The following is a 57,671-nucleotide window of genomic DNA, read 5'->3' as shown; positions in this document are numbered from 1 at the left end:
CCTCACTTTCGTACTTGGTTTCTTCCAGTTTTTCCACATACACATTCGAAGTCTTCTTCTAATCCATGAATCGAAAGCTCTGAAAACGCTTGGCGTATCCGCCAATGACCGCACCAACCCATAAGGTATTCATTTAGTCTCTTGATTCGATAATCCATCGAATAAGGTTTCTTCCTAGAGGTAATCTCACGGATTTTATTCTTCATCCGTATCATACTTTCTTTGGCAATCGGGGTCTACCGCTGATTTATTCAGATTAACTTTCAACTTAAGCATTCCTTCAATGAATGAAGTGACAGAACCCATGACTCGATTTCCCGCTTTCTTTGTTTTCACATATGGAAAAACTAATCACAATACCGAATAAGTAACAAGTGTACAATGTTTTTTATCTCCGGCATGTAATGTACATGCTTTTCTGTCCTAATAGATAGACATGAAAGTATGTACACCGTCAATTAAACACTGTGTTTGTAACCACTATTTTGTACATACTCTTATGTCCTTGTACAGATGAATTGTACAAGGATAAGAAACTGTTAAGACAAGAAAGTCTAAACTAACTCTCTTATTTATTTCATGGCACGTAGATTAGCGATAAATATACCCCATGCAAGCGGACCAGTTGGCCAAGTTTAGATTTTCTTGTCCATGGTTTCAGCAGTATATACTTTCATGTCCTATTGTAGAGACAAGAAAGTATATACTTAAAAATCAATGCCTTTATTTTTGGGAATACCATAATAACAGTTTAGACTATCAAGTCATTGTACAAGAATGTGCATGGACAAAATACACTTTACTTCATTTCCTTAATTTGAGGAGAATATACTAAAAATTTATATGTTCAATAATAAATCCATTAAAATATATTTATTCATATGTCTCTTTTCAATTAAATAGATATGATCTTAGGCATAAAATGTTCGTATTGTATTAAATCTAACGTATCTAAATTTGAATTTTGAAAAAAGACTTCTAATGCTTTGAAAGCGAAAGACTTTACCTCGTCTTGTAATAAAGAACGTTCATAATAGATATTAAAAAGATGTAAATTACGAAGATCCTTTGCTTCCATTATTGTCTGAGCTTCCTCTAAAATTTGGTCTACGATTTTAGGATCCTTAGTAATGGCACTTTTTAAATACATTGCACGTAATAAAAGTGTGATATGTCTAAAATCGGTATAGTTGTGTCGTTCTTCGAAATTAATTAGTAAATCTAAATATGTAGCAACTTTTGTATAATTTTCTGCCTGTAAATTGGTTGAAATAATAGAGTGCATTGTGATAATTAATAATTCGATTTGTATTTTATCTTCATATCTTGTTCTAATTAAATCATTTTCAATAAAACGAACCGTGTTTTTCTCCATTCGAACCGTGTATTGCGTTGGTGAGAATGGTGCAAAATAAAGAGTCGCCATTATGGAACGTATTATCATCTCTGTGTCTTTTGATTCTACAAAAGCACCTTTTGAAAGTTTCAACAATTCAATCCCCTCTTTATAATTCTCTGAAAACAAGTGCAAAAGGGCTTCTAGGTATTGCAATCTAGGATTTTTTCGTTTAACAAACAATAAATAAACGGAAGCCTTATCGTATTGTCTTTGATACATACAAAGGATTGATAGGTTGTAATAGACTACCCATGAAACTTCTATTTTATTAGTATCTAGTTCGTCAATAGCTTTTTTGAAATGTTCGTTGGCCATTTGATATTGTTTGTTTTTTTCGTAGAGTTCCCCTAATTTATGTTGCGCTTTTGCTCGCAAAATAATATCACCATTAGAGGAAGGAGTATAGTTAAGCATTTGGTAAAAAATTGAACTGGCGTTAAAATCATTCCCTGTTATTAAGAAAGCCTGACCTTCAATATATTTCAAATTTAATTGTAAAGTTGGGTGCTCGTCGATTTCCTTTTGAAAGTCTTTCTTTATACCCTCTATTTGTGAAAGGGCGTCAAGTCCCATATTAAATGACAAGCAGACTTGAATTTCCTCCATTTGTTGTAAGATCTTATTGTGTTCTATCACATTGTTATTTATAAGTAGCGTATATGGCAACTCTAACTTCTTGGCAATTAGAATTAAATCTTTTTTTTGGATAGCTGTAATTCCATTCTCGATATTTGACATTTTACCTATTGAACAAATCCCTTTAGCCAATTCTCCTAATGTCATTTTTTTCTTTTTACGGAAATTTCGTATATTATTCCCGACCACAATGCGGTCGAAGGTGTTCGCCATATTAAGATATCCCCCATCCAAGCGTTAGTCATTCCATTGTATCAAGTTTTAGAAGAAATCTAAACGAAAAAAAACCTTCCTGTGTAGGAAGGCGTTGGTATTTCTATGTAAATCAAGTATTGAGAATTAAATAAATCAACTTTTTTATTTTAATTAATTGGTTTTTGTAGATAGCGGGAGCCGCCGACTTCGATATGAGAGAATAGTTTTGTAACATCATCATTAGATAATCCTACTTGTGACCTTCCTTCCTCTTTCGCAAATACTTGGATTCGATTTCCGATTTCATTGTAATCAGAATCAACTTGAATAGAGGCGATACGTTTAAGTGGAATGGAAGCAGAAGTAATTGCACTTTTTGTCAGTATAACGCGTGCTAAGTTAATTGCAGCCTCTTCCTTTGTCATTTGCAGCCACCTGGTATTTTGTACTTGTTCATGGAAATTAAGTTCGTCTATAATTTGCTTTGCGCGTGGGTAGTTTTCAAATATCATTTCGTTTCCTCCCTTACAAGGTTTCTTTCCTCTTATGGTACGTCAATGTTGCATTTGACGCAAAATAAGTCAAAGGGTGCGTGATATTCAATCCCTTCGTTAGGAGCTGTTTACTCGACCATTCTTCGCCACCGCTAATATATCCGGAATAGTATGGTTGAAATTAATTGTGTGTTATATGGGATGTCCCATTATTTCCGATTACAGGTTCGTTTAGCTTGATTAGAGAGTAGCTGTGTACTCGATACAGGTACGGCAAGTTGATTGAGTACAAATCCCCCTCCAGTTGTTATTCAACACCGTAAACGACATTTAGGGGCTCTTTTCGAATCAGGTGGACTATAAATTTATAAGTTTACAAGTTGAGCGTAAAGAACTTTCCCTTTAAGGAAGGAAAAAATGCCTTAAGACAGGTGTCTAAAGGCATTTTTAGGACTTTGATGAATTCTATGGCAGCCATTGTTAAATGATATGACTGAAATTTTGGTATTTCTTTTTACAGTAACATCTCAGCCTCGTCGATTATATGAGAAACGATAGAAGTGCAATGCTGAAAATGATGAATAAAAAGAAGGTTCCGGCCGCTAGAAAAAAGCCGATGTGCTTAATTATTTGCGCCCAGGTAACACTTGTTTCATCTTCATTTTTTGAGAACTCCACACTCTTTCTGTTTTGTCCATATCGAAAACGCTCGATTGATGTGGACCTCATTTTGTACTCCATAATTGAATTCTCCGTTAGCATACGCATAGGTATACCCTCCTAAAAAAAGTTTTGATAGGCACAAAAAAATACACTTATCTATAAATGATTGAAAATTACTCCACTTTTAAAAAAAGTGCATCAATCGCTTATAGTTAAGCGTATAACTGGCATGAAATAAAACGTCTCTCCCGCGTGGGTGAGATTATGATAGAAAGTAAATAGTATGCCATTATTATAGCATGATGGGACTCTAATGCAATTGGATATAGGTGAAAAGAAGAACTGACGATGCCAGCTCTTCACTTAATTTTTTATCAGATTTAAACATCCGGGTAATCACATGAACGTAGAAAAGCGATACAAATTGCCATTTCACGTGAAGCGGATGTTGCAGTAAACTTCTTCCCACGATAAATATACGTACATGTGTATGAACCTCTTGCCTTGTTTTTTTTACAAGAACCATCATGTTCAGGAAGCAAGCTTATTAGACGTTTTGCATCCTTTTCACTTTTTGTGTATTTCGCAGGTCTTTTCAAACCATGCGCTTTTTTAATTCCTGTTAGGCGGTAGCGATGTATATACCAATCATGAATTACGCCATCCAATTCTCTTGAAGGGAGATAACCTCCGATGGCCTGGTGACTACTGAAGTTGTCCTGCATCTTCAAAATTGCCAAAGTTAGAGCCATCGAAAGCGAGAAAATTGATACGGAAAACGCAAAAACACCTTCAGAGGAAATTTTTTCACTTCCTCCAAATAGCAATCTGGTCGCATCGATTAATAATAAAGCTCCAGCTATTTGAAAAAAAGTAATAGCTCTTGTTAAAAATTTTTGTTTCACAATAAATTCCTCCTTAAAAAGTTTGATTATATTGTAAATTCAAGGTACAAAAAAGCACTCTATCTATAATGTTAATTCGTCAGTAAAAAGACAAATGAACACTGAAAATAAAGTGCTTTCATAAATTCTTCTCTCCCGCGTGGGTGAAATTAAAAATAGTGTAAGTTAAATATGTAATTATCATATCACACTAGTAGAAATTTACGAAAAAAAGAAGCGGAATGTACCGCCCCTAATTCTATTTCTTATTTAAAACAATATCGGTTTTTAATTTTCTCCATATTATAGGTGGTGCTACGAACAAATATCTGCTGGCAGCAAATCTCCTTAAAAAAGTTTTATAGCCATTTAAGAATCATTGTATCTAAAGCTATGAATTTATCAACAGAACCACGCTTCATGGCAACGTCTAAGTCAGCAATCGTTTGTAATCGTTCCTGGATTTCAGTTAGTGAATAACTTTCAGCTTGTTCTTCAGCTATACGAAGTGCATATGGATGCATCTTAATAACACTTGAGGGATTCTGACCAATTTCTTGGACAGCCTTCACTTGATGAATAATCCGGAATTGACGCGCAATCAACAGGAGGATTTTGATAGGATCTTCTCCGAGTCGATACAAATCTTCTAAAATCTTTAGAGTGGAAGGTTCTTTTCTAACGATGCGAACAATTAGTTTAAATACATCGCTTTCTAAAGTTCGAGAGAGAATCCCTATTAACATGTCTTCCTCAATTTTTATATCATCTGTATAGCGCATCGACACCTTTTGAATTTCGCTATTTAGCAAAAAGAGGTCGGTTCCGAGCTGTTGGGTCATTAAGTCAGCTGCTTGATTTGAGACTGTCTTACCTTCTTCTTTGAAGCGTTCTTTAATCCAACCTTGCACGTAGTGCATTGGTTTAGCTTCAAAAACCTTGGCGACCTTCATTACCTCTTTGACGACTTTTTTCCGTTTGTCGAGTTTTTCGTTTTGAACCATCAATATTAATATAGTTTGTGGGTTAGGATTGCTTATATACTGAAGCAAACTATTCAAATCATGATCTATCTTTTTTCGAGGCACTTCGCCAGTAAGGAAATAGCAATCTTGTAGAATCAAAGTTTTAACATCTCCGAACAAATCAAGTGTCCGGGCATCTTCCATAGCTGTTTGAAGCGTCGTTTCACGCATATCAAGTTTGGATATGCTAAAAGGATCAACGTTTTTAATAAGTTCTTGTCTCTTCTCGTGGAGTAGAAAAGCTTCTGCTCCGTACAATAGATGTATCATTTATATTCCTCCAATTCTTCATAACATTTCACTGAAAATAGTACAGCTATTCGGTTATGTGTTTGAACGTTGAACAAGTCAGAGTATGACTTGAGTGTTTGCATAGCATATGAGAAATCCTTTTATCCTGAACTCAGAACTGGCGACCAGCCTTTAGGGTGAACTGCAACGACTCCTAATATGTGCTCACGTAGATTTAAAAGGACGTTCACTGCCTCTTAAGTGAAGAATGCCCATAATCGCAAAATACTCATGACTGCGAAAACGATTCCCAAAACCTTTAGGACAACGTTATGGACGAACTTGACTACTATCCAAAAGATGAACGCAACAATTACGAAAACGAACCAACCGTAGTTATTAATAAGGAATGAAAACATCGATATTACCTCCTTCCATTGATATCAGCGCAAAAAAAGCACTTTTTTCAATGAATGAACAGAAAAATCCTGTTACATTCACTCAAAAAAGTGCTTACACATAAACTGCATGTTAAATGAACTGTCTTCCTCCCGCGTGGGTGGAATTTAATAAAGAATAAGTTGAATTGGTTATATTGTACAGAAAATAATTGAATATCGCAAGAATTCATTTCAAATTCGGATTCCTTTATTACTGGAATCAACTCCTTCTTTATTAGGTGAGTTTAGATAAGCATTCGTGACAAAAGTAGATTTCTTCACAATTACTACACTCATTTAAGAGACAATAGCTTTACCTTCTTTAAATTATTAGTTTTGTGGGTACGCCTTAGGGTCGAAATGCGTATTAACCTACAACTTCCTTATTTGCTTTTGGTAGTAATACTGCACTTCTTTTTGATGCACCAATGGAAGTGTTCGATAATGGCTAATAATAAAGTCAATTCAGCCATCAACTGAATATCAGACGAACATTCATCTTGTCTATTCTCATGATGTTTATTTTTATATAAAATAGAATAGTATTGAGCCTTCCTGTAGCCGATATATTTATTAAAATTATCCAATATGTTCATCCTTTTCTGTGTCACTTTATGCGTAGACTTTGTATGGATAAAAATCTTTCAAACCCTCACGACTCCTCAAAATATATTTCTTTAAAGATGGCACGAACGACCTGACCAAGTATTTCATCATTATTAATTTCCTTTACCAATACACCTATGTGCTCCGTTATCATCGAATCAAGAGCATTTATTCTGTCCATACCCCTCGGTTTAGGATTCTCCCTATCCCAAACAGCTAAATCTCTTCTAACGCCTTTCAGAACAGTCTGGGTGTCTTTTTCAACCTCGGCTCTTTTCACCCCGTTAGGACTCACAAAAAACGTGCTGCCATTCCATACAATATCTAGAACTTTAACTTTCATGATTTCTCCATTTTCTTTCTCTAGAAAAGCAGAATAATTACCAGCTCCACTAACAAGCTCAACTACCTTAGTTTTTTCTCTTTTATATATTACAAAATCATTAATTCCAACGTATTTCATTTTAGAAACACTCTCCTAAAGATTTAATTATATCGCCATTTGTACCCTTAGCGTAGCCACTGAAACGCACCTTTTGTTAGAGTATAAAAAAATATAGCTATACCGATACCCCATAGTCATCCAAAAATAATTTGGCTTTCAAAAGTTCTTGTTCTAATACTTCGTACTAAGAATACCAAGTGTTAAGGAAATTACCAAACATCATTATTATGGAACTTATCATTCCGATAACAAAAATTATCGTAAATACAACAAAAAAATTCTATTATCGAATCTTCTTTTTCTTTAAGCCACTTAAAACATTTCTTCACGCACACTCTCCTTGCTGCACTTACACAGTATTTCATTTATATACCCCTTTCATTTTGCGACACATAATGATCGTACTGCGCGTTACCACATAGCTTGCTCCAAAATAAAATGGTATACTTCCTAATGGAATCAGAACCTTCAAAAAGGTCTTGAATATTCTCAATGAAAAGGACGTGATACAAATGTCTACGGAAGCAGAACGACTTTCAAAAGCATTAAAATCCATCGCACGAAACGAAGATATCAAGGCATACATAAAAAACTCCAAGGAACTGTATCCTCTCTTTATGAAAGCCGCAACACGATTTGTCTCAGGCCAAACACGAACGGATGGACTGGCACGTATTTCCACGCTTGCCAAAATGGGTTATCAAGTATCCATCGAGTACATCGGTGAAAACACACGCTCGGAAAATGAATGTATCTTGGCAAAAAATGAATTTCTCGAACTGATTAACGAAATTGGCGCTAAAGAAATGAAATCAACCGTTTCTTTCGATCTATCACATTTAGGTATGTCAATCTCAGATGAACTTGCAACTAAACACTTAGAAGAAATCGCACAACAAGCACAACAATACGATATCCAGCTCATGATTAGCATGGAGGAATCAGAAAAGACCGATCAGATTCTTAACATATATAAAACATTGTCGCCGATGTATGCTAATCTCGGCATAACATTACAAGTACACTTACTACGTTCTCAATCTGACCTACATGAATTACTTAAATTCCAAGGTAAAATCCGCTTAGTAAAAGGGGCTTATCAAGAAAAGGAAGGTACATATATACCACGATCTGTAGAACTAGATAAGCGTTACGTTGATTTTGTTATGGCTTGTGTAGTGAGCAGTCATCCTCTGTCGATAGCTACACATGATGAAAAATTAGTAACAGTACTCAAAGAAAAAGGGCTGCTTGCTAATCCGAATACTGAAATAGAAATGCTAGATGGCGTTCGTCCAGATTTACTTAAATCATTGAGAGATGAGAATCTACAGACAAAGGTGTACGTCACATATGGAACGGAATGGTACTTGTATCTTGCACATCGCATTGCAGAGCATCCACCAAATCTGTATACGTTTGTGTCTGATATGATTGAGTCAAAAAGCTTACAGACCTCCCTTTATGAATAAAAAGGAGTATGGATATTTTAAAGGCAGAATGTTTTTCTCTGCCTTTTTTGTTTCGCAGTTTGTGTCAAATACGTATTAACGTTATCTAAAATCATTAATGCTTTGGGTAGCGACGGTAACAGTATTCGATTTTCTAACTCTGCGAGATACACAAGATAATTCCTTCACATAATCATTTAATTTTTGACCAGGTGAAAAGTAATAACGCAATGGTTTACCCTCTTTTAGATCCTTATATTTTTTTCGAAAGGCAAAACGTTCTCGGAAATCCTTATATCCCTTGAATGCTGCTTCACTTTCTTCATTCGTCATCGTCAACAAATTGGCTTCATCTGCAATAATAGGTAAATACTTATTTTGTTTCTTTTTTTTGTCGTTTATTCATTTACTATACATCCTTTCTTATGGAATATAATGGTCGTACTTTGTATTAAGCTAACCGCTTAGCAATCTCGTAAATCACAATTATATGAATGTTTTTGTGTTTTTAATAAAAGAAAACGAAATATTTGTCACCCCACTAAATCGTTCACTAACCATTGTATTAGTGGAGTAAGTACGTTGAAATTTAAAATAAAAATAGGTATGAGCATTATGAATGAGGCATTCATAATTTTGATGGCTGCATTTCTATTCATTTTTTTAGAAGATATATCAAGATATTCTGCTACAAACAGACCAAAAAAAGAAAAAAGTAAACCACAACCAAATATCAAATCTGTAATTAAGGGTATTCTTCCTCCTGGAATTAGAGTATTCACCCAAATAAACAGTGAAATAGAGACGAATACAAATCCTATTCTTCTTATTACCTTAGTGGTATCATACTTCACTTTCATTATGTTCTTCCTTTCTTATTACGCGAGATGTTTGTAATGTACTTTAACTTTTACAGTAATCATGCAACCTCTTTCGTGTGTTACATCTGCTTTTCGAGCGTATTTTCCATCATTCAATTGTAATTAAATTGCCGTTAAAACTAAATTTGCTATCCTCTTTAATTAGGCTGAATAAATGACCATCAATTCCATTTAACTCCTGTAGAACACCGATAATACTACCATGAGAAGTAAGGAGGTTGTTATAGTGTTTTCCATCTACAAATACGAAAAATTTACCAGTAGGTAGGACATACTCAACTAAGATCGCTCTACCCTCCTTAAATTTCACTACACTTTTTTTTGTGTAAATAAAGACACGAATATTCTCTTCATTCTTTAACTTGTATGATTTGTAGGTTTGAAACCATCTACTATTACTAATAAATCTCAACATTTCCAACCCCGTCCTTATATAGTCTTGGTCCTATAGCAGTTTCTGTAGTGTATTAGCATTTACAGGTATCAATTAACTCTTTACTACGCTCTGTACAACAGCAGCTTATGAACGTACAGTGAACTAGTTCTGTTTCTTATTGCATCTTGTCTATATCTTGATTGAGTCTAATCTTTTTACTCAATTTGACTTTTCCTTAATGAAGAGTTTGCAGCTACTACTTTTTTTCTTTTACCTTTCTTCTCAGCCGCTCTTTTTGAACTGCTTCTTCGAATGAAAACCCTTTTTTTTCAAGACGACTTACTGTTGAAAGGATGACATCATTTGCACGACAGGCAGAAGACCTACTAGGAAATGTACTTCCATTCACCACGACTTCTTCACCCATTCTATTTCTTGGCACATTTCCATTGTGTTTAACTGAAATACTAATTGCTACTTTCCTTGATATTCCGCGATTATCAATTAAGGATTGGACCTTTTGAGGATCTAATTCAAATTTAACGCAAAGTTCCGAAAGGTTTAGATACTCAATCCCCTCATTAATAACGGCATGTTTCTTGATTCCTTGTTCCACTTTTTCTTCAAGTAATCTTTCTTTCGAAATACCAGTTTTTTTGATTTTTCATATAAATAACTAGCATCTACCTTGAAATGATCGCATGCAACCTTAAAGCTTTTAAATTGTATATCTTTAATTATAAGCAAAACTACACCTTCTTTATGGTTGTTTTCTCTTCAATTTTGACTTCTTCCAGCCTATACATAATGCTGATATGAAGTAGGCAATGAATCCAACTCCTTATATATTCTTGTTCTTCGTCAATAAAACAACGAATTATATACCCCTGAATAATTGTGAGACCCATTCAATTATAATTTTGGCATTAAATAATAGAAATGCCGAAATTATTAATAAGGACCCAAAATAGACATTCGTATCGTCTTGTTCATTCCTTTCACGTTTAAAATAGACACTTTTCAAAGTTTTATAAATAGCTATTAATCCCCCTATAGATAAAACAGAAACTATTATTATTCGAATCATAAATACTCCACCATCCATTGTTACCTATAACCTGTTTACTATTGAATAATTCGTACTGTGAATTATTCGAGAATATCTTTCCGAAAGGTGTCTATAGCGACTTAAATACAAAAGTATTCTATCGTTTGCAAATCGAGCGACTCGTGTTCCAGTGCTAACTCTCTTTTGGCCATTTCAGTAGCATCGACATTAATGTGCAATCGAATTCGTGGTTCAAGTGTTGCCCATTCTTTTTTCGCAAACGATTTCTGTTCATGGGTTCCGTGAACAAGCATGCCGTTTAATAGGATCGCCTTTTCTAACATAACAGCAGCGTCAAATGAGTTAATTCCGGTGATAGTTGGTTCCATAAGACTCCAACTCCTTTCGTTATCTTTACCATAAAACAGAACCAGATATGGTGCAAATTATCTCAGGTCTGGGACCCGCCGGGTTTATTTAGAAATGCCAGGATGTAATGCAAATAGCTTCGAATATGCGTGATACGTTCGGTTAGTGATTGACTAACGACACGATAGAACGCCGCCCCCTCTTCGGTACTGTGTAAGTATCGAACGGTACGGCGCTCATCTGGCCAGTATCCAACTAATAAATTCTGTTCTTCCATATCACGTGCAACTTGATATAAGTACCCATTTGAAGGAGCCCATCCAAATAATGCATTAAGTTGATCCTCAACTTGCGCCATGTAAAAAGAGGACCGTGTCAGACTGATATGAAGGGCCATGTATCTGACCACATCCTTAACGGATAATAGTTTGGCAAGATAGGACCGGAAATCATCATGAAGCAAGGCAACCTCGCCTGAAGGTTGTACCCCATTTTTAGTGAGGTGGTAATAGAAACGATCAATGACTGCAGTAATTTCCGAAAATCGCTGAAAATATGTCTTTTGATATTCTTGCAGCCGCTTTTTGCCAAGCTCAGTGATGTGATAATATTTTTTGCGTGACTTAGTAAAGGAAGTGAGGGAACCCTCTTTTTCGAGTCGGGCACCAATACGGGCTACATATTCGTAGCCAACACGTCGCCCAGGGAATTGAACAAGAAAGTTGTCATAGAGTTCTCGTGGGTAAGTTTCCTGTTCTGAAGTTGAATGAAGCCAAAAGAGGGCCAGCGTATCCTGAACACTAAAACCAACGGTTTGTTGAAACGACGGTACCATCATAAAAAAACACACCCTTTTTCCAATTACTATACACCTCGTTAGTCTATACTTGCAATGCATTTGTCCGTTGCCGAATCTCCTTTTCGCCCTTCTTTCTTGTCCATTCTTAAAGACTGTTTTTTTATTCGAAATTACTTAATCCCCTCGAAGTGATCTTATAGATTCGAATTTATTTATTCGTTCGGGTGGGGGTGGGGCGTCGAAGCAGATAGGCGGTATGCGTTGGAGAACCTTTCGGTTCAGAATTGACATGGAGCGACCAGGGGGAAGTACAGTGGTTTAAGGATAGTCAAGATCAAGACGAGGATGCGTGAATCCATCTCTTCAGTGGAATATCATTGAACGGTACGGAATATCAAGGTAGTGGCATATGACTCTTTACAATATAGTCTAACGAGGTCTGCTATATTTACCATTTGAGCTTGATTAGTTTCCTACATCTCGGCTATTAAAAAAAATTTAAAATTTTTTTATTTAGTATTTCAATACTTGATTTTTGAGAAACATTTAACATATTAGACACTCCTCTTTAATTTGTGGTACGTGTAACCCAAGGCTATTTAGTGCATAATTATTCATTAACCAACTCCAGATACCGGTTTCATCATTTATCACAATAGATAGATCCTTCCCCGGTATATTGGTATCATTTTTTCTAATGTATTCGCTCATAGACATATATTTTTGTTTGGATATGTGCTGTATTGACTCCACAAGTTACTTGGCAAGTCAGCTGAAGTGCGTCTGTATCCACTGATCAGGTTCCATACGCCGTCCCCTGGTTACGAGACTCACCTAATACAAGGAATGACGTTATAAGGCGCTCTGTAATCGTTTCGGGAACAGAGACAGGTAATTTGATTAATCCACTTTTAATTGACAACTTTGCTCGTTTACTTCAATGATTATTAATTCCTTAGGTTGAGCATCCATAAAGCTTACCTCCTAATTAGCCATGCACAGCAGGTTTTTATAACGCTAGCAATATCCATTGATGTGAAGCACTGATTGTTAAGCATAAAAAAGCTCGAACTACATTTCTGCAGTTCAAGCTAAAAAACTTCATTTACTTATGATACGGTTCTTCTTGATATCTTAAGAGAGGATTAAGAAGGTAATATACTTTCTAAACAATCATCGCAAATTTTATATGCTTTTGGTTTTTTACTTACCATCTCAACATAGCCCTCTTGCTCTAAATAAGCCATCACTCTATTAACAATATGTCTAGTTCTATTTGACAATTCCATCAATTTTTGCACAGAAAAAATTTCTTGTTCATGTACAAATACATTAATACTAATCATAAAATATAATAATTCACTTTCTTCTTTAAGGTTTTCCCATATATCTTTATTAATATACTCATTAATACGCTCATGCTTCATTAAATTTAGCTCAAGATCTTCAATAATTCCTTTTTGTCCAGTCGAAAGCAATTCTAGCATATTAATTAAATAGAAAGTCATCTCTCCTTGATTCAAAGGTGATGGTATTTCCTCTAATGCCTTGTAATATTTCGATTTATCTTTATTCACTGCATAAGAAAAAGTTATAGCTGAATATTTTTCTAAGTACCTTGATAAATAACTCCCGACAATTAAACGACCTGTTCGACCATTACCATCATAGAAAGGATGAATATATTCATAATAATAATGACCTACCATATAACGATACAATGCAGGATGAGACTCATTTTGTAAGTAATTTAATAATGCTCCCAACGCTTCAATAATTCTTTCTTCAGTACTTACACCAATATGAGTGGTAACATTACCATCATTTACTTCAACATATCCTTTTCTAAACAGTTCTCCATCTGGAATATCTTCTGTTTTAATTTCATCTGCTACTAAGCTGTCGTATAAAGTTCTAAAACCTTGAACATTTTCAAATGATTTGATTTGTTCTATATAACGATACATTTTCATCAGACCTACAAAGCGCTTATTTTTAGGTTCCGACTGTCCTAATTCACTAAGTGCTTCTTTTAGTTCTTTTTTTGTACTACGAATTCCCTCAATTTCATTATTACTTTGTGCCTCATTAATAATTAACTTATTGAAATAAGGTTCTACTACAAAAACAGGAAGTTTACTAATGAGTGTGGATATTTTAGAACTGTTTAATAAAACTTCGCTATTTAAGTCCATTAAATCATGGGTATTTACATAGAATAATTCAAATGAATCGTTTGTAAGATGCCCTTTTCGGAAACCACGAATCATTAATGATGTTGAATAGCTACCGTAACTATTTTTCCTTTTAGTCACCTCATTATTATAAGAAACAGCACCCAATTTGTAATAAAGTTTAGTTAACTTCTCATAACTCATAAAATCACCTCTCTATTTTTAAAAATTAGATGTTTTTTAAATTATAGAGTCATTGTAACCTTTTTTCAATTAAAATATTCTAAATTTCTATAAAAATTTCCTCCAAAGTAAATTAATAATTTAGAACGACTTAGCACCTCATTTACTTATGGAAGGGTTCATCGAAACTAATACTAAAGTGTATTACTTCTTTTACATCGAAAGAAAACCTGCAATTGACAGTCCACCTAATGTTAATGAAGGATATCATTAAATAAAAATCTATAACAAACGTAACAAGTGATACGACAATCAATTCAATATATATTTTCTCTAGACTCTTGAATTTTTGAACGATATTAACAAAATAGATAGGTTCCCATTAGGAGATCAGCGTCACGTGATGAAATAATCCACCCGAGCCGTCAAAAACTAAAGGGTGGAATATTTTTTTGTGACATTTGATAGGCCAGAGCAATCACTGCTACGGTAAAAGTAGAAAAACTAATCATGATCACCAGCGCCTCAGTTATAGTCACTTCGCAGCACCCTCTTCCGTCAGGTAATATACCATGACCGGATCAAATTCTTCAATTATAGTTTAAGGTTTCTAGACTAGACCATTCTGAATGTTGCTTATTCGTACATCTGAAATGTACCGAACTTACGGCCCATCAATATACATAATATAAAACTGATGGAAACTATTTAAACGTCTTTTCAGAAATAGTTCACGGCTTATGCTTTATAATCTTTGTTCAAAGTTCTTTAGATAGTCTCTTAGTATGCCTATCTTCTCCTGGTTGGTTACAAATCCCTCATCTGAGTCTTCGTCATATTGGATAGTCACGTTGGGTGAATGGCTGTACCAACCATTGAATCCAATATGGTCAGCGACCGAAAATAAAATACGCGCAATTTCTGTTTCCCCACCTTCAACATCTAAGTCAATACTTTCAATCAATGATTCAATCGCTTTGAAAAGGATTTCATTATGACCTTTTTCGGTTGAAGTGATGGCTATTTCAATTTTATTTTCTCCTGATTCAATGTTACCTCTTGTTATTTGTAATTTATGATCCATTTCTTTGCCGCCTCTCGATTGTTGGTTAGATTCTTAATTAACATTATTTTTTGACTTGGAATTGATTTAATTTATACATACCGAAAAGTATTACTACCGTTAAAGTACCTGTAGACGCTGCACCGACAAATGCTTGTCCTTTTGATAGTGATTTAAAAAATTGAACAAAACTGTTACCCGTAGACCCTTCATTCAAAATTAATGGAACTAAATTTATTATTGTTAAGCCAGTTATTGAAACGGCTAGTAAACATACAATATATAGTTTCACTTTTCCCATTTTCAAAACCTCGTTTATTTAAGTTGATGTTTGAGTAGCATAGGTTCTCTAGTTTTGTTCTCGTTCAAAATTTTCACGTAAGACATCTTCAATATATTCGCTTATTGTTTTGTCCTGTTGTTTAGATATGTCGTGCAATGTCTCCCATATAGTATTTGGGAGGTCAACTGTATTACGCCTGTAACCACTTATAAGGTTACATTCCCCGTCCATTAGTTCTACATTACCAAGTGCAAGGAACGACGTGATAAGGCATTCTGTAATCGTTTCTGGGACTGGTATAGGTAATACCGTCAATCCGCTTTTAATAGATAGTGCAATATCTGTTTCACGCTCTCGCAAACGGATGTTTTCGATCCCCCACACTTGATAGACAAAATCGAGGAAGTCAAAAGACTCAACCAAATCTTTCGGCAGTACAAAATCTGTGTATGCCGCTGCACGTCTATTCGATTGATGGATTGGATACGCCGCCTCATACTTGAATTTATTAATCGCTTCCCTATAAGGAATCCAGGTGCGGGATTGTAGGAAGAATCCCCATTCTAGATTGTCATTCCGCAACACCCGCATATCCTGTCCGTTAGGAGCAAGAAAGCGTTGATAAAGGGAAATGTCATGCTTTGAATCGTAAAATTCTACCCTTGTACCACGAACGGGCATCGTCCGTACAACTTCTTCTTGAATTCGAACGGCCATCTCTTCTGAAATCGAGTACCCTTTGCCTTCGTCGCCTAGCAGTATTTCATCGACTGGGAGGTAGTTATCTCTGATGATGGTGTAGATCCTTGTTACGGATACGCCTAATCGTTTAGCAAGCTCAGAAGGACGTAATCCCGTAGGTTTGTTCCGACTCCGTTCTTCTGCAAGGGCGTCTACTTCCTCCTTCTGATACCTAGCTTCACGAGTCAACCGATGCGGGTCCGCAATTTTAATGATTTTCTTTTGTTTTGCGTAGTGATAAACTGTGGGTTTCGAAACTGCAAGTATGTCAGCTACTTCTTGTCTTGTGTACCAGGCATTCAATAAAAACACTCCTTCTATAGTTCTATTTGAAGCCGTTTTGTTATTCCTTGAACCATCTATCAGTCGCGTAGTTCTCGATAGACCAAATCCCTATGCCCTTCTACTTCGCCTTTTCCTGAGCCTTCTCATATGTATCCAAGTAAGGCCTCCCTTGGGGAAAGTGAAAAAGCATCGTACCTCTACTTTAGAGAAGCTATTAGGATCCTTAGGGTCTTGTGTTAGTAAAGTAGTTCCATTTATAGCCTCCATAATAATATCCATTTTAACATCTGGATATCGTGCATATTGAAACTGTGAGGCATTAGTTGCAGGATAGTTATATTGTATTACCATTCGAATATTGCATGTGACGGTAAAAGGTATGGCAATACCAAAAGTTCGCATATTTAACGAATGGTACATTACTCTAGACCCCTGATCTCTTGTTCTAATTTCACTTGAGAGAGCTCTAGGAGATAAAGTAGGGTCAACACCAGGCTCTAAATCCTCTGCAGGAGTTAATGCAAGTCTTTCAGTATAATCTTTATACTGCGCCGTAGTACTGGAACTGTTCTCTTTACTGCCTCGCTTAATAAGACTAAATCAAAAGGTTGAATAATAGAATCATTACATACTACACTATTTGATATTATTAGCAATTTCTTTTTTAAAAAGGTAGAATTCACAATGATTCATTTCCCCCCCCTTAACTTGATGCAAAAGTCGATGATACGCTTTCAGAACCATTTTGTTACCTAGTTACGGACCCAGATTTTTGTTCTAAGTTAAATTTCATCATAAAAAAACTACACCTACAATTGTTAGAGGGTGTCTAACAATTGGGGTACAGTTCAAATAGAGGCGGCCTGTTTTTTTTGTTTGCAGCATTTAATAATAATTCCTGATATTATTCTTCAAAATTTGAGCTTTATAATATAGTTATTAATCACTTAGCATTATCCAATATCTCTTCTATAGCCCCTGCCTTTAAAGACTCATAGAAATTATCATCTGCAGTCGTTAGCATAATAGTTAGATTTCTGTCAGGGTCATACTTAGCCATTAAAATTTGGGAAGTATCTTTCGAGTAAAAATATCGAATGCTATTGCTATTGTACTTATCTATTTTATAACTCTGATTAACATATTTATCGTTGTTATGAATAAATAAATTATCGTAATACTCAACATCTAATTCTTCAACCATTACAAATATTAATTTTTCTCGGTAAAAATGAAAGCTCGAATTACTATATTCCAGAATAGAATCAGCCCCAGTAACATTTACTTCAGAGTCAAAAATCTCTTTAAATTCTTTACCCATTTTTTCTATAACTCTTGATTTCGAGTCATTTAATGTAACTCCATAAATATAATAAAATCCATTTTCTTCAGTGAAAATCTCGTTTTCCGGTAATTCTTCTTCGATTTCCTTTATATCTTTAAAATTACTATCGACAGATTGACAACCAGATACAATCAACATAAACAAAATTAAAACTAGTCCAAATCGTGATGCAAATATACTCATATCCTTCTTCCTCCATTTAATTCGCTCTTTATGTTCACGATAGTATTCCTTTTTAAATCAAGAATAAATTCAGGAGCTTCAGCCACTACCATTGTATATATACCACTAAAAGTTTATGCAATAAACTTAACTCATGATTACGTCTAAAAAATGAAAAAGAGAAGAGGTTTCCGATGACGCTTCAGTTCCCTTTTTTCTAAATATAATTATTACTGCTTTTTTTTGTAATGTCCAAAGGAATTCGGGGAGAGACAGATGTCAAGTGGTTTACGAAGCTGTGACGACTTAGGCTGTAGGATTATTGGTTTCTTTGATAATCCTGAGTTACGGGTTCTAACAAAACAAATTTCAAAGGCCAACCGAACGGAAACATTTTATTGATTTCATAGAAAATCCTTCCCACTTCGAAGGTGAGTATGATTGCTCCATAATTTTCCGTAGTAATGTTCTATCTCACGATTCATAAAATATTGGTCGAAATAAGGAGTTCCTCCCCACTATCCGATTTGGAGAGGTGGCCCCTATTTTGGCGTTTTCAACCTTTTTTACTTAAACTCTGCATAGGGTTCTGGATACCCAATTTCAATTCTCTCTTGTGGACTCATAAGTGCCAACTCCTCCAAAGAATAAAAGAAAGGCTTTTCTGGTTTTAAATCATCAATTTCGTCTAGATTATGTTCCATAATTTCTCCTTCACTAACTAAAGAAGGAGGAACAACATCAAGATCATACCAAGTTCTTGGGTTGTAAGCAGTAGAACTTGTGCAGGCTGAAGTTGAACAATTTCTTGTTTCTAAATGTAAATGAACAGCTGTAGATGACCCAGTAGTACCCATTGTTCCAACTTTTGTATTACCAGTAACAGCTTGTCCATTAGTAACACTTATAGATGTTAAATGGGCATATCTACTTTGAACATTTACATATTTCATTTGGTTATTTCCAACGTGGTTAATATAAACTACATTTCCATAGGTTGTGTGCCATCCTGCATTGCTTACTACTCCGTTGTGAATTGCTCTAACAGTATCTCCGGCAACCCCCGCAGTTTTCCCTCCAATATCCAGGCCCTCGTGAAGTTTAGTTACGCCGTTGAGAGTCCGCATTCCAAATTCTGATGTAACTCTGGTTGAATCAGTTGGCCAATAGAGTGTTGCAGCCAATGCAAATGCAGCAAATGAGAAGAATAGAGTTAATCCTAGTATACCGCTAAATAACTTCTTCATAATTTCCCCCTTAGTTTTATATTTAGTATTAATGGAAATATAAGTAATCCCCCCTTATTCAAAATATAACACTAGTGTGAAATTTTTACAATATAAAAATTAATTATTCCGATTTCAATAACCCGAAATTCCGTTTGAAACTAGTGTTCTTACAAAAAAACGGATTGATTTAATTCCGAAAATCACAGCAACTCTTACAATCGTAAATAAACAAAAAAGGGGAGTTAATTCAACATTACCGCAATTACCTATTCTATAGAAATTATATAAATTATTTCCAAAATATCGTTTCAATCGCCGAATGTGTTTGTTCAGTGACTCCTTATAGACTCTCAGTTCATCACCTATTGCCCTTGGCGTTCTTTATGCATGGAAATATACATCGTTGAAATAACGGGCTTTCTGGCGAACGGCAGGCATGTCTAAATGAATAATCATGCAGATTCAGCTCAACGAGAACGGAAAACCTTCCCCGGAAAGTTATAAGGAGGGTTTCTATTGTGATTTTAGCATCTCTTTGATGGTCGGTTATTTCCCGCTGGTACTTTCCGATAATCTTCCTTTGGGCCAAATAAAGAAGAGTAACATTTTAGCCACTCTTTCAATGCACATTTTTCAATTAAGTTAATTTTAAATCTGAAAAAGTAATGAGCATAAGTAGTGTAGTCACTAAAATCCCCAAAATTACATAAGTAAAGACTTTCATTTTTCACACCTTTTTTTATTTCTATCGTTAATTCCAAGGGCGATAATACTAATCTTCACACTGTAGTATCGGGTAGGAAAGCAGAGTCTTACTTCACCTTAAATAAAATGGATGTGTGCTCTTTGTTCGATTACATTTTAGTCTAATTCACTAATGTCATCAACAATATAGACAGTTTCTGTCTCGCTGTTATTAAATTCCTCTTCTAATTGATAGTGTGGCGAAATAATGCTTGCTCCTTCCTTCTCTAAATAGCTGTACATAATGAGTTTTAAATCCCGTTTATCCAGTGAAGATGTAGCAAATGACGGTAAAAGGCCAGCCTCAATAAGATTGTTTAGATGGTAAGGAACCATGCTTGATGAACTCTGTGGATTACCAAAAAAATCGTGAATTTTTTGAATATCGTATCGATAAGAGTCAAACTTTTTTAAACCGTAGTAATGAGGCGATGGATAGATACTTAAATCAATGATTCTCATATTTTGTAGGTTCATATAAATTTCGAGAATGGATGGTTCTATTTTTTCGAGAAATCTACTGTACAAATTAATATCTGAAGTGAAGTCCATTGGTGCTGTGTAAAGGTCTAATAACTCCTCGATGTCGTATCTATATCCATAATCACCGTAACGTTTTTCATTTTCAACTTTTAATATATTAAGTTGTTCAAGAGGATCTTCATTCGCCGGAATTAATTTTTTAGACCAAATAACATTGAATTCTAATTGCTGCCTTTTGATTTCTCTAGTAATTTCGTCAATATATTCGTATCGTATCTTCGCATACTCTATTATCTCGTTAAAGTATATAGTTAATTCTTTGTCACTTTCCTCTGGATCGTTACTATATAGATAAACACTAAAATCGCCTCTACCATGACTGCTAGACCAAGAAGCAAAGTATTTTTTGTCAGAAATCACTCCGTCATAACTATCTAAATTTACTGGATGAACACCAAAAGCAGCCCTTATATGGGTGAAATATTGGTCATCAGAAATGCTTTTTTTAAATACAGTCTTGTCGTTACATAATGGGTAATTCTTTTTGTTGTAAAGTGCCCTGTATAATTGTTGGACTGCTTCTGTAAGTAAATCAATAGTACATACGAATTGAAGTACGTTTAGAGATTTAGCGTCATCATCCTTTTTGTGAAGATCGACGGAGGGCAAGCCGTAAACAACTATATGCAGCCAATCCCTCGCGGAGAAAAGCACACTTATTTTCTTCTTCCCATAAAAATTACTGTATTTATGTATTAAGAAGTCACTATGTTCATGGATAGCCAGTTTTAAACGCTCTAGGACAGTTGAATCTAAGAAATCGATTTCCAATATAACCACACTCCTTTGTTATCAATCCCCATTGAATTAGAAAAATGCCCTACTCCGAATTGAAGTAAAGCACTCTTTAGTCCAAAACAGTAGGTATAAAACCACCTTTTAGTTTTCACTATTCACTTTATCCAAACATAGATCAATTAATGCTATCATGCAATAGAACAATTAATCTAATTGTTTCATAGAACCAATTTGAATTTTATTAACCTCAAAGTGTCGGATTTGATATTTATTACCGATATCAGTAATTTTTATAAATTCACTATCCAGAAGAAAATCAAACTCTGCGGTTCCAGCAGCCATATTTGTAACCAACGTTTGAGCCGATACCTTTTTATTTTTAGGGTCATAGAACGTTTTTATTTTTTCAAATGCGATTTGACAGCGAACAACAATACTCTATATTTAATTGGGATAAATAATGGGATAAGAACGAGGAGAAATACGGAGATGATATCTAAAAAACACCAGGAACTGTTCCTGGTGTTATCATCATATAGCCTTACTAATTTAACTATCCAACGCTCACAAGGCATCCTATCATGGTCTTGTCGGACAACTATGATGTGGACTAGGGATAATATTTTTGCGCACAACTGAATAGGATGAGAGCTATTGGACATGCTGTTAAGGCACTCATTTTTAACATAAAGAGAATTTTTAAAAATATGGATAAATCTAAAGAGAGTTAAAAGTTTTAGACATCTTACTGTTTCGGTGAGTTGGAGTTAATTTCCGGACATAATTGATTAATTTTAGGAGTTAAGAAATAATCTATCGTATTTAACCCGTAAAATTTATGTTAATGTCGACTTTTTTAAATATATAACTTGAGTTCGGAAACTTATAGTGTTAATATGATAATATCAAAGTTTAGATAAGGGTGTCACAAGTTTAGAATTCTTGAAAACTTCTAAATAAGTTTACTTAGTTTCTTTAAAATTCACAGACATATTATAACTCATATAAGAATAAGCTTTTAGTCAATAAAAAAACTCCCCGTCGCCACGAGGAGTTTGATTGGTATCGCTGCGCAAACAGCTTTCAACCAATTCTCACTTTATATCTGTATCCCTATCTTTAATTTTTTGCACGGCTTTTTCTGCTGCTTTTTCCGCTACATTTTCTAAATCCTGAGTCTTTTGTTCGTCCAATTTTAACTTTCGTTCAGCATTCGAGTGCTGGACATTTTTAATTGCGATTGATGCCAATAAAATAAAAAGTGCTATCGAACCATAAATAGCCATCTGCATCAAAGACCCGTCTGACATTAAATGCTTTCCTGCTGCTGCCAACACTGCTTGATTTTCATCTTTTGATAAAAAAAGCGTAAAGTTGTAAAGTGCTGATAGGAAAAATGCGGTTGGTACTGCTATTGCCCATTTAAATCCACGATTAACTACTGCCCTCATTGTTTCTCACCTCTTTGACCACTACCCTACTATGAGATGAAGGGATTTGTCCTTTATTTACTTTTTTCCCAATTATTGCATCCACCTTTCTGAGTTTCGCTCTTTCTTATCTATATTCACGGGATTTCTCCACCTAATTAGAAGACTTGTCCTAATCTGCGCAAATCTAAAACATATTTTCATATTTTTTAGATACACTTAAACAATTTTACACCATCTGCTAGGCAGATAGCAAGCGGTAACTATCGTCCTACTAAAAAAGTAGAAAAATCGATATAATCGTCATTATATCTACCAATATCGACAATATAAAACAGTCAAGTTACTATTTTGATTGCTTTTTTTGTGTTTGAACATATTATATCCACCTTTATCACAATCTATTCAACTTTTCATCTTCTATTATACTAATTTTTCTTCTTTTTTTCCTATCATTATCGCAAGACCAAACGACAACATCCCACCAAGACTGTAAACTCTTACTTCTTCCCAAAATCCATAATAACTACATTGTATTGTGATTATGACGCTCAAAATACCCATTAAAATCGCTGGATAAAAGTACTTATTTGTATTGATGATATCATTCAACATTGCCCCCCCCGAATCTACACTAATTATACCTCACAAAGAGAGATAATTAGTTTCTCTGTTTTCCATTTTAAAAATAAATTTTGTTGTTATCGAATTGTCGAGTGTAAACTGTCGAACCACATTTTTAATTTAAAAAAATGAGTCTATTTTGGACGTCTATCTAGTCATTAGTGACCTTACATACACTTAAGTCGTTCCTAAATGCGTCAGAGAGTTTCTCTCATACACCTTTTTCCCCTCCCCTTTATTTGTTATACACAGCTTCCCGCAAAAATATTCCTTAAATCTACAATTATTATCTCGGTTGCATTTCTTTAAAACAAAAACACTGACGACCTGGCGTGCCTTTGCGGGAGATGTATTGCTTTAGGCTCTGCTGAATCTGCCCTTATCCGTTCTCTTTAGACTCTGAACTCTTCTAATTCATCCGCTGTTTTATCATCCGTCATATGAATCTTCGAATCCAAAGTCTTGTCCATCCCTTTTCCCATTTTTCTATTCATCATACCGAAATATCCCAATCCTATTGCTTTTAGCAAACAATACCTCGTATTGCAGGCCTGGCAAAACCTTTACAACCCGCCCATTCGACCCCTCATACGATTTGAGATAGTAATAATCCTCAACATCTTTCCCCTCTACATTCACAACGACAAACACGGTATCCCCAACAGCAAATACTCCTTTCTTTGGCACCGCATCAAAAATAGCAAGTTGCTGCACCAAGGCGATCACTCCTTCGTTTTTTCTTCCTTCACCCTGCTTCGATTGCACGAGTAACAAAAATTCAGGCCAGTATGGTTCGAGACTGGCCTGTACAAAGTCTTGCAACTCCTGCCACACTTAGGACATTCTTGCTTGTCGTATTTCACTCGTTTCCCTCCTTCACAAATCTCTGTGCATACCGAAAATGCTGCCAAACATACGGATCATCATGATTCCCACCACCGGCCAACCAATCCGTAATACATGCATTTTTATCTCGCAACGCTTCCAGCGGGATACGGTCCGCTACTTTCGTTATTTCATTTATTGGATTCATTTGTTGCTCGTTTTCACTTCTGCTAATTTCCTAGACATTATCACAGCTTTATTTTGGACCATCGCTACAATTAATCCTTTATTTTTATTAGATTTACAAGTTTTTAATTATTAAAGTATTCAACTTGAATACTTCAGTAACCCCTGCGGCAAACAGCTACTAGACAACGATATATCCTTAAGCTATCGTTATATATATAGAACGGTGGTGATTGAAAATGGAAGAACTTCGAGCGAAAAAAATCATTAATTTGCTTCATAAAAAAAGCCAGTTGAATCCAGTTAGAAGTGGTCTCGATTTCAGATCTCCTTATGTTCAAAACATCATCGAAAAGTTTAATAATAATGAATACATCGTAGGTTCGAAGAATTTATAATGATCGCCACATTCCATGCTTCGGGGCTTTAAGACAGCCCCGATTTCTTTTTGTTGTCATTGCGTATTATGGTCGTACTGTGTATCACTCACCGCCTCTTAGTTCGATACCAAGATTGAAGGTTTCGTTTACCTCGCTGTTATAGACTTTCAACTCTACAATCCCTTTGTTTGTATTCATCCTGGTTGCGAATATAGTCAATGTGTACTCTCATCCCTTTTTTAGTTGCTTTATTCCTCTTTCGCGGCTTTTGATTATTATTCAGCATGTGCATCTATAAATAAACTTTAGCCTTTGAATACTTCTCTTTATCAAAACTTATGTTCATGTCCGGATAAATGACCTCTCCGCTAACGAGCGTTAAATAATTCTCCATTTCCGTTCCTCCTTTTTGCTATTCTATGTGTCCTTCACGACTTTATTTAATCTTTAACTCTCCACTCATCCAACGACATTTCAAGTGCGTCTGCAATCTTGCACACTACTTGAAATGTAGGATTCGTATTCGAGCTATTTTCGATATTTCGCAAAGTTGACTAAGCAATCCCAGTCATTTTTAAGACCCTGTATCGCGAAATTCCTTTAGATTCACATTTCCGCCTAATACACAACATAGAGTGCACCCGCCCCTTGCACACCACTACATATGGTGTTATATTGTATGAAAGGAATATTCGTTCCCACAATTCTGAAAGGGGTGAAAATATGACTAACAAAAAACAAACTTCTAAGAGTGTTGCAAGTATCGCTAGTAAGATTCTAAGAGACGGACGTTACAGCGATGCTTCAAAATCGGTAGCAGCTTCAGCACTTTCTCAAACGAAAAAGAAATGAAAATCAAGGCATTCTTCAGGGCGACAGGTCACCATAGAAGTCTTAAATGTATTACTACTCATTAGGAAAGGACGGGATTATATGCAATTTGAAGGAGCGGTTATTAAAGAGCAGGGACAAACCTTTGCAGTAGTTATAGTTAAACCGCATGTATTACAATCGTCTGCTACGTGTGAGAATACGCGTAATGGCTTTTCACGCCATTTTCCTGGTATGCCAATTATTTTGATGGCACAAAATTCAAGAGGTGTACCAACTTACCATGGAAGAACGGACATTGCTAAGTTCTTAGCTAAACTTCATCCGAGTCAAATTCCTTGGAAACGCTATACAGTTTAACGGATTCTGGAACTGCGTCTTTTACATTTACTGCGGGTGCACTTTTTAGAATCTCTTCAATTTCTTTTGGATCTATCCGTATTCCATCAAGTTGGATGTTGGTCGTCGTTCTAGCGGCGACCAAAGCTTTTAACTCCGCACTTTCCTTGACAACTTTTTGTTCAGCCATTTTTCTCACCCGGCTTCCTCATCTTCATTTACGATTCCGATCAAGCACTAAGTGTGTCATATATAAACGGGCGTTTCCGGTAAAACATCTAAATCGAAACCTGATTCAATAAACTTAGTTGTTAGTTCTGGTTTTATAGCATTGCCTACATACATGTAAATACGTTCTATTTCATCACGATTAAAGTCCGTCCCTAGAGAATCGTTAACTATAGCTCTAACACGTTTTTGCCAGTAATTACTTACACCTTTACATGATGGACGTGATAACCATTCAACAACTTTGCATTTTAGGTCTAAAGATGTTTTTACGCTACTTAATCCGAAATATATATTCCAACTAGACACAACAATAAGCACGTTGTTATGGTTAATCAAACACTTCGGGAATGATTCTGAATGTGACCTATCAATTTAACCGATTCAATTTCTGCTTGGTCATCAGATTCTCCCACTAAAATGCACATAGTCACCGTATGTTAGGGTAGGAATAATAGTGTCGACAATTGAGTCGTAATGGTTTGAATCGCAAGCTGCATTATGTACTTCACTTTCATCTGAATTGGTTCCGTTTTTAGTGCAAATTAATTGAGTTTCTTCTATTATAATAGGCATTTTTTATTCCTCCTCGTTTTATGGCCAGCCGATTTGTAATTCAACATGATAGACAACTGCTATCTTGTTTCTGACCTCGACCTCGTATTGTAATTTAAGATGTTCTAATACCTTCAGAACTGTACCCCATTTTTTTAAAAATCCTGCAAAAAGAAATACAATTCCGGATCATGCCGCTCGTTTCAGGTATGGTGATTTGAACACGATCCCCTATTTCTAATGGTGTGTCTATTACTTTTTCTTCAACTTGCGCTATCTCTTTTGTTTACTCTCCTACTTTTTCTTCTCCTTGCTCAAATAGTGAAAGTTGATGTTTATCGTTCACTTTTTTATCCCCCTATATCAAAACTAGTGTAACTACAAAAAAACAACATTTCCTACACGTTAGTGTAATCCGCATAAAACGTAATAGCGAAAATGCAATGCATAAGAATAGCAAACGTAAATAAGAGTTATTCTTTTTATATAAACAAATGGATGATTTTTTTATGTTGTATTGAATATGTGGTAGAATCAATGTGACTTACAAAAGGCGAAGCATGTGTTGAGTTGAAGAATATTAAATTACAATGGTTTATCTGTTAATTTATACAACTGATAAAAGGAGTGTTGTAAACATGTCTTTAGAGATGATGGAAACCGGTAGGTTGCATATGGAACAATTGAAAATGGTATTACAAGACCAACTAACTCTTCCCTCCCTCCAAATTCGTTTGGATGCAGCTGAAAAAAATGGGGAGACACCTTTTCATGATTTTACAGATCCAGAAATGATAAAATGGTTTCTATATGAGCGCCGCCATCTTAACGAAGAGAACGAACGTTCGCGTCGAACTGTTCGGGAGTATGAGCGTGAGCTATTACTCTTCATTGAACAGCTTTTAACATATAGCGTGGCAATTGATATAGATGTTGCCTATATAATAGAAGGTTCTCTGTTTAAATCCCTCCAATCACGTCATTTAAGGCGCTACCAGGAGTGGTTAGCAACCGATAGTCCGTATGTTTTACGTAAAGGAGCGTACTCTGCTGCCACACTTGAACGAAAAACGACCATTATCAAAGCATTTTTCACCTTTTTACACGAAAAGGGTTATATCCAGGAACCTATTCAAAAGGGGCTGCGCATTGCATCAGTACGTAAAGATGACCGCCCTAATCGCGACTTGGGTCCTTTAGATGTAATCACGCTACTCAACACCTTTCGGGACCTTCAACACCCTGTTATGTTTACGATTGTTCATGTATTAACCACAACTGGGATCCGGAATGAAGAGTTTTGTGTGCTGCAGGTGAAGGATTTGAAAGTTGATGCTATCCTGGGTGGCTACTACCTGGAAATATTAGGAAAAGGAAATAAGTTGCGACACGTTCCACTAAAGGAGAAAGTTGTCCGCAGCATACGTATGTTTCGCCATGCCCGAGGGCTTCTTCCAATTGAACAAGCGCTACAGGAGGATCCACTCTTTACAACGAATACCGGTCAGGCCTATTCTCCATCCTACTTATCTCAATATGTAAAAAAACAGATTGCCACAACTGAGCAAGTGATGCTATCGGATAAAACGCTTAAAATAACACCTCACGTGTTCCGTCACGCTTTTGCTATTATATCCAAGTTGAATGGGGTGGATATCTACGATATTATGCGTTCACTAGGGCATGAAAAAATCGAAACAACGATGATTTACTTGGAGAAAGTTTTCGAAAAAGAACGACATGCCATCCACTCATGGAAACCTGAAGTGTTCGGGGACTATATTTAAGAGGACAATAATATCAATTCATGCAAAATACCCTCGCGCAATAACCCCGAAACGGTAGTTTCAGAGTTATTGCGCGAGGGTACTCCTCTTAAGTCGCTGTCTATATAATTAATGCGTCAATTATACCACATCATGTTTAGTGATAAAAGTCTTATATCCATTATTTTTGTATATAATAAGCAAATTGTCATCTCTACTGAAGCTAAACCACACTGGGAGCATCCGGATTGGTTTAGCTTCTTTTTTTCATATTCTCAAACCAATATTCCATGGCGGCAGTTGATAGTATCCACTCTTTGGGGTAGATATTTACGGCGTCATGAGATCATTAGGACATGAGAAAATTGAAACGACAATGAACTATTTGGAGAAGAACTTTGAGAAAGAATGCCATGCGATTCATTCATGGATGCTAGACTTATATGGGAGTTATATCTAATTGACAAAAAAACTCGCGGAACAGGACTAAAACCGTGGTTTTAGTCTTGTTCCGCGAGGGTACTCCTCTTAAATCGCCGTGAATTTACTTTGTGAGTTAACGACACTGATAGCTTCGAAAGTTGAGTAATTAATGTGAAAAGATGTTTTCCAATTCTCTAACCTTGTCGCCATCCATCAAATTAGACACACCAAAAGTTTCCCCTTCGCCATTCTTGTTGATAGCAACATCAAGATCGTTCAATAGTCGCTTCATATATTCGAACGATAATTCCATATCTTCAGGAACAGGCTTCCAGTCCTTAACATAGTCAAGATTGGTCTTGTCTGTATTATTATTGATATGTGCTGTTCGCACAAATTGATTATGACTTATTGCCGCAGCTAAAAGACGCACGTTTGAGAAGTCTTCATCATATCCAACTTCTTCAGGATGAATTTTTTGATACATACTTTCAATAGCTTCTTGCGCTTTTATATAATATACTAGTCCGACATCGTTCCCAGCTTCGTGGAATCGTTCTTCGGGTGGCCGGTTAAATTCTGCCAACGTTTCCGCAACCCATTCTTTCGTTTGCGGTAGAAATTCAGGAAGTTCGTGTGCAGCTACTTCTTCCTTTCCATTATCTTCATCGACCATGACTTTTGAGATTCCTTTGTTATTTATTTCATCTTTTCCACATGCCGCCAGTAATCCGACGACCAAAATGCTAACCATTCCAATTTTGAGCAGTTTCAAGATTGTCCACTCCCTCCTTGGATTTACCTAATCTTACCATTCGCATTTTGTTAGGTCAAACGAAAAAGATGACGCTCCTAATTAGTGAGGCAGAAAAAAAAACAACACCCCGAGGGGTGCCGCCTTTAGATCATCGAGACGCCGCTTTGGTTATTACAAGTGACTAAATGAATCCGTAGTACCTGTAACATTTGTCGCAAGCACGACACACCTAACGCGAAATTCCCTCTTGTCTGCGTAGTTCGTGGTGAACTCGTGGCTTGTTCCGCTTTTTGAAGCCACTCCTGTTCGTGATGCAACATTCATCCAAAGTTGTGCGACTGGATTATATTGTTCCAAATAAATCGTGTATTGGAAACTACAGTTTAAAGTCGAAGTAACACTAGCCGCAATGTAACCAGTTTGTGAACTTGCACAAATTGTTCCTCTTGTCCCGATATCGCATACCCCTGGTATGAATTCTTTACATTTCATAATATAAAACCTCCTGTTGTTGTTTTGCCGGCTTGTACCGGCCTACACTTATATATGTGGGGTGAGATTCATTATTTGTGACGCAAGACAGAAAAACAACACCCCGAAGGGTGCCGCCTTTACATTTTCGAGACGCTGTTTTGGTTATTACAAGTGACCGAATGAAACCGCATGTACGACATAACTAATTCCCTCTTTTCGTATAGGACAGGGCGAACCTAACACTTCAGTTTATTTTAAAGTAATACGACTCTCCTCATCCTAAGTTATTAGCCGAATCAATAATGGCAAAAACACTTTTCATTTTTATGAGTACCGGATGAGAGGTTAAACATTCGTATTTACTGTAGATTGCAGATTCAACTCTTTTAGTTTTGATGCAATTCGGTCTTTAACTAATTTCGCACGCCCCTCGTCTAGGATGCGATGAGGACAATTCTTTCTCTTCCCTTTACTGTTAATCCAATCGTTATGCCATTTCACACGGTCGATACCCCAACCATATTGTTTAAGTACATGAGCAACGTATTCTATTGCATTTTCTTCTGCTTTTATATATTTCAGACCGCCTGATTTGCTGTAACAGATCTCTATGCCGATAGATTTACGGTTCCCCGGACCTGTTACACCGTCGCCTGCATGAAAACCATTTCGCTTAAACGGGATAGCTTGTACAGCGTGCTTGTTATCAATCGCAACATGGTAACTTAATGGTTCCGGGTTACGATGCATGAATGCTATTTCGTTAATTGCAGTCGCATCGTTATAAGTATTGTGAAGAGTGATATATTCCGGCGTCATGCTGTATGGCGCTTTTAGCTTATATAAGGACTCCGGGATGTAATTATTGATGATAGTGTAAGACATATCTCTTTCTCCCCTTATCTCTTCCTCGATATTTCTATTTGACGATATAATTGAATTGATTCGTCAGGAATATTCGTGTTATTCAGTAGTATTTGTAATAGAAAACAATGAGTATGGTATTATTGTTCATAACTAATACTTCCTGGGAGTGAAAAAATGAAAAAGATATATATTGCTTCATTATCTTTATCCTCCATCGTTCTATTGTTTCTTATAATGAAGTTTTTTGGATGGACTGTTGTGATCAATCAATTGGTGTTTGATAAATGGATTGCATTGATCGCCGTCTTTTCCGTTCCTACTTCTGTTTACATGATTTTAAGCAAACTCAAAACTCATTCGGGAACAGTGAAAAAACTTGCTTTATTTTCAGTAATCCTTACATCCCTGTGGTGTTTATGGGCTTTTAAAGTACAGCCTTATTATTTTGCATATGTTGGACAGAATGATATACTTCCACAATCGTATTTGGTCTCTGAGAAAAGGAATTCAAAAACTCCAGAAACGAAATTTGATGTTTTTGATACCAAATACACTATATTTAAATCCGTTACCCCTTTCCTTTTTAAAAAGGAGTCAACAATAGTTAATGAACGTGGCATCATTTTCATGTCAAGAAAAATTGTGAAAACGGTTATTATAGATGGAGATATCTATATAACAAATGGTGGAGGCTTATTGCCTGTTAAATAATAGAGGGCACCAGTAATAGTAAACTGGTACCCTTTTTTTTATTTGGTTTTATTCTCTTCCTAGAAGTACTAAGAACTTATCTCTCCAAGCTTCACAAACTATCTGACCAATTTCTGGAGTATAATAAGGAATATTGAATTTAATCCTAAAAGCTTGTCTTATACTTAAATATGTTGGGTTATCACCATTTATTAAACCATCAGCCTTACCATATAAAATATCAGGTGATGAATCAAATTTTTCTTGATAGAATTTGGAATACCTGTTCTTCCAACCATTTGAATAGTAATTCCTTACTACTTCAGATAATCCTTTTGAATTATTATTTTTCACAATATCCATACCAATATTATATCCGTCTATATCTGATAAAAGATCAGAATAAGAGAAAGAGCTTTCTCCTATACCACCAATAGTGGCATATGCAGCCTCATATATTGTGTCGTACCTACCACTCTCTACAAGGCTAATAGAGTCCCTTAAAGCTGTTAATAGATCGCCTCCCCATCCCGCATAATCAGAAATAAAGGTACCCTCGTCTAAAATCACTGAATCACAGGTTGCAGCCAAATGGGCTAGATCGATAATATAGCTTTTGGATTCTGGATCGATAGGTTCTATAAAATCACGTGCTAACCCAAATTCACCTGCCGCTTTTTCCACGAAAGTTGCATCTAATGGGCCTGCTATAGCAACCCACATAGCCCCATTAAATCTTTCGTTTCGAAGGTAATCTAAACAGCTATCATTTTGTTTGCTGACACCGCTACCATCTTTAGCAGCGAGTTTTTGCAATTCGTCCATTTTGTTTAAAAAAGCGTCGTTTAGAGAAGGTGCTGTAGTAACTGAATTTTGTCCATTATCCCTACCTGATTTGATATTCTTATCAATAGCGATTTTACCTTCACCACTCCCAATTGCATATTCTAGAATTTGGTCAAATGCCCAATTTTTAGGAAGTGGATAACCTAAGTTCCCACTAAATCCTGTAGACATCCCGCTTACAAAACTGTAACTTATCCCATCTAATTTAGAAACTTCAATACAGATCGAACGCGGACCGTATACACCGACACTATATTTACCACCTAAAACTGTAATAATGGCTTGATAATAATCTAAAATCTTTGGAATATCTCCACCCAATGCATCATAGTCTACCGAAAAGTAGATCGTTGCACCGTCTTTAAATCCATATTGTTGAGCACTGATTAGAGCCTGTTCTCCATCAATGGCTCCTTGGAGCGGACCAAAATATGCGGATGAAGCACCATTAGTTTGATATATCGGAAAGACAGTTAAGCCAGCATCAAAGATAGTTTTCAATTCTCCAGGTTGAATTTTCTTATTTAAGCCTCCTGGAACATTTACCAAATACCTTCCAATGGTTTGGTATCCAGCGTTTTTCAGGGTTTGAGCTCTAGCAGGAGTTATTTCAGTAATGCAATCACAAGCTGTTCCTTTCCGATTAGGATCACCAGAACTGGTGAGAACGGATAACCAGGCCTGTTTCCCTGCAATACCATCTGCATCTAATCCAACAAATTTTTGGAATTCAGTAACAGCTGATTTTACACCAGTTCCATATATGCCATCAAAAGTTCCCGAGTCATAGTTGTTAACATACAAAGCATACTGAAATAATTTCACGAAATTGCCCCGGCTACCGACTAGTAACGTAGGGAGTCCAGCTGTCGTAGCCGGTCCAATCGAACCTGTTTGGTTATTCGGGGCAATGCCTATCTCTGTTTGTAGGCCGTAGATTAGAGCTTTGTTTGTGTTTCTTTGGTAGAAGCCGTCAGTAGGTTGAACACCCGCTGTTTTGTAGTAACTGTAATTTAGGTTTTGTTGAATGTCTCTAATTCTTGAATTGCCCCCTGCGGTGAGGACATAAGCATCCATGGTTAAGAATGCTTTAAACACATAATCATAAACTTTCCCGTCCCTCACTGGTAATCCGGCATCAGTTTGTAGTTTTTGTACTGCGGATTTAAGCCCATCACCGAAATTGCCATCAAATCCCCCTGGATTGTACCCTTTACAGTAACAAGCCCCTTGAAGTATATATACAATTTGCTTCCCTTTCGAATCAGTAGGAACTGAACCAAGTTGCATTTCTCCCCACTTATTGTAAGCAGCTGCCGTTCCATCCCCAAAATTATTGAACGGATTAGGTATTCCTAATTCAATCTGCAACGCCCGGGTTAAAGCATACATCGTTGACCAACCTGTTTTTCCGGTTAGCGAAACCACTTCAAATCCTGGATCATTACTATACTCTTGGTTAAGCCATTTTTGAACTCTTAATACCATTTCATCCATTGTTAACTCTCCCTTTTAATAATTTTTTTTAAGTATTTGCAGATTTGATATCCCTTTATATATGAGCAACTTGTCCGCGTTAAAAAGTTCGACCATCCTAAAGGAAGGGTATATCTTGAACTTATAACAGTAATTAATTACTTTTTGAGTATTTCGACAATTGGCGGCTTTATATAACACCAATTCATCTTTTTAGTGAGGGGCCCTTTCACTGTTATATGTGTAATGATTAAAGCGATTTGTGACTTCATACAGCACTTTTTACCGCTGGCCCATTATTTACTCCTTAAATGGCTTCAAGTGCTTGTCCACGATAAATCTTATTAAGATGCTCTATTGATCAAGTATTTTGCAAATGATTCTTTTGATCGTTGTACCAGTTTTCGAAATTTCGGATTGTTCGAATCTCCTTCACCAGTAGCAATTGCTAGGTCGGCGCCTTTATAACCAAGTGATATGAATTGAATTACATTAGCATATCTTTCATTGACTTTTTTAAATTCAGAGATAATCGATGTTACTTCGATTTGATCAAAATATTCATCCTCAGCAGAGTACACTTCGCTAATTGAAATGTCTGCAAGTGTTCTTTCACTTTCTGTAGCACTATCAATTCTTCTATCCAACGAAATAAGCCTAGCGGATTCGTATGAAATACCATTTTTGTCATTTTCGTTGCCTTTTGTTTTATACTGTCTCCATGTGTGTTTTTCAGCGAAATCAAATCGACGCACTACAATATTTTTGAAAGTGGAGCCGTCACCTTGAAATGATTCAACTGCTTCCCAAAGGTATTGCATGAACCTTGATTCAAAATCTTCCTTCGGTATTACAAGACCATAAATTGCGGTTTTCTTATAAGCGTTGTTCACACTCTTCAAAATATAACCTTTCATTTCTTCGAATATGTTTAATAGAATTATTTCTTTCTTTAATACTTCATTTTCATCGTTATATATCCCCGCCATTTCTTCAAGATCACTCCAAAAACATTCTCTTTTTATTTCCCTCATGTAACCACCGCCCCCCCAAATTAGTTGTACACTGGGAAATGTGGCTAAATTTTCTTGTTTGTGACACTTGCGAAAGAATTTCTCGAACACTAGTTCTATATTATAGCAAAAAAAAGAAAGTCCCAATTAGGAACTTAATAGATATAAAAATAAAACGGATTATTATAATAATCTAGACGCAGTTCTTCGGGAACTTGTGATATAAAACGAAATCACGGCACGTCAAACTGGCGTCCTTTTGTATACGTGATTACATATTATTGGTATACTGTGCATAAATCTGAATGGGGGAATTTACATGAAATCCAAACTATTAATAGGTTCTATTATTCTTGTGATTGGAGTTGCAATCGTGGGTTTACGTGATTACACGGGAGAAGCGAAGGCAAGCGGTGACGAAATAAAGAGCATAAAGGTTGACAAAGTTTCAAAGGAATCGAACGAACCTGTAGCTATAGTGTACGACAAGGAAATCGGCGTGTGGCTTTCAGAAATGAATGCTATGCTTTCCGCACCGTTGGACGACCCTCGATTGAAAGAAGCTAACAATGACGAAGGGTTCGAATATTACTTGAAAGCACAAAAAGTCATGGACTCATACCCGAACCAAACTCCGACCTTTTTAGGTGACGCTAAACTAGAAATAGAATTTAGTAATTTGAATATGCTTGAGGGTCGCATATCGCTTCTTCAATTTTCCCGCACGTCGCATCTAGACTCGTACGGCCTAGCGAAGGAAGACACATCACTATACGACCAATGGAAACCGAGCGACGATGATATGCGACAAGCGTTCGAATACTTTAGTCAGTTGGTGAACGACCTTGACGTTGCATTCAATCATGGCGGGGAAGGCGAAACGTTTGGCGTTACTCATCTATTGAACGGGGCCAAGGTTTCTGAAATTGAACCATTTTTAAACAACTTGGAATAACAAAGAAGGCGGCTGTAGGAGCCACCGACTTGTTAAAACGAAAGAAACTGAGGCACAATGAGTACTATGATATGCAATATCATTTTGATTCTTTATACGCTCAAAGTGCTGATGGTCAAAATTATTATGGATTACTCGATTTAATGCAATCCGATGAAAACATTCGATTAGCTTATCGTAATATTAAACGAAATACCGGCAGTAAAACGGCTGGATATGATGAATTAACGATTGAAGATATAAGTCAATTGTCCGTAGTGGAAGTTGTATCAACGATACAACGAATGTTTGAACGTTATACACCCAAAGCCGTTCGGCGGGTTTTTATCCCGAAGGCAAATGGGAAAACACGTCCATTAGGGATTCCGACCATTTGGGATAGATTTTTCCAACAGTGTATTCTTCAAGTGCTTGAGCCAATTTGTGAAGCAAAGTTTTACAAACATAGCTATGGTTTTAGACCGAATCGCAGTACACATCATGCAAAAGCTAGGTTCGAGACGCTCATTAATCGAGCGTGTTTATATCACTGTGTAGACGTCGATATTAAAGGGTTCTTCGATAATGTAAATCATGCCAAACTATTAAAACAAATGTGGTCGCTTGGTATTCGTGATAAGGCACTACTCTCTATTATCTCGCGTCTTTTAAAAGCTGAAATTATAGGGGAAGGATTCCCAACCAAAGGTACACCCCAAGGGGGCTTATGCAAAGCTTCGCATAATCCACCTTATGCAAAGAAGATGATTATGCAAAGTAATCGAAGGAAACCTTGTAAGTACGGTATTTCAATTTAATTTACTTTGCATAATTATTTCAAAAAAACTCTGGAGTCAATCCTGTTAAAGCAGGAAAAGTACAACAATCGGAACTAAAATAAAAAGTTCGGGTAGATTTTCAGGATTATTGAAGTAAGGGATCAAATATATTATGCAAAGTAAATAGGGACGATATCCTTTAACAATAGGATTGATACTGTTTACTTCGCATAATTACTTTCTTTGCATAAGGGGGGATATTATCGCCCCTGTTATCTAACATTGTATTAAATGAATTAGATTGGTGGGTTAGTAATCAATGGGAAAGCCTAGAAACACGAAAGCCATATAAATCGTATGCTGGCAGATACAATGCATTGAAAAAATCGAACTTGAAACACTGCTATATTGTAAGATACGCTGATGATTTTAAAATTCTTTGTCGCACTCGCTCACAAGCGATAAAAATGCATTATGCAGTGAAAGATTTTCTTCAAACAAGGCTTCACCTTGAAATTAGTGAGGAAAAATCAAAAGTGGTCAACTTAAAGAAAAACTCATCAGAGTTTTTAGGATTTCGTCTTAAGGCACATCGGAAGCAGACGAATAAAAGAACTCTTTACGTTGCACGATCACATATGACCAAAAAGTCACTCGATAATGCACAGATAAAGCTTAAACAAGCAATAAAGGTAATTCAGAAACACCAATCACCTGAAAATGTTTGGCGATTCAATACGGTAATAATGGGAATACAGAATTATTATTCCGCAGCATCGCACATCACATTAGACTTAAATAAGCTGAGCGGTCGTCTTAATAAAGCGTTATTCAATCGTTTAAGGGAAATGAGGAAAGAAGCAACGTTTCAGGAACTCACAAAAACCTTACAGAAACGGTATAAGGGTTATGAATGTAAACTTTATAAAATAAAAGGAATGGTACTTGTCCCAATTCATGCCCAACGTTGTAAGGTGAATCTTAATTTTTCTCAATCAATCTGTAACTACACTACCGTAGGTAGAAATAAAATCCACCAAAATTTGCGGGCAATTAATAAACAAGTACTCGCTTATGTGATGAAGCTATATATACCAAGTCGGTCTATTGAATATAACGACAATCGGATTAGCCGATTTATTGCACAATACGGGAAATGTGCCGTTACAGGAATTGAATTAGGACGGAACGATTGTCTCTGTCATCATAAAATACCATTTCATCTAACACAAGATGATTCATACGGAAATTTAATGATAGTATACCAACCTGTTCATCGTCTCATTCATATGAAAAATCAAGAGAAAATACAAGCGCTTTTAAATATGCTTAAGTTAAATGAAAAGCAACTTAAAAAGGTCAATGAATTGCGTGAGCAATGCCTAAACGAAGCAATCTGATTCTACATTTCATCTTGCAAATACATATAAATATTGAATGAATTGGATTAGTTGGAACGCCGTATGAAGTGAAAGTTTCATGTACGGTGTGAAGTGGGGGAAAAGCTGGCGATAACTTCAAAGGCTTACCTATCACTATAGACCCTTCGGCCAGCTACATTGAGCTTAACAATATTTCACCTAACGGATTTTGGGTGTGAATTTATTATTGCATTTTTACGCTGCACAAAAAAAAAATTTGCAAATCTTTAAGCTCCATTCAATGGTATTCAATCGTTCATCCATTATAGAATGAACTTCTTTTTTAGTTAGGTTGTTATTTGCAGATCAAATCTCCCTTTATAAAGTGTTAGGGCAATAAACTCTGACAACAAAAAAATATTGGGGGTAATTAATTATGGCATCAACAGCTCAAGAAATCATCGTATTCGCAGGCTTATACGACCACTTAATAACACTACAAACAAATCAAAATGGTTCTACGGTGGATGTATCTATTGCAGTGAAACAACAGGGGGGCGGTCATGGACAATCAGCAAATACGAACTGGACGATGTATCTGGAACGTGCAATCAATGACGCTTGGATTCCTATTGGCACTCGCACTGGTTATACATCGAATACTAGCCCATCTAATCGTGACTTCCCAAACATTCCTAAGGAAGATAATCCTTTACGAATTCGAATGGTGTACAAAGGTTTCAATCCCAATACTAACAAACCACAAGATTATCATCAAAACAGCAAAGTTTGGATTCGGTAATTGAATGTCGGGAGAAGGAATTATTCCTTCTCCTTTTTTTATTCGCGATAAATTAATCGGATATTTATAATCAAAATTCAAATGAGGGAGAGGCTCCTGAAGGTTGGCCATACATAGGAAACATTCGATACAAATTAGAATGTGCAAATTGAAGTATGGCAGAGTGTTGCGACAAAGAACGTAGGATTATGGTCAGACTCATCAATAACAAAGAATATGTTACATTTACATCGTGAGCCCTAGAAGATTTATGCGAATTGAATTCTATCGAAATAGCAACTACACAGAGCTTAATGGTGTAGTTTCCACAGGTCCATTTGAAAGAGAATTATTGATATAAGACAAAGATAATAACAAATTTGTAGTCCTATTGTTTATTTTTCAAGGGTTTCAACTTGATTCAACATCGACTTATAGCTCATGTCGGAAATACAAAAAAGGAAGAACAGTTACAACTGTTCTTCCTTTTTTGTATGGAGATATTCAAAAAAACCGGGGACATTATTGTCTATTTTACCTTCTTTAATTTTACGTATGATCATTTCTTTTAAATCTTGTTCAAGGTCTTTTCTATTATTTAAACTTGTTTGAGATAAAGAGGCTGCTATCTTAGGCTGAACTCTGCCAATAATAAATTCGATATCTTCTTCTTTTAAGTCTACCATTATTTTCTCTCCTTGGATGATAGTACGTTTGTTAGTTTATTAAGAGCAATTTCTAATGTCTCGATTTTTTTTTCAAACCGAATAAGAAGATAAACGGTTACAGCTATAGGAAAACCTAAATTGCTTATCATCATTATAGTATCTTCATACAACTTCCGACATCTCCTTTCTAAGTCTTGTAAGGGCATTTCTTTTAGCTTTAGTTACAGCCTGCTGAGATATCCCAAGAAATATTGCAACCTCAGTGTCTTTCATATTATCCATGTATATAAATTGCAATAGTGTTCTCTGCTTGTCAGTTAATCTTTGAAAAGCTTTGTATAGAACGGGGTCATTTATTTCATGTTCTAAGTTCCCCTTACAATCCATTTTATAATGCTGATGATCTGCTATTAACTCAATATTTCTGTAACCACTCTCGTTTTCTTTATCTATTGATAAAACAAAATTATTTCTGTGTTTTCTTTCTTTTATATCAAAATGCTTACTTTCGAAGTGAATCATTTTGATAAAATAGCTAATACACCGTATCTTATAAAAGTACTTTTTAAATTGCTTGTCCAACTCTTCTCTTGTCCCATTTGTCGGGTTTTCCATGTAGCTTCTATAAGTCTCCGCATTTTCATCTATTGACAGAAAATTATTTAAAACGTAATCGGTTTCGAACATAATTCTACCTCTTTCCTGTTGTTAAATATTCACATTCGTTTGGTTTAAAAAAACAGTTGTTTTAAAAAGAGCAATTACCTCTCTAAACAACAACTAAATAAGCAAAAATGAACTTTTTTATGATATATAATCTCATCTCTTAAAAAAAGCTGCTGGACATTGAAAAACGCCAGCTAGGAACGAATATTCGAAAAATCTATGGCCTATAGGTACCACACACCGTTATATGTGTAATGATTTGTGCGTTTTGTGACAGCATACAAGTGAAATGAGGAGCGATATTGACTTGAGGGTTTAATCAGGTGAACGACAAGAGTATGCAAATTTACTAATACCCTAACACCAATACACGCTGCCCTCATATTACAGCGAAGGTCGGTGTTTCTATATTCGACACAATATGCCCCAAAACCAATTCCCCTTTAGACAGCCCGCAAAACTCGTAAATGATACGCACCCTTCCCTCCACCACTAATCTATGGGGATAACGGGGGATCGACGTCATGAGTAGATTAAAACGACAATGAACTATTTGGAAAAGAACTTTGAGAAAGAATGTAAGCCATACTTATTTGGAGTTTATATTTAATTTAAAAAAACTCGCGTAACAAGACTAAAACCGTGGTTTTAGAGCTGTTGCACGAGGGTTCTCCGAAGTCGCCTTATATTTAATTTGTGAGTCAATTATACCGCGTTGTTACCAGAATGGATTTAAAATTAAATTACGATATTTTAAATGAATTTGCGATGCAAAATGTTGCGATACTTTGTTTCTTAAGTGAGTTTTAATTATTATTGAGCATTTGCGAAAGGGAAGAGCAAGAAACAGATCTTGCTGGATTTCGTTGGCGTAATTTCTCTCACTCGAGCCAAGTCCCTGAATTCACGGAATGGTTGTACCTCTTTGAACTTGGGAATTCTTAATTGAGTAGAATAGTAAAACACAAAACAATGCTCACCACTAAGGCGAGCATTGTTTTGTGTTTTACTATTTAATTCTTTCTTCAAGAACCAAAATTCCATAGCACCCGTCGATATAATCCACTCTTTCCTCCTGGTTTATGAAAATATTTAATGAAACCATTTTTAATCATGTGTTCAATTTCTTCGTTATTTGCAGTAGAAGGTTTGGTCTTGTTTTTCACAGTCTCCGGAGGGAACCCAAATTGATCTGCCGCCCTTTATGGCGTTATATAATCATTAATGTTAAAGATACTCTCATCCTCTGTGTCGATTGTTTACAGTCGAACTTTGTATTACCTGCCATCCAGTCCTGCAGGATTGGAAATTCTTAATCGAGCGTAACAACTTTTCATTGTTAACAGTTAAAAATATTTCATACCAATCGCTTCAATTACCACTTTTAAATTTTCACTGTCCAGTGAGTTGAATAGGGATTTGATGGTCGGGAATTGAATTTCACCTTCTATTTCATATAGATTTACATCATTAAACAATTGCCACGCAATTTCAAGCATTGCTCTTTCAGAATTCGACCATGCTTTCGACATATCTAATAATAATTCCTTATCAATATTGCAATCGTCTAATGCGGTCATAATTCCCTTTTTCTCTATTGCTGCAGCTACGAAGGCAAATGATTTGTAATAGGTGTCATCATTGTTCAATATGCTAGTAAATTGATTATATAATTCTTCATGATATTGGTTTTTATAAAACAATTTTCATACACTCCTCTTTTTTTAAGAATATTTATATTCCCCTAAAGATATTTTTCTTTTAAATAATTAACAAAATCTATTACGGGTGTTGCACAGTAACCTGTTGGGTTGAAATCTATAGTAGGGTACGATCTCATATTTGTTTTAACCGCTATCCCATGGCGCTCCAGGCTCTTTATATCTGAATTATAACACTTAACTAATGTGGATTGTGATGTTACTACTCCTGTTAGTTTGTCTATCCATCATACTCTAATGTAATTTTGCATTATTCCTAAAGTTTCGTAGTGGGTTTCTATATTATGAACTCGCTTGAATGCTATCCATTCTTTAACTCGATTCGCTGAATGATAGTACTGTCCAACAAATTTTTTGTGATTTTAAGGAGTTTATTTCGTCTTAGATTGTATGAAAAGTCGGTTAAAATCTTGAAAAATACGAAGTTGACCAAACTTAAAAGACTATTTTTTAATAAATTTTTGAATTAGGTTGTTAAAAATAAAAGAAAATCCCCTATATATAGTGTTGAGTGATTAGCTAATCAATAACAACAAAAATCATATTATATTAGGAGGAACTACATTATGGCATGTTCAAAAGGTTTTATACAACTAGCATCAAGTGCTCCTGTTGTCCACACTTGTACTAGTAATAGTGGGTCAACTGTTAGTGTTACACTAGAGGGGGCAGGGGGCGAGAAGACGCCGTTCAACGGTGTTGTACGCTTAATTCTACAACGTGAAGCATCTAGCACGGATGCGTGGGTTCAAGTCGATTCTAAGGACATCGGTGCGTGGAACTCTAATGGCGCTAATAAGAACTCTTCATTTTCTAACGTTGCATCAGGTTACACTTATCGAATTGTCCCGGCATTTTACATTAACACCAACTATACAAACCCGGCTGGTGGGAGCGCTACTCACATCTTTTACAAGTAATAATAATTAAAACGAAAGCCTCCCGATTAACTGGAGGCTTTCGTTTTTTCGCTGTTATTTTACATAATCGAGTTGATATGGTATTTTTGTAGGTAATTCTCAAAAGAGGTGGTAAAAAAATGAAGTTGATTCATATTTTAGTTCTAGTTGTTTTGACGGCGATGTTGAGTGTAGGCGGTACGTTTTTAATTATGGAAAAGAACTATGCAAAAGAAGAGTCTGAACGCGCTGAGAATGGATTAGTTAGCAATTCAAAAGAAAGCGAAGAAGATAAAAAAGAGAAGTTTGTATCGATAGTGGATACGTCAGGTATGGGGTGGGAAACTCCTTTGTTTTCTCAAAAGATAGATGTATGGAAAAGTGGAGACGAACCCTTCGTTTACAGTTTAGTAGAAGATGTGATTCAACAGATGTCGCACCAAAAGATTGTCGCCAAATCGAAAGAAGGTTCGATTATGATAACGCCGGAAAGAATTGACATTTTGATACAGATGGTCGAAGAAAATAAAGATTTATATGAGCATCATGAAACGTATCTAGATATATTAAATCGTTGGAAAAAAGGTGATTTTTCAACAGTTGATGATGACCATAATCTTTTAATGGTTATGCAAAAATCGAAACTACCTGAAGGTTTAGCTACAGGAATAGCTTCAAAGGAACAAGAGATAAATTATATATTCAGAGTTTTCGCCAAAGAGGTAAGTGAAGTCTTTGGAAGTAGCGAAATAGAATAAAGTCAGTAAAAAACCTGCTTATAAATTAGAGGCCACTGAAAAAGTCCTTTCACGGTAACTTAAGCTAGTGAACCTACTCAACACGCTTCGGCGCTTGCGGATGCCTCCCACCATAAGCCGGGCAGAAAACCACTGCCAGTCTTATGGCTCCGGCTACCGCTGTAAGGCGCCTACGCTGAAAAATCGAATTTCATAAGTTCATCCTATTTACATGAAGCACACCATTTCTTGATTTGATTGAGAAATGGCGTGCATTTTTGTTGTATAATGAAAGGACTAAATTCAGGTGGTGTCCCGATGATTTCCAATCAAGAATCCCTTAACCTCAGTCCATATATGGCGATCTATGATATCGTTGTGCCAAAAAATAATAGGCTACGTCTAATTGGTGAGCTTGTCGATTTCACGGTCTTTCTCGAAGAATTGGCAAGTAAGTATTGCCATGATAACGGTCGCAATGCAGTACCTCCGATTCGTATGTTTAAATATTTATTGCTGAAATCCATTTTTGATTTGTCAGATGTGGATATTGTCGAGCGTTCAAAATATGATATGTCTTTTAAGTATTTTCTTGATATGGCACCGGAAGATGAAGTTATTCATTCTAGTTCATTGACAAAGTTTCGTAAGCTTCGTCTCCACGACGTAGGTTTATTAGACATGCTAATTGATAAGACTGTTGGGATTGCTTTGAAAAAGGCTTGATTAAAAGTAAAACAATTATCGTGGATGCTACGCATACGAAATCACGTTATAACCAAAAATCCGGGAAAGAATTTTTAATGGAGAAATCGAAAAACCTCCGAAAATCGGTCTATCAGTTTGATGAATCGATGAAGGAAAAGTTCCCTGCTAAAACGACTTCTAACGAAGTTCAGCATGAGCTAGACTATTGTCAAAAAGTCATTGGAGTTGTTGAAAAGGAAGCACATATTGCTCGAATTCCCGCTGTTCAGGAAAAATTAAATGTCTTAAAAGAAATAGTGGAAGATTATACAGAGCAGCTTCATTTTTCCGCAGATCCAGATGCGCGTGTCGGTCATAAAACGGAGGACTCTTCTTTCTTTTGTTATAAAACGCATATTGCGATGAATGATGAACGAATGATTACGGCAGCGATTGTGACAACAGGGGAGAAAAGCGACGGGAAATACTTGCAAGAATTGATTGAGAAAAGCCAGGGCACGGGTATGGAAATTGAAACAATACTTGGGGATACTGCTTATTCTGGAAAAGATAATATTCTCTATGCCAAGAAAAATGAACTTGAACTTGTATCGAAATTAAACCCTCAAATTACACAAGGATGCCGTACGAAGGAAGATGAATTTGAGTTCAATAAAGATGCGGGGATGTATGTTTGTAAGGCTGGACAAATGGCTATTCGAAAGGCTCGTCAAGGTAAGAAGAATGTCGGAAAAAATCAGCGGGACATCTATTATTTAGATGTAGAAAAGTGTAAGGTTTGTCCATTTAAAGAAGGGTGCTATAAAGATGGTGCCAAAAGTAAAACCTATTCGGTGACGATTAAATCGACGGAACATAAGGACCAAGAAGCGTTTCAAAATAGCGAGGAATTTAAGGAGAAAGCGAAAGCCCGTTATAAAATTGAAGCGAAGAATAGTGAATTAAAGCACAGACACGGGTATGATGTAGCCACTTCCGCGGGTCTATTTGGTATGCAGATGCAGGGGGCCATGGCTATATTCGCAGTGAATCTCAAACGGATACTAACCTTGATGAAGGAAGAAGAGTGAGAAATACTAAAGAAAAAGGCAACATTTCAATCCGTCTTGTAAAATTTAAAAACGTAAGTTTTTCAGTGGCCTCATAAATTATAGGCGGTTTTTTTTTCAAGAAAAATATAGCTAGGAAGTGTTCCCTCGTTCCCCCATAAAGTACAAATTTGCTATCTCTACTTTGTCTTTATGTTGTTTGTTATGTTATCACCCAAACTCATTAGGTGGCGCTGCCCCCTATCCCCCGAAAATCTTATAACATTAAGATAGGTGAGAAAGTTAAAGTCTATTTTTTACTTGGTTCATATTGCGTATAACGCATGTAAACTCGCCGTTGACGACTTACCCAACTTCAGATATCTATTGCATTATCAACAATTTCATTCGTTTTTTTAAGAAATCATTTGAAATTCTGTCTTTCAACGATTTTTTAAAAGTACGCATTATGAAATTGATTCAATCAACAAAGGAAAATAGATTTCACGTATTTAATTTATAAGACAGCATTTTACGCAAATAGAACCATGTAGGTGTTCCTATAAGCACTTTACCCACTTTTCTGTATAATTCCAATTGAGATAAACCGTCTATGAACGACACGAATGCTAACTAGGAACAACAAATTTAACCAAATTTAATAATCGCAGCTAATAAATATCCCCAGAAAAAAGAGCTATAAATTAGCCCTTCAGTATTTTTCTATATTTAATTTTCTAAAGGTATTTCTCAAAACTGTTCCTCAGTATTGCAGTTTAAATCCTGATGTATTACATATGTATTACATTCCGTGCCCGGCAAGTAATGGTTATTCGTAACGCCTGTCACGATAAATACGTTCAAAGAAGTGAATCGAAAAATTAGTACTGGCTCACTTCTTTGGTTTCTTTTTTAGTGTAATACCATATTTTCCGCACTATCTCGAATGCCTTTAGCGTGTACTTGAACAGTTTTCTCGAACAAAACGAACACCACCAACCTGTTATTTTCAATATGGCCAGATTGATTGATTCGTATAAATAAGACTCCCCCACTTCTCAAATGGTGGTATTATCCTCGGGACAATAAGACAGTGTCCCAAGGATATCTTGAAGTAGGGATGGAATTAAATGAGAGGAAACCTAACAACCAAAGCGGGGTATTATGTTAAAATTCAGAGGAGCTTACTACTGTATGCAAATATGTATGGAAAAGAGGTATCCTTTATGAATCGTGAAAAATTGCTTGTAGAAAGTTATCTTACTCAATCTCTTACATCTTATAAAAAGTTTATGGATATTGAAAAAATGCCTAGTTATGAACTTATTTTAATTGAAGATGAATCAAATCAGACTAACTTCAATGTTATTGCATCTCATAATTATGATGTTGTATCTGATAAACACACTCTAAAGGTTAGTAAGGATATTGTTAAAGGTAACCAAGATTATATTATATTTCACGAGTTTACTCATATGTATGATGTAATCACTTATTCAGCCAAGGACCTTAGGTTATATGCTGCTAATCGTGGTTTTACGGAGTATCATGCTGCACAAATAGAATTATTAAAATTGTTAGGAGTAGACTCTATTGATGACAAAATATCTTTTTCTCTAACACAGCCCATTGAAACATTCACTGGAAATACAACCGTATTAGAATATGTTTTGGAATGCCGTAATGGAACTAGACAGCATATTTCAAATGAAAATTTTGCAGATAATATTTATCCACTTAATAATGTACTAGGCATGATTTTTAATCATCTTGGACGTGTCTCCATATGCCAATTGTATGCTAATGACTTCGAACTTTATAGAGATGAATTAAAAAATATGGAATGTGAAACAGCATTTTTAGGAAATGATTTTTTAGAGATGACTTCACTAGCTAATGGTTTTTTAGATGAAACGACTGTAAGAATATTAGGTGAATTATACATTCCGTTTATGTTTGATTTAATTGAAATACACAAGATAAAATTCTAGGTCTTATTTATTTTTTACTAGCTTTTTATTTCAGATGAGTAAGAATCACAAAGAAGTGAGTCGGGATTTGTTCCTGACTCACTTCTTTGGTTTCTTCTTTAGTGGAATACCATATTTTTTCGCATTATCTCGAATGCCTTTCGCATGTTCCTGTACAGTTTTCTTGGTCAATTCGTACACCTCCTAACCTGTCACATTCAATATGGCCAGAATGATTGATTAGTATACATAAGACTCCCCCACTTCTCATATGGTGGTATTATCCTTGGGACAATAAGACAGTGTCCCAAGGATATCATGAAGATAGGAGGGAATTAATTGAGCGGGAAAGGGCAACTAAAGATTAGGAAAGTACGGAGTGACAAAAAAACGGACGTAAAACCCACTGTTTTAAACGCTCTTGCTAATACAATTGAACGACTATCTTTTATTACAAATACACCGATTTGGAGTGTTATAGAAAAGATCTGTATTAATGGAATCGGACAAAAGAAAGTTGTTAGTTATTTGTCTCAGAACTTTCGTCGAACTGTTCGTATAGACAATACACTATATTTAGGTGACATAAACAGAGTATCTGTAAAAAAGAGGATGCCCGCCGGTGAGACAGAACGTTTATCGACACAGTTCAAGGCTGATATGATTGAAAAACTTGCTGTACTAGCGTATGCATTGAATTGTTCAGTTGCCAGAGCTTGCGCGCTGCTACTCGATGCCAGCTTGAGAGATGGCGATTATATTAATGAATTTGTACGGGGATACCTAGAAGAAAATATAGATGAAGAACGAATGAAGGAACTGAAGAAGGTACTGAAGTATATTAACACCGATAATCCGTACGAAGAAGAGTTTTCCTGGGCTTCATTGTTATCGTATATGATCGACGAAGTGAAGGATAGTGCACTCAAGATTCAGGATACGGTAACGGAGTTCATCGTACATCACTGGAAAGAATAAATTAAAAACAGGCGACTTTTACGATTGCCGCCTGTTGCTGAAAGATACTTCATTATACAAATTGAAGAGTTCCTACTTAACGGAGAAACTAACCATATCCTCTTCTCTTGCAGTAGCATTAAAATGCTACATAACGTAATGGATTTACGGCGCTTGGCCCGCTGACTGAATAATATCCAACATGAAATTCGAAATGAAGATGAGGACCTGTAGACAATCCAGTACTCCCCATATTACCAATCGATTGTCCCCTACTGACATTTTGACCTGCGATTACATTAATATTAGATAAATGGGCATAGACAGTCGTATACACTTCGCCACTTACTACATGAGTTATCATAATCATATTCCCATAGGTACTATGCCAACCCGCTTGGGAAACAACTCCAGTGCCTGCAGCGGCGATAGGGGTACCTTCACTGTTAGCAATATCCAAACCTCTATGCTGCTTAACCGTTCCTTTTATAGGATGCGTGCGCATTCCAAATTGGGAGGAGAGTCTTCCAGTCGCTGGGCTTGTCCAAGTACCAGTTGTCGATGAGGAATTCGGATAGTAGTCCACAATATTAGCTTCGCAATTCATTGTCAGCCCACCAAATGATTCGACGTTCTTTGTCACTCTTGGAACCCAGTATTCATTAAGTCCAAGTGGATCGTTGGCGGCGCCAAGCGGAGCATACGCACTCCCTAACTCCTGGATTGTGTCCCGTCCCTCTTTATGTATGAGGCGGTTTAACGTTTTCCCCATTGATCTCAATCCATCTTCAAGTGAGTCGAACTTAAGTAATGATGACCAGTTACTACTTGGATCCATTAACCCCCCTGGATTATTATAGTGAACAACTGCATTTGATTTTCCGTTCCCCGTTTCTTGGAATGCAATAGCTGCCATTACTACCGGATCGATGTTATATTCATTTGCAATCTCAATGAACAGATGCTCGTTCCCTATTAGAACGCCTGCTTTGTTAAACTGCTTAACGAATCCCCCCTCATCTAATTCACCATCGGCTTGACAAAATGAAGACGTAATGCGATTTTGCTCTTCGCGGAAAATACGCTGTTGTTCCTCAAGTATTTCTTTTTCAACATCTAAACTCATCTTATGTGTTTCTTCATACTCTTCTTGTAGCTCATTTCTTTCGTTCCTTAATTGCTCTTGTGCAACTTCCAAATCATCAATGAGCCGGTCTTTTTCAGCTCTTAATGAATCAAGGGAAGAACGCTTTTCCTGTAATTTAGCTTTATTGTCTCTCTGAGCTGTTAGTCTTTGATCGAGCTTTTCTCGAATCGCCTGCAGTTGTTCTTGATCAGACATCTGTTGCTTCATAATATTACGGTCTGCATCAAGTAGTATTGTGACTGAAGTGAATCGATCAATGAAATCCGAAAAGCTATTTGCTCCAATAAGTACGTCAATATAGTTAACAGAACCACCATTTACCTGTATCGCACGTACACGCTCTCGTAGCACTATGTCTCGTACAGCAGTTTTATTTTCTAGACCAACAATTGAGTTATGCAAGGTCTCGATTTCTTCTATGGCCTTTAAAATCACAGACTCAAGAGGGGAAATTTCATTATCCAAATCATCAATTTGATGATTCATGGATTGGATTTGAGAAAGTAATTCTTCCATTTTCGATTTATTCGAATCCATTGATGTTTCTTTACCCTGGATACTTGATTGTATGTTTTTTTTCTTTTCATCTAATGACTTTTTTTCACCTTGTAAGTTTGTAATATCTTCGGCAAATACTAGAGGCGTGTTGAGGACAAAAGAATATAGTAGTATTGTAATCAAGAAGGTACTCTTCCACCTATAATTTAATCGATTAGCGAAAAATAATCGCAAAATTCTACCTCCTTTTAAAAGGAATAAATACCTTTTAGTACAACTTTTATATTTTCACAGAGTTCAAATTCTATTTTAGTAATTTGGTTCTATTTAATGGAGAATTTAATTGGTTTTATTTAGAATGCGAACCTTCACCAAGCATTAGGGTGTCCCTGAATTTCTACAATTGATCGATTTATGGTTCAAGCCATACTTTTGTCGTAAAAAAAATTGACGAGAATAACATGAGAGGTACATAAAAGTTTGACAGATTCTTTGTTTGAGTGCCGTAAGAAACTCTTTTCAAAAGTCGGCCACAACTATCACATTGAAAACATAAGTTGTGATGAATTTCCATCGCATTAAACCAATAATTCATTTTCAATCCGCACTTACATTTTTGCATTTATGTCTCCACCTTTCCTGCATTGATAAATGAACAATCCAATATAACCAGCAATTATACTAATTAGTTGTCCTAATAGCCTTTTTCAAAACTACTAGTAAAATTCCATAGAGTATTCCTGAGTAGATGAAAAATGAGAATCCAATATCCCTTAAAAATAAAATAGTTATATTTGGTGTTTCCAGGAAAAGATGAACTACGCCAAATATAAGAAAAACTAGATATGAGGGAAACAGTATATACCAAACAGTTCGCTTCATAATAGGATGGTCATATTCAAGCCATTCATGAAATGCACGGGTCATGATAAAGCTACAAAGAACTATTAAAATGAGGTCTAGTGTATTATTAAGCATCAATTATTACCGCTCCAATTTAATATGAAATTTATGAGAAGTTATAGAAGTTATTTTCGATTGGTACAATTGACTCTGCAAAGCACTTTCTAAATTCATCAATATTGCTTTTGTTTACCGCCCCAAAATTTCTGATGAATATGAACTTAAACGGGTTGGCGGCATAATTTTCAACTTCCCTTAAACTTAAAAGTGAAGACACCTTATAAATTTCTTTATTCCAAACTTCACAGTTATCAATTTTCTCAATTAAATCAACGTATTTGTTCCTTTCTGTATTCCAGCTTGCAAATCCTTGTACTGCGTGGAACGGCGATTTCGTGATTTTGATTTTCACATTTCCAATTCCACAACATTTTTCAAGATAAGCACCGTCAGCATTTAGTTGAAAAAAAGTTGTTTTAAACTCTGCTAAATTTAAAGTTGTACGTAATCGATGGAGTTGTAAAGCATCCCCTATCTTTTGGTTAAATTTTTTTGCTGAATGAGTATCTTTAAATACACCACAAGCTCTTACTTCAATTGCATCAATTATTTTTAACACTCACTATTTCCTCCTTAACCTAAATTTCATGGATTTTGATTTTATGTTACCTGTACATATCCGAATAAATTCTTGAGTAGTTTGCTTCCTATATGCAATTGCGGTATCTAAATACGTGCCAATAATAAATCCAAGTATGCCGCCTCCAGCTAATGAAAGAAAAAATTTAGAAGGGTTTCAATTAACCCAATCGACTGTGTAACAAAGTAGCTGCAAAATTGCTACCTGATATAAAGAAGATAGATGTGAATACATATCTGATATGGGGTGATCACTTTGAATTTAGGTCCACCCTTACGGTATTAGTCACAGAGTTATTTACCCTTATCGATTTATTTCTTGGTACTTCTTTGTTAAAAACATATTCTTCGTGGATAATTTTTCTTTGATAAAGTATTTGATTTCTAGCAACGTCTTCCTTGTTCAATGCCTTGACACTCCCTTCAGTACATTTTAATATCACACAAACAGTGAATGAGAAAAAATTGACTTCTGAACCTACAATTCAATGCTTTCATGATGTAAAATACAAAAAAAGAACCTCACATAAATACCTGAAAAGGTATCCACGTGAGGTTCTCCCTCGAGTGATTTGTTAATTAAATTCTATTTTAATCATACGAAAGGATTAGTTGGTTGTCAACCAATATTCATATGGTGACAGAATAGGATTCCCCTTTTAACAATGAGTGTAGAGGCTTCTCTTATTTAGAAGTTCGCGCTCAAGATAGCTGTTGAAAATGCTTGGCTTTATTATACCCTGGCCACTGTAACATAACTTTTTTCTTTTAGAAAAATGCCCCTAAAGCAGTTATTACTTTAGGGGCATTTAGGAAAGAACTTTTTTGTTAAGTAAAGATCTTTTTTGTCATACTACACATTAATGTGTTACGGACGATTTATAATCATCATAACTCGATTGATCACCATGATAGAAAATGACATCTCCATCAATCAATTTAAAATCACGATCATATGGATCGATGAAATTGTATTTAAACCCTTCCATTTTCCACTGATTCGCCAATGGACCTTTATGATACTGCAAATGTGGTTTTTCGGTATTCTTATTATCTATCGTTTCAATGTTGAAATTCACGATTACATAGCCGTCTTGAAGAAAAATAGGTGACTTCTTCGTAAGACGATGTTCAACGCCATATCCCGCAATATCAGGATGAAGGAGCGGATCAACCACGTAGATATCAGCTGGTAAACTGTATTCGCCGTACCACTGCTGTTCTCGCGCTTTGGCATCTTTAGGTGAAACCATTGAGCCAGATGGCACTTGGTTTTCATCTGGTCCAATTAACGTTCGGAGGTTCCAGTTAAGAATCTGGTTACCATATGGACCGGTCTTAGTTGCTCTTTTCGAATAGTCGCGTTCAAAGTTTCGAATAAATGTTGATTCTAACGATTCATCTACAATAGAACGGAAACCATATTCATCTGGATTACGATAAGTAAACTTAGATGTGTCATAAAGCTGTTTCTGCTCCACATTTCGAAGAGGCTCATTTAACTTAACTTCTCTGTATTCCAAATCTTTTTCAGACCCGATTTTAGTGAAGTATTTGGCATCAGTATGATAGTAAATATCGACAGGACGACGGCCAGTACCATCTTTATTCACAAAATAGAACGATGGTGTAATTCTAATTGCATCATCCACATTCCACATGTTGCCCTTGGTTTTCATGTCGAATTTGAATTGATAGCCCGTTTTGACAGCAACGTTCTTATATCCTTCTGGATGGCTGCCCTGTCGTATAGGCAATGCGAAAGGATCTTCATTGCCACGAAGCCCACCATCAATCGCATTCTTACCTACCCAATAGTTGTTACCTGTATGCTCTATTAATCCTTCCTGTTTCCGGAAGACAGAACCCCATTGGTAATCAAGAATGTCGGTAACACGGAAATCGTACAACCTACCAACTACATCTACTTCGATTGTATCGTATGCGATATGATGCTGCATGACTTCATCCGGAGTACGGTAATCTAGGTTTAAGTTTGCATGATGTTCCTGCATTCCTTCTGATAGATTATTTTTCGGTACATCTTGCGGTTTAGCTCCTGGCGCATTAATTGCAATTGAACGATATTCAACAGTATAGGGACCTTCAGGAACCCACACTGGTAAGTAGAACGTCGATGCTTCAATACTTTTCGGAATCTTTATCCATGTGCCTTTCGGATAGAAACCTTCTTTTGTTTCCGTATAAACATCAAACGGAAACTTGACTTCTTTCTCTTCTACATATTTCAAGAAATCTCGTTCTCCATAACCTGGTGCAAGTCCATCATCCAAATGCTGACCGCTTGTTGGAAGCTTAACTGTAAACGGACGATCAAGAATGAACGCGTGTCGATCCTTGTTTGGATTTGCTGGTGTTGAACGTTCCGGTGGATTCGTTCGTTGGTCATGTTCTTTATCATCTGAAGCTCTCGCGTACATAACGACTGGCGTGTGCACTGTTACCGTGTTAATTTTTTCCGGTGAACATCCTGTAAATGAAAGACCGCCGCCTGACGCATTCCCGTTAGGACCGCTTACACACGTCCCGGGATTCGGATTAGGAATCGGATCGGGTTTTGGATTTGGATTTGGCGAAGTAATCGGCATTTTTATTACGGCGATTGTACGAACCGTCTCGTTGCCTGCCTTGTCCTTTGCATACACGGTATATGTTCCATTCTCCGTTACATTGAATATGTTACCGCTTAAAATAGTACCCTCAGTTTCGAAGTATGAGGCGGCCCTTCTTCCAGCAGCATACTTCTTCACATCAATACCGCTCCCAACATCATTAATATCTGCTGTTATCACAACATGGCTCTCAGTAGCTGCATCCGTCAAAACAATTGTTGGAGGTGTTTTATCGATGTTTGTGACTTCAATACTACTTTCTTCAGACATATTTTCTGCTCTGTCTTTTGAACGAGCAAACACTGTATTATTGTTCACCAATTTTACTGGTTCTCTATACAGTCTCCAAGCACCATTTTCCCCAATTTTATATTCCTTCTCAAATGCATCAGATGGATAAAAAATCGTTACAAGAACATCTTGATTTGTTGGGGTTGATGGATTTATAGAAAATGTCGCTTTTCCAGGTGCAACTCTATCAATGTTACTAATTGTGATAGTTTCTACCGTTTCATTGCCGGCAGTATCCCGAGCATAAACTGTATATGCTCCATTATCTGTAACAATAAATTTGTTTCCTGGTAATATCTCACCGGCTGTCGCGAAATATTCAGCATTTCTCGTTCCTGCAGCATATTTTTTCTCAGCAATTTCAACGTTATCTGTAATATCAGCCCGTATTGTAATGTCTACATTAACAGGTCTTTCAGGAGTTTGACTTAGTACAATAGTAGGCGGAATCTTATCAATGTTACCGATATTGATAGTTTCGACTGTTTCGTTCCCTCCTAAATCCTGAGCATAAACAGTATAAGTATCATTCTCACTTACTTTGAAATTCGGAACTAACAAATCCGTTCCGCCATTTTTAAAGAATTCAACAGATTGATTACCCTTGGCCCACTTTTGTACAGGTACGTTAGCTTCGTAATCGAACGTCACTTCATATTTATAAGTGTCTGTGTAAGTTCTTGTATCCTCTGCAGGTTTTGTTACATTACCTTTGTATCTGTATACATTACTAACTGTTCCTGGTTTACTGACAGTGCCACTTGCATAAAGGCTGTAGGCAATCGAGCACTGCATATTCACACCATAATTATGAGAATAACAATTATCACCACCTGGGTACGCTGTGATTTGTACTGTTCCAGTGTATCCTTCAGCATCACTATAGGGTGTAGGTCCTTGACTGAAGTGTTGTGTAATACTAGTTATACGCATTGGCTCCCATGTTGTATTAGTGTAGAGTGCAGTGGCCCATCCTTCCCCATAGTATTGGTTTACTAATACTTTACTCGGTCCCGGAATGTTGTTTGTACTATATAAATACATTTGCAAGTTACCTTTATATCCGTCAACGTTATAACTTGAACTTGGTTGTCCGGTTACAAATTTTGTTTCTTCAGGTATATAACTTCCACCTGTTTGTTTTTGTCCTGATGGGTTACCTCCAGAAGTTTTCACAGTAACCTTTTCTCCGTCTACACTAACAATTTCAACGTTTCCTGTATCAGCCTTAGCCCCATTTAACTTTTTCAATCCAGGGATAGTAAACGTTTCTATTTGAGTGCTCACTATACTCTCTGACGTGTTAACCTTCCTTTTTTCATTATCCTTAATGTCCGCCGCTATTGTTACATCTTGATTCGTAGGCGTAGTTGGATCTGCTGTCAATTTGATGACAGGGGCATTAGTGTCAATATTACTAATCGTGATTGAGCCGATTTCTGACCAGTTGCCAGCTGTATCTTGACCTCTTGCTTCTACTATACCCTTATCAGTCATAGGTACAGCGGACGTATACAATGTCCAAGCCCCACCGTTAATCCGATAGTGCTTGACGCTTGCATCAGATGGATAGGTAATGGTGACAAAAACATTTCCGTTTGTCGGACCTGATGTTGATGCGGAAAGTATAGGTGTTGCAGGTGGTATTCTATCAATGTTGGTGATTGTAATTGTTTGAATAGACTCGTTGCCCGCTTCGTCTTTTGCATAAACAGTGTAGACACCATTCACCGATACTTTGAACGAAGAGTCTAAGAATTCATTTCCACCTTCATTAAAGAAAGATATATTTTGATACCCACTCATCCACTTCTTAACCTGAATGTCACTTGAATCTTCAATTTCAGCAGTAATCGTGACATCTTGGTTTGTCGGGGTTGTAGGATTTGCTGTTAATTTAATTGTTGGTGGGATATCATCAATGTTTTTGATTGTTATCGTTTCTACTGCATCGTTACCAGCTACATCACTTGCGTAAACAGTATAAATTGCATTTTCACTTACTTTAAACGCGGATTCAAAAAACGACTTCCCATTTGATTTAAAATAATCCTTAGATTGTTCCCCTTTAGCCCATTTTTGAACAGGGACAACTTTCTCAAAATCTAATGTAATTTCATATTGGTATAAATCATCGTATGTTCGTGTATCCACTGCTGGTTTTGTTACATTACCTTGGTATTTATACACTCTAGTGTCGGTTACAGGTCTAGTAACATCCCCTCGATATTTATAGATTCTGGTATCTGTGTCAGGTTGTCTTACTGTCCCAGAATATAGACTATATTGGTAGGTTTGTGACATAACGGTCCTACCTGTTGAGAAATGCCCCCCGTTTGTGAAAAAGTACTCATAGGCTATACCTCCGCATGAATTACCCCAGTTATAACCCGGAGTATAAACAGTCGGTGAACCACCAGCCCATTTAGTGGCTTGTATTCCCCTCAATGGGTTGTTTGAGTTTGAACATTTTTCATTTGCATAAGCATAATCTAATATTGTGTCCATACTTATACTGTTAGGGAATTTAACTCCACTATTATATTCTTCGATAGTCATAAAGAAAGGATAATAATATACCCATTCACTTAACCATCCCGAGTACCCCTGTGCGTCACTATAAAATGGGGTTAGGAAGCTATTAATACTTTTTTCGCTACCTGGGGTTAACTTACCACTATACAAGTATTTCGTTAGATTTCCCTTATACCCACCGACATCAAAAGTTGGTGTCGGATGATCTGGGATATATTTAGTATCTTCGCTCAAGTATTCTCCACTGGCTACATACTGTGTTAGAGTTCCTTTATATCCCCCGACATCATAATTTGCGGCTGTCTGTTCAGTCACGTATTGGGTATCTGCTGGTGTATATTCCCCCCCAGTTTGCTCTTGTCTAGTCCTTGCACCTCCAGATACATTAACTGTCACTTTATCTCCATCTACATTTACTACTTCTACATTTCCGGTACTTACTGAAGCTTTGTTTAACTTTTTCAAACCCGGAATTGTAAATGTATGTGTTTGTGTGATGCTAGTGCTTTCGGGTGTCTTGAAATTTCCCTTCTCAAGGTCGCGAATATACGCCGAGATTGTTACATCTGTAGCTGTAAGCGTGGTAGGGCTTGCTGTTAAAGATATGTCAGGGGCGGTTTTATCTATATTATTTAGTGAAATTGAACCAATTTCTGACCATTCCCCTTCAGAAT

The 57,671-nt window shown here is 36.2% G+C and carries 53 protein-coding genes and 3 pseudogenes (1 of these 56 running past the window's edge); 14 read left to right on the top strand and 42 right to left on the bottom strand.

Annotation, left to right across the window (positions count from 1 at the left end):
- The 8 genes and pseudogenes from I2483_RS12265 to I2483_RS12230 form a co-directional block, all read right to left on the bottom strand.
- A pseudogene (locus tag I2483_RS12265) lies at positions 1 to 339 on the bottom strand (group II intron maturase-specific domain-containing protein); its annotated part reaches 170 nt to the left of the window's first position; the annotation flags it as partial.
- A 556-nt stretch (positions 340 to 895) separates the two neighbouring features.
- On the bottom strand, positions 896 to 2,248 hold the full coding sequence (locus I2483_RS12260; RefSeq protein WP_207150848.1) for a helix-turn-helix transcriptional regulator: 1,353 nt from the start codon (positions 2,246 to 2,248) through the stop codon (positions 896 to 898).
- 149 nt (positions 2,249 to 2,397) lie between these two features.
- A complete protein-coding gene (locus I2483_RS12255) occupies positions 2,398 to 2,742 on the bottom strand; it encodes a hypothetical protein (protein WP_207150849.1) in 345 nt (114 codons plus the stop codon).
- Positions 2,743 to 3,264: 522 nt separating this feature from the next.
- Entirely contained in the window at positions 3,265 to 3,492 is a 228-nt protein-coding gene (locus tag I2483_RS12250) for a hypothetical protein (RefSeq protein WP_207150850.1), read from the bottom strand.
- Between the two features lie 275 nt (positions 3,493 to 3,767).
- Complete coding sequence (locus tag I2483_RS12245; RefSeq protein ID WP_207150851.1) at positions 3,768 to 4,292, bottom strand: hypothetical protein; 525 nt, start codon at positions 4,290 to 4,292, stop codon at positions 3,768 to 3,770.
- A 338-nt stretch (positions 4,293 to 4,630) separates the two neighbouring features.
- Complete coding sequence (gene holA / locus I2483_RS12240) at positions 4,631 to 5,566, bottom strand: DNA polymerase III subunit delta (RefSeq protein ID WP_207150852.1); 936 nt, start codon at positions 5,564 to 5,566, stop codon at positions 4,631 to 4,633.
- Between the two features lie 218 nt (positions 5,567 to 5,784).
- Entirely contained in the window at positions 5,785 to 5,946 is a 162-nt protein-coding gene (locus tag I2483_RS12235) for a hypothetical protein (protein ID WP_207150853.1), read from the bottom strand.
- A gap of 673 nt (positions 5,947 to 6,619) precedes the next feature.
- Positions 6,620 to 7,036 carry a hypothetical protein gene (locus tag I2483_RS12230; RefSeq protein ID WP_207150854.1) on the bottom strand — a complete coding sequence of 139 codons (417 nt, stop codon included), beginning with the start codon at positions 7,034 to 7,036 and terminating at the stop codon, positions 6,620 to 6,622.
- 494 nt (positions 7,037 to 7,530) lie between these two features.
- Between I2483_RS12230 and I2483_RS12225 the strand changes: the two genes are divergently transcribed.
- Positions 7,531 to 8,490 (top strand): proline dehydrogenase family protein, encoded by a 960-nt coding sequence (locus tag I2483_RS12225; protein WP_207150855.1) that lies wholly within the window; start codon positions 7,531 to 7,533, stop codon positions 8,488 to 8,490.
- An 81-nt stretch (positions 8,491 to 8,571) separates the two neighbouring features.
- On the opposite strand, the gene I2483_RS12220 is transcribed toward I2483_RS12225, so the two are convergent.
- The 19 genes from I2483_RS12220 to I2483_RS12135 all read right to left on the bottom strand — a co-directional run bounded on the left by I2483_RS12220 (position 8,572) and on the right by I2483_RS12135 (position 24,519).
- Positions 8,572 to 8,808, bottom strand: coding sequence for a hypothetical protein (locus tag I2483_RS12220; protein ID WP_207150856.1), 237 nt, complete (start codon positions 8,806 to 8,808; stop codon positions 8,572 to 8,574).
- 194 nt (positions 8,809 to 9,002) lie between these two features.
- Positions 9,003 to 9,329: a hypothetical protein gene (locus I2483_RS12215; protein ID WP_207150857.1), complete on the bottom strand. Its 327-nt coding sequence runs from the start codon at positions 9,327 to 9,329 to the stop codon at positions 9,003 to 9,005.
- Between the two features lie 109 nt (positions 9,330 to 9,438).
- A complete protein-coding gene (locus I2483_RS12210; RefSeq protein ID WP_207150858.1) occupies positions 9,439 to 9,765 on the bottom strand; it encodes a hypothetical protein in 327 nt (108 codons plus the stop codon).
- Positions 9,766 to 9,982: 217 nt separating this feature from the next.
- Positions 9,983 to 10,342 (bottom strand): UBA domain-containing protein, encoded by a 360-nt coding sequence (locus I2483_RS12205; protein ID WP_207150859.1) that lies wholly within the window; start codon positions 10,340 to 10,342, stop codon positions 9,983 to 9,985.
- 572 nt (positions 10,343 to 10,914) lie between these two features.
- Positions 10,915 to 11,163 carry a hypothetical protein gene (locus tag I2483_RS12200; RefSeq protein ID WP_207150860.1) on the bottom strand — a complete coding sequence of 83 codons (249 nt, stop codon included), beginning with the start codon at positions 11,161 to 11,163 and terminating at the stop codon, positions 10,915 to 10,917.
- A 62-nt stretch (positions 11,164 to 11,225) separates the two neighbouring features.
- The gene (locus I2483_RS12195) at positions 11,226 to 11,981 is read right to left on the bottom strand and encodes a helix-turn-helix transcriptional regulator (protein ID WP_207150861.1); all 756 of its coding nucleotides are present in this window, start codon (positions 11,979 to 11,981) and stop codon (positions 11,226 to 11,228) included.
- 1,106 nt (positions 11,982 to 13,087) lie between these two features.
- Positions 13,088 to 14,320, bottom strand: a complete 1,233-nt coding sequence (locus tag I2483_RS12190) for a Fic family protein (protein ID WP_207277450.1) — start codon at positions 14,318 to 14,320, stop codon at positions 13,088 to 13,090.
- A 404-nt stretch (positions 14,321 to 14,724) separates the two neighbouring features.
- Positions 14,725 to 14,838, bottom strand: coding sequence for a putative holin-like toxin (locus I2483_RS19765; protein WP_481886343.1), 114 nt, complete (start codon positions 14,836 to 14,838; stop codon positions 14,725 to 14,727).
- A 206-nt stretch (positions 14,839 to 15,044) separates the two neighbouring features.
- Positions 15,045 to 15,383, bottom strand: coding sequence for a hypothetical protein (locus I2483_RS12185; RefSeq protein ID WP_207150863.1), 339 nt, complete (start codon positions 15,381 to 15,383; stop codon positions 15,045 to 15,047).
- A 43-nt stretch (positions 15,384 to 15,426) separates the two neighbouring features.
- Complete coding sequence (locus I2483_RS12180; protein WP_207150864.1) at positions 15,427 to 15,663, bottom strand: hypothetical protein; 237 nt, start codon at positions 15,661 to 15,663, stop codon at positions 15,427 to 15,429.
- Between the two features lie 48 nt (positions 15,664 to 15,711).
- Complete coding sequence (locus tag I2483_RS12175) at positions 15,712 to 16,689, bottom strand: helix-turn-helix domain-containing protein (protein ID WP_207150865.1); 978 nt, start codon at positions 16,687 to 16,689, stop codon at positions 15,712 to 15,714.
- Positions 16,690 to 17,614: 925 nt separating this feature from the next.
- Entirely contained in the window at positions 17,615 to 18,199 is a 585-nt protein-coding gene (locus tag I2483_RS12170) for a hypothetical protein (RefSeq protein ID WP_207150866.1), read from the bottom strand.
- Between the two features lie 545 nt (positions 18,200 to 18,744).
- A complete protein-coding gene (locus I2483_RS12165) occupies positions 18,745 to 19,425 on the bottom strand; it encodes a M23 family metallopeptidase (RefSeq protein ID WP_207150867.1) in 681 nt (226 codons plus the stop codon).
- Between the two features lie 843 nt (positions 19,426 to 20,268).
- A complete protein-coding gene (locus tag I2483_RS12160) occupies positions 20,269 to 21,465 on the bottom strand; it encodes a hypothetical protein (protein WP_207150868.1) in 1,197 nt (398 codons plus the stop codon).
- A gap of 171 nt (positions 21,466 to 21,636) precedes the next feature.
- A complete protein-coding gene (locus tag I2483_RS12155) occupies positions 21,637 to 21,774 on the bottom strand; it encodes a hypothetical protein (protein ID WP_207277449.1) in 138 nt (45 codons plus the stop codon).
- A gap of 752 nt (positions 21,775 to 22,526) precedes the next feature.
- Complete coding sequence (locus tag I2483_RS12150; protein WP_207150869.1) at positions 22,527 to 22,883, bottom strand: hypothetical protein; 357 nt, start codon at positions 22,881 to 22,883, stop codon at positions 22,527 to 22,529.
- Between the two features lie 402 nt (positions 22,884 to 23,285).
- Positions 23,286 to 23,474 (bottom strand): hypothetical protein, encoded by a 189-nt coding sequence (locus I2483_RS12145; RefSeq protein ID WP_207150870.1) that lies wholly within the window; start codon positions 23,472 to 23,474, stop codon positions 23,286 to 23,288.
- A 498-nt stretch (positions 23,475 to 23,972) separates the two neighbouring features.
- The gene (locus I2483_RS12140; protein WP_207150871.1) at positions 23,973 to 24,308 is read right to left on the bottom strand and encodes a hypothetical protein; all 336 of its coding nucleotides are present in this window, start codon (positions 24,306 to 24,308) and stop codon (positions 23,973 to 23,975) included.
- A gap of 37 nt (positions 24,309 to 24,345) precedes the next feature.
- Positions 24,346 to 24,519, bottom strand: coding sequence for a DUF6877 family protein (locus I2483_RS12135; protein WP_207150872.1), 174 nt, complete (start codon positions 24,517 to 24,519; stop codon positions 24,346 to 24,348).
- A gap of 217 nt (positions 24,520 to 24,736) precedes the next feature.
- On the opposite strand from I2483_RS12135, the gene I2483_RS12130 reads away from it, so the two are divergent.
- Positions 24,737 to 24,895 (top strand): hypothetical protein, encoded by a 159-nt coding sequence (locus I2483_RS12130; RefSeq protein WP_207277448.1) that lies wholly within the window; start codon positions 24,737 to 24,739, stop codon positions 24,893 to 24,895.
- Between the two features lie 422 nt (positions 24,896 to 25,317).
- Here I2483_RS12130 and I2483_RS19760 read toward each other — a convergent pair whose 3' ends face one another.
- A complete protein-coding gene (locus tag I2483_RS19760; RefSeq protein ID WP_481886342.1) occupies positions 25,318 to 25,425 on the bottom strand; it encodes a hypothetical protein in 108 nt (35 codons plus the stop codon).
- Between the two features lie 175 nt (positions 25,426 to 25,600).
- Here I2483_RS19760 and I2483_RS19425 point away from each other — a divergent pair, with 175 nt between their 5' ends.
- Positions 25,601 to 25,729 carry a hypothetical protein gene (locus I2483_RS19425; protein ID WP_255550421.1) on the top strand — a complete coding sequence of 43 codons (129 nt, stop codon included), beginning with the start codon at positions 25,601 to 25,603 and terminating at the stop codon, positions 25,727 to 25,729.
- Between the two features lie 292 nt (positions 25,730 to 26,021).
- Here I2483_RS19425 and I2483_RS12125 read toward each other — a convergent pair whose 3' ends face one another.
- The gene (locus tag I2483_RS12125; RefSeq protein ID WP_207150874.1) at positions 26,022 to 26,246 is read right to left on the bottom strand and encodes a hypothetical protein; all 225 of its coding nucleotides are present in this window, start codon (positions 26,244 to 26,246) and stop codon (positions 26,022 to 26,024) included.
- 431 nt (positions 26,247 to 26,677) lie between these two features.
- Entirely contained in the window at positions 26,678 to 26,851 is a 174-nt protein-coding gene (locus I2483_RS12120) for a hypothetical protein (protein ID WP_207277447.1), read from the bottom strand.
- 617 nt (positions 26,852 to 27,468) lie between these two features.
- On the opposite strand from I2483_RS12120, the gene I2483_RS12115 reads away from it, so the two are divergent.
- Positions 27,469 to 28,617: a tyrosine-type recombinase/integrase gene (locus I2483_RS12115; protein ID WP_207150875.1), complete on the top strand. Its 1,149-nt coding sequence runs from the start codon at positions 27,469 to 27,471 to the stop codon at positions 28,615 to 28,617.
- Between the two features lie 568 nt (positions 28,618 to 29,185).
- On the opposite strand, the gene I2483_RS12110 is transcribed toward I2483_RS12115, so the two are convergent.
- From I2483_RS12110 to I2483_RS12100, 3 genes are all read right to left on the bottom strand, one after another.
- Complete coding sequence (locus tag I2483_RS12110) at positions 29,186 to 29,794, bottom strand: hypothetical protein (protein ID WP_207150876.1); 609 nt, start codon at positions 29,792 to 29,794, stop codon at positions 29,186 to 29,188.
- 153 nt (positions 29,795 to 29,947) lie between these two features.
- Positions 29,948 to 30,268, bottom strand: a complete 321-nt coding sequence (locus I2483_RS12105) for a hypothetical protein (protein ID WP_207150877.1) — start codon at positions 30,266 to 30,268, stop codon at positions 29,948 to 29,950.
- Between the two features lie 327 nt (positions 30,269 to 30,595).
- On the bottom strand, positions 30,596 to 31,135 hold the full coding sequence (locus tag I2483_RS12100; RefSeq protein ID WP_207150878.1) for a peptidoglycan recognition protein family protein: 540 nt from the start codon (positions 31,133 to 31,135) through the stop codon (positions 30,596 to 30,598).
- A 156-nt stretch (positions 31,136 to 31,291) separates the two neighbouring features.
- Between I2483_RS12100 and I2483_RS12095 the strand changes: the two genes are divergently transcribed.
- A complete protein-coding gene (locus I2483_RS12095) occupies positions 31,292 to 31,828 on the top strand; it encodes a hypothetical protein (protein ID WP_207150879.1) in 537 nt (178 codons plus the stop codon).
- A gap of 48 nt (positions 31,829 to 31,876) precedes the next feature.
- On the opposite strand, the gene I2483_RS12090 is transcribed toward I2483_RS12095, so the two are convergent.
- A complete protein-coding gene (locus I2483_RS12090) occupies positions 31,877 to 34,150 on the bottom strand; it encodes a glycoside hydrolase domain-containing protein (protein WP_207150880.1) in 2,274 nt (757 codons plus the stop codon).
- Between the two features lie 323 nt (positions 34,151 to 34,473).
- A complete protein-coding gene (bacL2, locus tag I2483_RS12085; protein ID WP_207150881.1) occupies positions 34,474 to 35,163 on the bottom strand; it encodes a BacL2 family protein in 690 nt (229 codons plus the stop codon).
- A gap of 298 nt (positions 35,164 to 35,461) precedes the next feature.
- Between bacL2 and I2483_RS12080 the strand changes: the two genes are divergently transcribed.
- The 4 genes and pseudogenes from I2483_RS12080 (at position 35,462) to I2483_RS12065 (ending at position 39,018) form a co-directional block, all read left to right on the top strand.
- Complete coding sequence (locus tag I2483_RS12080; protein WP_207150882.1) at positions 35,462 to 36,097, top strand: hypothetical protein; 636 nt, start codon at positions 35,462 to 35,464, stop codon at positions 36,095 to 36,097.
- 71 nt (positions 36,098 to 36,168) lie between these two features.
- Positions 36,169 to 36,795 (top strand): annotated as a pseudogene (locus I2483_RS12075) (reverse transcriptase domain-containing protein); the annotation flags it as partial.
- 317 nt (positions 36,796 to 37,112) lie between these two features.
- Entirely contained in the window at positions 37,113 to 38,255 is a 1,143-nt protein-coding gene (locus I2483_RS12070; RefSeq protein ID WP_346014176.1) for a reverse transcriptase domain-containing protein, read from the top strand.
- Between the two features lie 397 nt (positions 38,256 to 38,652).
- Positions 38,653 to 39,018, top strand: coding sequence for a hypothetical protein (locus I2483_RS12065; protein ID WP_207150883.1), 366 nt, complete (start codon positions 38,653 to 38,655; stop codon positions 39,016 to 39,018).
- A 449-nt stretch (positions 39,019 to 39,467) separates the two neighbouring features.
- Here I2483_RS12065 and I2483_RS12060 read toward each other — a convergent pair whose 3' ends face one another.
- The 4 genes from I2483_RS12060 to I2483_RS12045 all read right to left on the bottom strand — a co-directional run bounded on the left by I2483_RS12060 (position 39,468) and on the right by I2483_RS12045 (position 42,034).
- A complete protein-coding gene (locus I2483_RS12060; RefSeq protein WP_207150884.1) occupies positions 39,468 to 39,683 on the bottom strand; it encodes a hypothetical protein in 216 nt (71 codons plus the stop codon).
- Positions 39,683 to 39,814 (bottom strand): YvrJ family protein, encoded by a 132-nt coding sequence (locus I2483_RS12055; RefSeq protein WP_346267726.1) that lies wholly within the window; start codon positions 39,812 to 39,814, stop codon positions 39,683 to 39,685. The genes I2483_RS12060 and I2483_RS12055 overlap by 1 nt, the downstream gene beginning before the upstream one ends.
- Positions 39,815 to 39,827: 13 nt before the next feature.
- Complete coding sequence (locus I2483_RS12050) at positions 39,828 to 40,352, bottom strand: sigma factor-like helix-turn-helix DNA-binding protein (RefSeq protein ID WP_207150886.1); 525 nt, start codon at positions 40,350 to 40,352, stop codon at positions 39,828 to 39,830.
- Between the two features lie 1,325 nt (positions 40,353 to 41,677).
- Positions 41,678 to 42,034 carry a hypothetical protein gene (locus I2483_RS12045; protein WP_207150887.1) on the bottom strand — a complete coding sequence of 119 codons (357 nt, stop codon included), beginning with the start codon at positions 42,032 to 42,034 and terminating at the stop codon, positions 41,678 to 41,680.
- A gap of 584 nt (positions 42,035 to 42,618) precedes the next feature.
- Between I2483_RS12045 and I2483_RS12040 the strand changes: the two genes are divergently transcribed.
- The 5 genes and pseudogenes from I2483_RS12040 (at position 42,619) to I2483_RS12020 (ending at position 48,372) form a co-directional block, all read left to right on the top strand.
- On the top strand, positions 42,619 to 42,972 hold the full coding sequence (locus I2483_RS12040) for a hypothetical protein (RefSeq protein WP_207150888.1): 354 nt from the start codon (positions 42,619 to 42,621) through the stop codon (positions 42,970 to 42,972).
- 119 nt (positions 42,973 to 43,091) lie between these two features.
- Positions 43,092 to 43,709, top strand: a complete 618-nt coding sequence (locus I2483_RS12035) for a DUF6241 domain-containing protein (protein ID WP_207150889.1) — start codon at positions 43,092 to 43,094, stop codon at positions 43,707 to 43,709.
- A 297-nt stretch (positions 43,710 to 44,006) separates the two neighbouring features.
- Positions 44,007 to 45,466 (top strand): annotated as a pseudogene (locus I2483_RS12030) (IS1182 family transposase).
- A gap of 1,088 nt (positions 45,467 to 46,554) precedes the next feature.
- On the top strand, positions 46,555 to 47,415 hold the full coding sequence (locus I2483_RS12025; RefSeq protein ID WP_207277446.1) for a hypothetical protein: 861 nt from the start codon (positions 46,555 to 46,557) through the stop codon (positions 47,413 to 47,415).
- A 318-nt stretch (positions 47,416 to 47,733) separates the two neighbouring features.
- Positions 47,734 to 48,372 (top strand): hypothetical protein, encoded by a 639-nt coding sequence (locus I2483_RS12020; protein ID WP_207150891.1) that lies wholly within the window; start codon positions 47,734 to 47,736, stop codon positions 48,370 to 48,372.
- 118 nt (positions 48,373 to 48,490) lie between these two features.
- On the opposite strand, the gene I2483_RS12015 is transcribed toward I2483_RS12020, so the two are convergent.
- The 3 genes from I2483_RS12015 to I2483_RS12005 form a co-directional block, all read right to left on the bottom strand.
- A complete protein-coding gene (locus tag I2483_RS12015) occupies positions 48,491 to 50,179 on the bottom strand; it encodes a peptidoglycan DD-metalloendopeptidase family protein (RefSeq protein WP_207277445.1) in 1,689 nt (562 codons plus the stop codon).
- A gap of 826 nt (positions 50,180 to 51,005) precedes the next feature.
- The gene (locus tag I2483_RS12010) at positions 51,006 to 51,518 is read right to left on the bottom strand and encodes a hypothetical protein (protein WP_207277444.1); all 513 of its coding nucleotides are present in this window, start codon (positions 51,516 to 51,518) and stop codon (positions 51,006 to 51,008) included.
- 880 nt (positions 51,519 to 52,398) lie between these two features.
- Positions 52,399 to 57,671 (bottom strand): fibronectin type III domain-containing protein (locus tag I2483_RS12005; RefSeq protein WP_481886341.1); only part of this gene is annotated, 5,273 nt, incomplete at its 5' end.

It is taken from the genome of Sporosarcina sp. E16_3 (assembly GCF_017347125.1).
Classification (GTDB): domain Bacteria; phylum Bacillota; class Bacilli; order Bacillales_A; family Planococcaceae; genus Sporosarcina.
The sequence above is the reverse complement of the archived record's forward strand: the minus strand, read 5'-3'. Positions and strand labels throughout refer to the sequence as shown.

What these genes read in the sequence shown, in the direction of transcription:
- I2483_RS12200 (WP_207150860.1), bottom strand. Translation starts at nt 11,163, where the DNA reads ATGGAACCAACTATCACCGGAATTAACTCATTTGACGCTGCTGTTATG.
- I2483_RS12130 (WP_207277448.1), top strand. Translation starts at nt 24,737, where the DNA reads ATGGAAGAACTTCGAGCGAAAAAAATCATTAATTTGCTTCATAAAAAA.
- holA (WP_207150852.1), bottom strand. Translation starts at nt 5,566, where the DNA reads ATGATACATCTATTGTACGGAGCAGAAGCTTTTCTACTCCACGAGAAG.
- I2483_RS12170 (WP_207150866.1), bottom strand. Translation starts at nt 18,199, where the DNA reads ATGAGTATATTTGCATCACGATTTGGACTAGTTTTAATTTTGTTTATG.
- bacL2 (WP_207150881.1), bottom strand. Translation starts at nt 35,163, where the DNA reads ATGAGGGAAATAAAAAGAGAATGTTTTTGGAGTGATCTTGAAGAAATG.
- I2483_RS12040 (WP_207150888.1), top strand. Translation starts at nt 42,619, where the DNA reads ATGGCATGTTCAAAAGGTTTTATACAACTAGCATCAAGTGCTCCTGTT.
- I2483_RS12135 (WP_207150872.1), bottom strand. Translation starts at nt 24,519, where the DNA reads ATGAATCCAATAAATGAAATAACGAAAGTAGCGGACCGTATCCCGCTG.
- I2483_RS12055 (WP_346267726.1), bottom strand. Translation starts at nt 39,814, where the DNA reads ATGATAAGCAATTTAGGTTTTCCTATAGCTGTAACCGTTTATCTTCTT.
- I2483_RS12025 (WP_207277446.1), top strand. Translation starts at nt 46,555, where the DNA reads ATGAGAGGAAACCTAACAACCAAAGCGGGGTATTATGTTAAAATTCAG.
- I2483_RS12155 (WP_207277449.1), bottom strand. Translation starts at nt 21,774, where the DNA reads ATGGCTGCTGGAACCGCAGAGTTTGATTTTCTTCTGGATAGTGAATTT.
- I2483_RS12150 (WP_207150869.1), bottom strand. Translation starts at nt 22,883, where the DNA reads ATGAGGGCAGTAGTTAATCGTGGATTTAAATGGGCAATAGCAGTACCA.
- I2483_RS12120 (WP_207277447.1), bottom strand. Translation starts at nt 26,851, where the DNA reads ATGCCTATTATAATAGAAGAAACTCAATTAATTTGCACTAAAAACGGA.
- I2483_RS12230 (WP_207150854.1), bottom strand. Translation starts at nt 7,036, where the DNA reads ATGAAATACGTTGGAATTAATGATTTTGTAATATATAAAAGAGAAAAA.
- I2483_RS12080 (WP_207150882.1), top strand. Translation starts at nt 35,462, where the DNA reads ATGAAATCCAAACTATTAATAGGTTCTATTATTCTTGTGATTGGAGTT.
- I2483_RS12215 (WP_207150857.1), bottom strand. Translation starts at nt 9,329, where the DNA reads ATGAAAGTGAAGTATGATACCACTAAGGTAATAAGAAGAATAGGATTT.
- I2483_RS12250 (WP_207150850.1), bottom strand. Translation starts at nt 3,492, where the DNA reads ATGCGTATGCTAACGGAGAATTCAATTATGGAGTACAAAATGAGGTCC.
- I2483_RS12060 (WP_207150884.1), bottom strand. Translation starts at nt 39,683, where the DNA reads ATGGTAGACTTAAAAGAAGAAGATATCGAATTTATTATTGGCAGAGTT.
- I2483_RS12105 (WP_207150877.1), bottom strand. Translation starts at nt 30,268, where the DNA reads ATGAAATGTAAAGAATTCATACCAGGGGTATGCGATATCGGGACAAGA.
- I2483_RS12260 (WP_207150848.1), bottom strand. Translation starts at nt 2,248, where the DNA reads ATGGCGAACACCTTCGACCGCATTGTGGTCGGGAATAATATACGAAAT.
- I2483_RS19425 (WP_255550421.1), top strand. Translation starts at nt 25,601, where the DNA reads ATGACTAACAAAAAACAAACTTCTAAGAGTGTTGCAAGTATCGCTAGT.
- I2483_RS12090 (WP_207150880.1), bottom strand. Translation starts at nt 34,150, where the DNA reads ATGGATGAAATGGTATTAAGAGTTCAAAAATGGCTTAACCAAGAGTAT.
- I2483_RS12180 (WP_207150864.1), bottom strand. Translation starts at nt 15,663, where the DNA reads ATGGGAAAAGTGAAACTATATATTGTATGTTTACTAGCCGTTTCAATA.
- I2483_RS12185 (WP_207150863.1), bottom strand. Translation starts at nt 15,383, where the DNA reads ATGGATCATAAATTACAAATAACAAGAGGTAACATTGAATCAGGAGAA.
- I2483_RS12190 (WP_207277450.1), bottom strand. Translation starts at nt 14,320, where the DNA reads ATGAGTTATGAGAAGTTAACTAAACTTTATTACAAATTGGGTGCTGTT.
- I2483_RS12210 (WP_207150858.1), bottom strand. Translation starts at nt 9,765, where the DNA reads ATGTTGAGATTTATTAGTAATAGTAGATGGTTTCAAACCTACAAATCA.
- I2483_RS12050 (WP_207150886.1), bottom strand. Translation starts at nt 40,352, where the DNA reads ATGTTCGAAACCGATTACGTTTTAAATAATTTTCTGTCAATAGATGAA.
- I2483_RS12255 (WP_207150849.1), bottom strand. Translation starts at nt 2,742, where the DNA reads ATGATATTTGAAAACTACCCACGCGCAAAGCAAATTATAGACGAACTT.
- I2483_RS12195 (WP_207150861.1), bottom strand. Translation starts at nt 11,981, where the DNA reads ATGATGGTACCGTCGTTTCAACAAACCGTTGGTTTTAGTGTTCAGGAT.
- I2483_RS12115 (WP_207150875.1), top strand. Translation starts at nt 27,469, where the DNA reads ATGTCTTTAGAGATGATGGAAACCGGTAGGTTGCATATGGAACAATTG.
- I2483_RS12035 (WP_207150889.1), top strand. Translation starts at nt 43,092, where the DNA reads ATGAAGTTGATTCATATTTTAGTTCTAGTTGTTTTGACGGCGATGTTG.
- I2483_RS12100 (WP_207150878.1), bottom strand. Translation starts at nt 31,135, where the DNA reads ATGTCTTACACTATCATCAATAATTACATCCCGGAGTCCTTATATAAG.
- I2483_RS12235 (WP_207150853.1), bottom strand. Translation starts at nt 5,946, where the DNA reads ATGTTTTCATTCCTTATTAATAACTACGGTTGGTTCGTTTTCGTAATT.
- I2483_RS12225 (WP_207150855.1), top strand. Translation starts at nt 7,531, where the DNA reads ATGTCTACGGAAGCAGAACGACTTTCAAAAGCATTAAAATCCATCGCA.
- I2483_RS12095 (WP_207150879.1), top strand. Translation starts at nt 31,292, where the DNA reads ATGAAAAAGATATATATTGCTTCATTATCTTTATCCTCCATCGTTCTA.
- I2483_RS12165 (WP_207150867.1), bottom strand. Translation starts at nt 19,425, where the DNA reads ATGAAGAAGTTATTTAGCGGTATACTAGGATTAACTCTATTCTTCTCA.
- I2483_RS12065 (WP_207150883.1), top strand. Translation starts at nt 38,653, where the DNA reads ATGGCATCAACAGCTCAAGAAATCATCGTATTCGCAGGCTTATACGAC.